Raw genomic sequence first — 46,016 nt, 5'->3', positions numbered from 1 at the left:
GCGGCGTCCTAACCGCTAGACGATGGGCGCCTGAGCTGTCGCGTTCGCGATGAAGGGCGGTTTAATGGCTTCCTCTTCGCTTGGCAAGCCCTCTTTTGAAAAGAAGCTCACTTTTTCCAAACTATCTTGCCATAAAGTTGGTTCGGCCCAAAATTTTGCCCGTCACAGGGTCAATATACACAAGCGCCTGTGCATCATTTTCATTAATCAATGCAACGATCTGCCCTTCATGCATAGAAACGCTTAGAACGCGAGCGTTTTCGCCAATTGCCACAGTCGCTGCAATATTATCAGCAGAGATATTGGAACTATTGGCGCTCAGCTTGTAAAAGATGGCAGCAAAGACGGCTACAAGGCCAATAACCATGATAAGGCTCGACCCCATGAGCAGGCCACGCATTTTCTGCTGAACCCGAAGCACGGCAGGATCAAGTGGCTGCTCCTCTTGAGGGGAGTTGCTGTCATGAACAGGATCACGCATGAACGAAAAGTCTCCAGTTGGCGTCTCGCCGGTAGATAATGATGACATTGCCCAAGAGCAAGCAACGATCATCGTTGATGGTGCCTATGCAGGAAATCGCATTGATGCATTTCTCGCAGGCCATTTAAATGAATTCAGCCGAAACCGCCTACAGGCACTCATTAAAGCCGGACATGTATTCATAGGTGGCCGCAAAATAGTGGAGCCGAAAACACGGGTCAACGAAGGTGAGACGATTACCCTCACTGTTCCAGAGGCAGAGCCGGCAGAACCACAGGCCGAGAACATTCCGCTAGACATTGTTTTTGAAGATGAAGACCTCATCGTCATTAACAAGCCAGCAGGTCTTGTTGTTCACCCGGGAGCAGGCAATAGCACAGGCACACTGGTTAATGCACTGATTCATCATTGCGGCGCATCTCTTTCCGGTATTGGCGGGGTTAAGCGTCCCGGCATCGTGCACCGTTTGGATAAAGACACCACCGGCCTGCTCGTCGTTGCTAAAAACGACATGGCGCACAATGGCTTGGCTGCGCAGTTCGCAGATCATGGCCGTACAGGACCGCTGGAAAGAGCGTATAAGGCTATCGTCTGGAGTGCTCCTTCATCTCTGCGCGGAACGGTGGATGCAAACCTTGCCCGCTCTACCGCCAACCGCCAGAAGATCGCAGTGGTTAAAACCGCTGGCCGTCATGCAATCACCCACTGGCAAATTTTGGAGCGCTTTGGTCCAGAAGATGCAGAACCCGTTGCCAGCTTGATTGAGTGCCGTTTGGAGACAGGTCGCACGCACCAGATTCGTGTGCACATGTCCCATATTGGCCATCCTCTTCTTGGGGATATGGACTACGGCGCAGGCTACAAATCGAAATTCAACAGATTTGAAGAGCCCTTGAAATCTCAAGTGGCCGACTTCAAACGACAGGCTCTACACGCCGGATTGCTTGCTTTTGAGCACCCAAGAACTGGCGAAGTTATGCGGTTTGAATCTGAATTGCCCGAGGACTTCGCAAGCATTTTGCAATCATTACGAAAAATTTAGGCAAAAAATCCACGCAATGCGGTAGCGTTTTCGCCACAATGAACCCATATGAAAGACTTGGCGTGCTCGAGGGGCGAGGCGCCAAGACTTGTGTTTGCCTGTTGCTCTGGCTTTGGGAGCGGGGAACACTTACAGCTAGAGGGGTGCATAAATGGCCCGGAACATACCTGCTGTTACCAGCAACGAGAACGGCTTGAGCCGTTACCTCGATGAAATTCGCAAGTTTCCTATGCTTCAACCGCAGGAAGAGTACATGCTCGCCAAGCGGTTTAAGGAGCACGAAGACGCTGGCGCTGCCGAACGCCTTGTGAATTCTCACCTTCGTCTCGTCGCAAAAATCGCAATGGGGTACCGTGGTTATGGCCTACCACTTGGAGAAGTTATCTCCGAGGGTAACGTAGGCTTGATGCAGGCTGTTAAGCGTTTTGAGCCCGATAAAGGGTTCCGCCTTGCCACCTACGCAATGTGGTGGATTAAAGCCTCTATTCAGGAATACATTCTGCGAACGTGGTCTCTGGTAAAAATGGGCACCACGGCCAACCAGAAGCGCCTGTTCTTCAACCTGCGCCGTCTCAAGGGCCGTATTCAGGCTCTGGATGATGGCGATATGAAGCCGGAACACGTCAAAGAAATCGCGACGACCCTCGGTGTGAATGAAGATGAAGTGATCACAATGAATCGCCGCCTCAGCGGTGATGCATCATTGAACGCACCTTTGCGCTCCGATGAAGGGGACTCTGGCGAGTGGCAAGACTGGCTTGTTGACCATTCTGACACGCAAGAAACCACCCTTGCAGAACAGGAGGAGTTCGACAGCCGCAGAGACATGCTGAAAGACGCTATGGAGGTTCTCAATGACCGTGAGCGCCGTATCTTCATGGCACGCAGACTCTCAGAAAATCCTGTGACATTAGAAGAACTTTCCGCAGAATTCGGCGTGAGCCGCGAACGTGTTCGACAGATTGAAGTTCGAGCTTTCGAGAAGGTTCAGCAAGCTGTCGTAGAGGCCGCAAATTCCCGCCAAGGTCAGCCACTAGCAATCGAAACTCGGTGATTATATCAATATTAATTCAAACCTGAGTTGTCGTAGGGCTTGTTCTCAGCTTTCCCCTCTCTCATACTGATTGACGGAGGGGGAGGCATAAAACCAACAAAAAACCCCTAAACACATATCAGGGGTGCGTTATGGCCAGCTCGGGGCGGTTGCTTCAGCATAGGAAAGCCTTTTCCTTTGTTGTTGCGTTGGTGGTTTTAGTCTTTCTTGTAGCCTTCAAGGCTGCTTATCCTCAGTATGCCGAGATTATCAGCCAGCCTGCTCTAAGCACCATGCAAAAGGTTTGGCCGCGAGCTGAACCTAAGCAGAAAGCTTTCACAATCCTGCTGGAAAACAGACAGGACGAAGCGCTGCCTTGGAACCGCGCCGAAATAGCGGCTCTTCTGAGCGAACTGGGCAAATATGATCCCGCGCTCGTGGTGCTAGACATTGACTTGTCGCAGTCGGACTCTTCTTCTCCAAGCCAGAATCCGCAGCTTTATAAGGCGTATCGCGGCAATACCGCTTCTGTAGGGCTAAACACCCCTCTTCCCGATCATGATGACATCCTTGCGGAAACACTGAGAACCATACCAACCGTTCTCACCCAGTATTCTAAACCGTCGCCGGGTGGCTCGACCACGTACAGCGCACCTCTAGAAAAGTTCTCCATTTATGCCCGTGCGGTAGCCCGTCAGCCTGCTTTTGCTATAGACAACGACGGCTTGTTCTACTCTGTTTCGACACAGGACCCGCTCTTTCCGTCCCACGGCATTGTCTCAACTGTCATCAGCACGCTGGGAAATGACGATGGCCGAAAATTAGTGCCGCCACTGAAGGAACAGCCAGAAGAGTTCTTTACGGAAACAGGAAAGATCATTCTCTATAGATCCGAACAGTTTGACCATCAGGTGCTATCTGTTCGCTCTGCTAGTGCTGCAACCCTTGTAGATAGTGATTTGGCTAACGCACTTAAGGGTGCAGTTGTGTTTGTTGGCCATCAAGGTCACCCAACTCACATTCACGCCCTTGCAGTGGAGCAGTTCCTACAATCTGCGTTCTTGGAAAAGCCCCTCTGGGCAGAGCGGGCAGAGCTTCTGATTACAGCTGCTTTGGGCCTACTCGTGCTTATGACAGCCTTCAGCTATGGAAGCTTTAAGGGGCTTGTGGTGTTCAGCGGAGCAACCCTGATCCTTACCGGCTGGGCAGCATGGGAGTTTGCCTCAGGGCCTCGGATATTCGATATATCGTACGCTGCAGCTACCGCATTTTTAGTTTTCTTCATCTTCACGACAATACGCATCGCAACGAACCGCAGGAACAAGGCCAAATTATCGGCTGCGATGGCTGGCTTCGTCGCCCCTCGCGCCCTTTCAAGTATTGCTAGTAAGCCGGAACAGCTGGCACTTGAAGGACAGGAGACGGAGATTACAGCACTACGAGCACAGATCGTCGGCTTTGACAGCCTGTTCGAGACCCATTCTGGAACACAGCTCGTTTCGCTTTGCCGTATACTTTCCAATGCTCTTAGTGACGAGATTCAGGTCAACAACGGCACGGTCGGCTTCCTCAACCCCAAAGGGCTAACTGCATTCTGGAATGCACCGCAGGAAGAAGCACGCCATGCTGCTGTTGCATGTAAAACCGCTCTCGAACTGCGCCGCCTGATAGAGCGTTATAACGCCCGCGACATGTTCCATTTCAAGGCACGAGGCTTTGAAGAACAGCAGCTAAAGATCGCGATCACCTTGGCGTCTGGAGAAGCAACCGTTGGTAATGTTGGACCACGCAGGCGCTTCCAATATGCTGCCGTTGGCCCAGCCCCGAAGCAGGCAACGAAAGCAACTGATCTATGTGAAGTTGTTCGGTATCCAGTTTTGGTGACCGTTAAAACGAAGGAAGAAGCCTCAGAGTTCGCCTATCTTGAGCTGTATTATGGGCCAGAGACGGAAAAGCATCAGCACTACGCCCTTATCGGTGATGCTTCCATGGCATTTTCTGAAAGCTTCTTGAAGCTAAAGAGAACCCACAAGCAGCTCCTTGCAGCCCTGTTTGAAACGGATGCAGAGGCGGCTGAAAAGCTTCTGGAAGAATGCAAAAGTGTAGCAGGCGCAGAACTTGAAGAGTTTTACGAAGCTCTCCAAGAACATGTCATGGCGCTGCAGGAGAATGCGGAAAATCAAGCGGTCGCCGCCGAATAAACAAAAGCCGCGATGGAGTTAGCGCTCTCACCGCGGCCTTTGGCAAATTCAAGAGTAGTCAGCCGACTAGCGCAGCTCTACTGCATACTGCTCTACTGGCGTTTCCTTTTTGATCAAGCCTTTGTTCAAAAGGAAGTCCGCAAAGCGCTCGTAGCGACCTGTGTCCATCGCAGCAGGACGTGCAGCAAAGCGCGGCAGAGTATCTTTCCAAGCGCGGCGGTTCAGCTCATCATCAAGATGCGGATACTGTTCGAGGAAAGCAGCCCAAGAGTCTTCTGGGTGGTTCAGCAGGTAAACAGTCGCAGCTTCAATAGCAGCAAGGAACTTCTTCAGGCGCGGGTCATCCAGCTTGTCTTTGTGGGCGATGTAAAGCAGTTCGTCATAAGCTGGTACGCCGTTTTCTTCCGGGAAGAATGCCTTGCCCTTACCACCTTCCAGCTCAAGCTGGGTCAGTTCAAAGTTGCGATAACCACCAATGATTGCATCAACTTGATCAGCCAACAGGCTCTGAGAGAGCGCAAAGTTCACGTTGATCAGTTCAACATCATCGAGTGACAGGCCGCTCTGCTTGAGCATCTGGCCCAGCATCGCGTCTTCAAAACCCGAAACAGAGAAGCCGATGCGTTTGTCCTTGAGGTCTGACAGTTCTTTGATCGGACCATCAGCTTTAACAATCAATGTGTTAAGCGGCGTCGCAACCAGTGTACCGATACGAGCCACCGGAAGACCTTCATCCACCTGCGCATGCAAAACCGGTTGGTAGGAAATTGCAACTTCGCCCTGCCCTGCAGCGACAAGGCGAGGCGGCATTGCAGGGTCCGCAGGCTCGATCAACTCCACATCAAGGCCCTGCTTTTCAAAAAAGCCGCGAGCTTGCGCCACAACCAGTGGCGCATGATCCGGATTTACGAACCAGTCCAGCAAAATGGTCATTTTCTCATTTGCGACTGCGTTAACAGTACCAGCAAGAAGAGCAAGGCCGGTTACGGCACCAAGAAGCTTACTCATGAATATCATCCCCTAGTTTGAAAAATCAGTTTTCTTCCTGCCAATAAACGAGCTTGCGGGTAGCAACTTCAACGATGGCTCGCAGGCTCAAGACCATGACGGCAAGCAGCAACAAGGCGGCAAACATGGTTGCCGTCTGCATGCGTGCATTGGCCTGCAACATTATGAAGGCAAGACCACCTTTGGCCCCGACCCACTCACCGACCACAGCACCGATGGGCGCAAACACCGCTGCAATGCGTAAGCCAGAGCAGAGCGCTGGCAATGCATATGGAATGCGCACGTATCGCAGTGTTTGCCATCGTGACATACCGTAGAGCTGTGCAAGGTCCAGAAAGGCCGGATCAGTTCGCCGCAAACCATCATGAAACGTTGACGTGACCGAGAAGAAGATCACTAGAACGGCCATAACGATTTTGGATGTCAGCCCAAACCCGAACCACAAAACCAGCAATGGCGCGATTGCGAAAACTGGGAGTGACTGGGTGGCAGTTATTGGAGGAAGAAGAAAGCGCCGCGCATTTTCAGAAATGCTCAGGACCAACGCCAAAAAAACACCTGCCAAAACACCGAAGAAGAAACCAAGCACGGTTTCACCTGCGGTAATGGAGGCATGATAGAGCAAAAACGACCACTGCCTTACAAGTGCATCATACACAGCAACCGGACCAGGAAGCAGGTATCCAGGCAGCTCGAATAGCCAAACAACGCCGCCCCAAAGCCCTACAAAAAGGCTCAGGCCAGCAGCTATTCTCAAGATACGGAAAAAGAGATCTACCATCACTGCCCTGCCCGTGTTGAAATGTGCACGACAACTGCGCCTTTCAGTAAACAACTGAAATGGCTATGGCAAAAAGCAATTCGTTTGCACGAAAGCATCAGATTTGGATCTCCCTGACTTAGTGACCGTCTTAGGAAGATCCGGGAAGTATGGCTCAGGTTCCTGTCCCTTCGCCGGAATTACCCGGATCAGGTTCAAAGGGTTCGGCTTTCACCATCTCAGCTTGCTAAGCACCCCTCGGACTGACGGGAGAATGGTTGGTTTTGCTTAGAAGTGCAAGCCCTTTGTCAAACAAACCTGCAAACAAAAAAAGCGCCCATGAAGGGCGCTTTAAATTTGAACCGCTTGGAACTTAGTTCCATGTCTCCATGGCAGAGGCGAGAACCTTGTTACCCTGAACGCCCTTTTCAAGCGTTAGGATGGCTCGCTTCCCATCGGAATACAGAAGCGGAATGTCGATCCACTCACGATCTTTCAGGCGCTCCATGTTGATTGTGCGGTCACCTTCAACATCAGATAGAGCAATCCATGCCTCTTCGTCTGTCACCTGAACCGACGCTCCGAGCAACGCATCACCACGCGCCTGCTCTGAGGTCTTCATGATCAGGCCGGCAACGTTTGCAATACCGCGTCCACTAAAGGTGGCTGGCAGTTCAAAGCGGATCTTCACCAGATGAGACGCAGGCATACCGTTGTCGGTATTAGGCTCAAGAGACAAATTAATCTTCATATTGCGGTCAGGCAGGGAAACTTCAGCTTGTACGATATCACCTGTGCTGTCGCCTTTATTCAGGCGCCAAACTACACGGCCCTGCGTGGCCGTTCCAGATGAACCCGGCGTCGCAGATTCTTCATAAAGAATACTCTGCTGAGCAACAGCTGCACCTTCCGGTTTTGCCGGAATGCTCTCTGCTGGACGAATAGAATTCGTCTGTACGCTTACAGTTTCTTCAACCGGAGGCGCTTCAGCGTTAATCGCGGAAGACGGCGTCACATTACGCACAACACCTTCAGCAGGCTCTACCGGTCTTGGTTCGGAAACTGTAGGTTTGCTTTCGCCAGAACCAATACGCGTCACCTGAACCGACTTAGCATCCGGCGCTACCTGCGCACCATCTTCATTGAGCAAGCGATCGCTGTTTTTCTTGGATGGCTCAGGCTCTTTTTCTGCTGGCTGCTGCGTTTCCGCAGGCTGTTGTTCTTCAGAAGCAATGAAGCTATCGAACAACGCAGCGAAATCATCTTTCTGAGAATAAAGAGCGTAGCCGCCCAGACCCAAGAAGATCAGAACCACAAGGCTCGTAATCATCATAGGCATACGCGAAGGCTTCAACCCTTCATCCATAGGACCAGAAACCGGAGCACTGGCAGGCGCTGGCGCAGCACCCATTGCAGGCGCATCGATTTTCGCGCCGCCATCACCGTCAGTTTTCAGCTTGGCGCGGCGGGTTTCACCTGGTACCCAATCATCTTTTGCTGGAGCTTTTGCAGTCTTCTCAGAAGCCAGAGGCGCTTTAGCAGAAACCGCCTGCATATCGGCAATTGGCTCTTTACGCTCGCTCTGGGTTTCTGGCAGTTGCTGCTGAGCTTTCTGGCGCGCGTCATGCGCAGCGCCGCCTAGAGTGCCCGCATCACGGATAGCATCTTTAAGAGTGTTATTCGCGGCAGGCTCACTGGCAGGTGCAGAAGGCGCAGGCTGTGCAGGAGCCTTCTGCGAACTTGTAACTTCTGGGGATTGTGATGCAGTAGCCGCTTTCGTAGCGGCTCCAGTACCTTCTTCGGGTGCTGAACCCAGACCAAGAGACTCTCTTGCTGATTCGGCTTCTACCTTACGTATTGCCTCTTCAAGCTTAAGCTGTTCATCGGTGATCTGGGTCGGCGTTAACGGCGGATCATAGTTCTTGAGCTGCTTGACAATTGCTGTCCGCGCCCGCTGGTACACTGCCCGGCGAGCTGAGCCTGTATTTTCTTGAAGCCCTGCAACAGCTTTCTTTAGAACGGAATAATAGTCCGCCATCGATGAATTAAACCCCCTAAAGGTATGGTGCTAACTCTCAGTCCTGGAAAGGATTTTGTACGAGAATCGTATCGTCTCTTTCCGGACTGGTCGAGAGCAACGCAACCGGTGCACCAATCAGTTCCTCAACATGACGCACATACTTTACAGCCTGTGCAGGCAATTCTGCCCAGCTGCGTGCGCCCTTTGTGGATTCTTTCCAACCCGGGAGTGTTTCATAGATAGGAACAACCCGAGCCTGTGCACCCTGAGAGGCTGGCAGATAGTCAATCCGCTTACCATCCAGTTCGTAGCCCACACAGATCTTAATCTCATCCAGACCATCTAAAACGTCAAGTTTGGTAAGCGCAATCCCGCTGATACCGCTGGTGCAAACGGTCTGGCGAACGATGACCGCATCAAACCAGCCACAACGGCGGCTACGACCGGTAACAGTACCGAATTCATGGCCACGAGTGCCTAGGAACTGGCCGATCTCGTTGGTCTGTTCTGTAGGGAATGGACCTTCACCAACGCGAGTGGTGTAAGCCTTGGTAATACCCAGAACATAATCAACGGAGTTAGGACCAAGACCACAGCCGGTTGCAGCCTGACCAGCAACGGTGTTGGAAGAAGTCACGAACGGATAGGTACCGTGGTCGTTATCCAGAAGAGCGCCCTGCGCACCTTCAAACAACAAACGCTTGCCTTCACGACGTGCCTGATCCAACAGGTACCAGCTCTTGTCCATGAATGGCAGGATCTGGTTAGCAACGCTTGCCAGTTCGTTATAGATATCGTCCGCAGAGATTTCCTTCTCACCAAGGCCACGCAGAAGCGCGTTGTGGTGGGTCAGCATGCGTTCGATCTTGCCTGGAAGAGTTTCAAGGTTTGCCAGATCCATAACGCGGATAGCGCGGCGGCCAACCTTATCTTCGTATGCAGGGCCGATACCGCGCTTGGTGGTACCGATGCGGTTTTCAGCAGAGCTTGCGTTTTCGCGCAGAGCATCCAGCTCACGGTGCAGAGAAAGGATCAGGGTCGCGTTGTCAGCAACACGCAGGATCTCAGGGGTAATCTCTACGCCCTGCTCTTTCAAAGTCGCGATTTCCTTAATCAGGTGGTGCGGGTCAACAACTACGCCGTTACCGATAACGGAGAGTTTGCCGCGTACGACGCCGGAAGGCAGCAGAGAAAGCTTGTAGCTTGTTCCATCGATAACAAGCGTATGGCCCGCATTATGGCCGCCCTGGAAACGGACGATGACATCGGCTTGCTCAGACAGCCAGTCTACAATTTTGCCTTTACCTTCATCGCCCCATTGGGAACCGACAACGACAACATTGGCCATGATTCTTCGCCCTCCTGTGGCGGAGTTCAACCAGTTTAAATTTTTCAGGTCGATCTTGCGGTTTGCGTGAGAAGCAATACCGCGAATAAACACGTGAAACCCCGGTCGTGAACCGGGGCAGTTACGATAGCCTTATAGTACCATAGTACGCAGTTGACGAGTCTTTCATCTGAGGTTTTTTGACCTACTTGCCTGCATTATTTCCTCGCAGAACAATTTAGAGGCGGCAATCGCTTTTCGGGTTGCAACTTTACGTATTTTCCCACAAAACCAAGGACCTTTCCAAGGCCCGAGTATGCCTTAGCTATCGAGTTTGTAAGCAATGCCCCAAAACAAGCCCACCCTCCAGTTCTGGCTATTGTTGAGCTTCCTCGCCTTCATCTGGGGTGGAGCGTTCTTTCTGGCCAAACTCTCGGTCTCCGAGGTGCCGCCTATCCTGCTGGTGTTCTTCAGGGTCTCTATTGCCGGGGTCTGCCTTTGGATGATTGTAGCCCTGCGCGGCAGTGCACTCGGGCTCACCCTCGCAATTCTTCCAAATTTTCTGGTGCTGGGAATGCTCAACAACGTCATTCCTTTCGGCTTATTGTTTTGGGGGCAACAGTCCATTGGGGCTGGCTTGGCGTCAGTGCTCAACGCCTTCACGCCAGTATTTACCATGGTTTTGGCACAGCTCTTCACATCTAACGAAAAGCTGACACCGCTAAAGTTAGGTGCGGCATTCCTTGGCGTATTGGGCGTGGCCGTGATGACCGGCGTAGACGCCTTCACAGGATCATCCGATACCGTGTTACCTCAGCTTGCCTGCTTGGGCGCTGCACTTTCATATGCAACGGCCTTCATCTTCATCCGGCGCATGGCGAACGTCCCTCCACTAACGCTTGCCATTGGTCAACTGACCAGCTCTACCCTCATCCTGCTTCCTATCGTTTTGCTCGGGGGCGACATCGCTGTTGCAACGAACATCTCTTGGGAGATCTGGGGCGCGATTGCAGCGCTAGCTGTCATCTCGACCGCACTTGCTTATCTTATCTTCTTCCGCCTTATCTCCATGGGTGGCTCAACCAATACGTCCCTCGTAACCTTCTTGGTTCCCGTGAGCGCTATTTTGCTAGGCACAGCCTTCTTGGACGAACGCCTCGCCCTCAACCAGTGGACCGGCATTGCGCTCATTATGCTCGCGCTACTCCTCATTGATGGACGTATCGTTGATTTCCTGCGCACTCGCGTCCTTCGCCAGAGCTAGAACAACAGAAATTGGACAACAAAAAAGGCGGCTCCTTTTCCAGAAGCCGCCTTTCCGATCACAAGTTTGGGAGGACTTGTTAGAATTTCATCTGCTTGACTTGGTTTACTTGGTCAATCTTCTCGATCTTTTCAAGAACCTCAGCAGGAATTTCTCCATCGACTTCGCACAAGCAGATCGCCTGCTCACCTTCTGCCTTACGGCCAAGGTTAAATGTCGCGATGTTCACGCCTGCAGAACCCAGGATAGAACCCAACTGACCGATGAAGCCCGGCTTATCATCGTTGGTGACATACAGCATGTTCTGGCCCAGTTCGGCCTCCATGTTGATGCCTTTGATCTGGATGATACGCGGCTTGCCATCGCTGAATACGGTACCTGCGACAGAGCGCTCCTGACGGTCAGTCACAACAGTCAGGCGGATGTAGTTTTCATATACACCCTGCTGCTCACGGCGAACGTCTTCAATCTGAATACCGCGCTCTTTAGCCATTGCAGGAGCAGACACCATATTCACGGTCTGAAGCAGAGGACGAAGAACACCGGTAAGAGCTGCTGCGGTAAGAGCCTTCACGTTCATCTCAGCAACATCACCTTCATATTCAAGGCGAATTGCTTTGATGCCGGATTCAGTTGCCTGACCTGCGAACGAACCAAGCTGTTCGGCAAGCTTCACAAACGGTGTAAGCTTCGGAGCTTCTTCCGCAGTGATGGAAGGCATGTTCAGAGCGTTGGAAACCGCACCATTCACGAGGTAATCAGCCATCTGCTCGGCAACCTGCAGAGCAACGTTTTCCTGCGCTTCAGTTGTAGACGCACCAAGGTGAGGCGTACAAATCAGGTTAGGAGCGCCAAAGAGTGGGTTTTCTTTTGCAGGCTCAACCGCAAATACGTCCATTGCAGCGCCGCCGACTTTGCCGCTATCGAGCGCAGTACGCAGAGCCGCTTCATTGACCAGACCACCGCGAGCACAGTTGATGATGTAAACACCATCTTTCATCTTCCCGATTGCATCTTCATCGATGATGTTGCGGGTTTTGTCGGTCAGAGGCGTGTGAAGGGTGATGAAATCAGCCTTGGCAAAAAGAGTATCCAGTTCAGCCTTTTCGATGCCGAGCTCTACAGCACGTTCCTGAGACAGGAACGGATCGAAAGCAACAACCTTCATCTTCAGGCCGCGAGCACGGTCAGCAACGATGGAACCAATATTGCCGCAGCCGATCAAGCCAAGGGTCTTACCGGTGATTTCGGTACCCATGAACTTCGATTTTTCCCATTTACCAGCTTGCGTGGAAACGTCGGCAGCCGGAATCTGGCGCGCAACAGCAAACATCATGGAAATGGCATGCTCAGCGGTAGTGATCGCGTTGCCGAACGGAGTGTTCATGACAACGATACCCTTGGCAGTCGCGGCAGGGATATCGACGTTATCGACACCAATACCAGCGCGGCCGACGACTTTCAGGCGATCAGTCGCTTCGATAATCTTCTCGGTTACTTTTGTTGCCGAGCGAATTGCAAGACCGTCGTACTGGCCAATGATCTCGCGTAGTTTTTCTTTGTCCTTGCCAACTTCTGGCAAGAAATCAACTTCACAGCCGTAATCTTTGAAGATCTGAACAGCTGCTGGGGAAAGGCTATCGGAAATAAGAACTTTAGGTGCCATCGGACTCTTCCTCGTCTCAATATGTGCAGATGGGAGGCCGGTCACAAAAGTGCGACCGGAGTCTTCGCGTAAACTCTAAATAGAGTGATAGATCAGGCGGTTGCCAGTTCGGCTTTCGCGGTTTCGAATGCCCAGTTCAGCCAAGGAACAAGCGCTTCGAGATCAGCGGTTTCAACCGTTGCGCCAGCCCAGATACGAAGGCCGGATGGAGCATCACGGTAAGCGCCGATGTCATAAGCAACACCCTGTGCATCCAGCGCAGCGACCATTGCTTTTGCGAAAGCTGCCTGTGCCTTATCGTCCAATGCGGCGATAGCCGGATCAACGATCTTCAGGCAAACAGATGTGTTCGAACGGGTTGCAGCATCTACAGCAAGGAAATCGACCCAACTCGTTTCCTCAACCCATTTGGTAAGAACAGCAACGTTTGCATCAGCACGGGCACAGAGCGCCGTCAAGCCGCCCAAAGACTTGGACCACTTAAGAGCGTCCAGATAGTCTTCCACGCAGAGCATGGATGGGGTGTTGATGGTTTCACCACGGAAGATGCCTTCAATCAGCTTGCCGCCTTTAGTCAGACGGAAGATTTTTGGCATTGGCCATGCTGGAACGTAGCTTTCGAGACGCTCAACAGCACGAGGAGAAAGAATGATCACGCCGTGAGCACCTTCGCCGCCCAGAACCTTCTGCCAAGAGAACGTCACAACGTCCAGCTTTGCAAAATCGAGGTCCTGCGCAAAAGCGGCAGAGGTTGCATCGCAGATGGTCAAGCCGGCACGGTCTGCCGCAATCCAGTCTGCATTAGGAACGCGGACGCCAGAGGTCGTGCCGTTCCAAGTAAAGACAACGTCGTGATCGAAATTCACATCAGCAAGGTTTGGCAATTCGCCGTAACCTGCTTCCATCACACGTGCATCAGCAAGCTTAAGCTGCTTTACAACGTCGGTCACCCAGCCAGAGCCGAAGCTTTCCCAAGCAAGCATGTCGACTGGACGTGCGCCAAGCAGAGACCACAGAGCCATCTCAACAGCGCCTGTGTCGGATGCTGGTACGATACCAATGCGATAATCCGCAGGCACCTGAAGCACTTCGCGTGTCAGATCAATAGCTTCTGCAAGCTTGGATTTACCGATTTTAGCACGGTGGGAACGGCCCAATGGTGCATCTGCCAACGCGGCAGGGGTCCAACCCGGACGCTTCGCACATGGGCCCGAAGAAAAGTTAGGGTTTGCCGGTTTAATGCTCGGCAACGCAATATTCATCATGTAACTACCCTCTCAGATAGGCGCCCCTCGTTGGGGAGGGGTGTCCCACAGACAGGGCTATTGCAAATAGCCTGCTCTCGTCAAATGAAAAATCGAAACTACGACTTACTGCTGATGGCAAAGTAAAAGCAAAATGTGCGCTTCTGCGAAGTAAAATCGTGGATTTCTTTTGTGTTTTCGACGATCCTATTTTCCTCCTACAAATTTGGGAAAAGTAATTTTATCGCCCGATCTTGCCCTCAGCTTCATCACCTAAATCGATTCAGCGTGCGCATAAAAAATGGGGTTGCAAACGCAACCCCAGTAAACAGGACGAATCGTACGAAGCGATGATCAGTACTTCGTAACCAAAGGCTCCTGATAACCGTAGGATTCATTTCCGAAGGTGTAGCGCAAACCGACGCGCACTTCATGCGCCTGCAAGTCCTCGTATTTAATCTCGCCGGAAGTCGCGCCGCCATTGTTAGTGGCAACAGATTTACCCATGCCGATATTGAGATAGCGGTAGTTCGTGTCGATGGTCCAATTCGGAGTAATCTCATAGCCCATTCCTGCCATGAGTGCCCACGAGAAGTTCCAGTGACCATCACCCTCGTACTGAACACGCGCGCCGTTTCCATTCACCGCTTCGATCTTGTCCATCCGGACATACGATGCACCAACGCCAGCGCCAACATAAGGAGTGAAGCCGTTATAGTTGCCTAGCTCTGCATAGACGTTCCATAGAACTGTCCAGACATCCATTTCGGCATACTCAAGACTGGTAGGGTATACACCAGGAGTACCACACTGCGTTTGACACGGAGCATCCCCAGAGAAGTCAGACTTCCATTCATAATCGAGGGTAACGTCGGTTCTGAGATGGTCGCTAAAACGGTAACCGACACCAACCCCAACGATACCCGTTGGCTCAAGCTCTTCGTTGTTGAAGTCGATGTGAAGCCAACTTGCAGACGGAGACTTGTAAACCTTGTAACCAATATCGCCACGCAGATACCAGCCACCGGTTTTCTGTTCAAATTCAACAGGCGCCGGATAATGCTCAATGACCGGCTCTGGAAGGTCTGCCGCCAAGACAGCAGAAGGCAAAAGTACAGCCGCAGAGGACTTCAACACAATACTAATAAGTCTATTCATGGCTACGCCCCATAATACCGGTCAAATCAGCATTTTTGACCAATCAAATGTATGAGGTACTTTTTGCACAATAAAGATTACATTAGTATTAACTCTATTTTTTAACGAATAAATTTAACCTTGAGGAATAGTTAACGCCGCATAGCAGAGTTAGCACATTATAAAGAAAAAAGGCGCCCATGATGGCGCCTTTACTTATCATTAACTACTATCGCTTGGTTAGGTAGCTTTTCTTACGGCATCTACAATGCTTTCCACGACCTCGTTGAGCAGATCGCGGTTATCAGCTTCACCCATCACACGGATAAGCGGCTCTGTTCCCGATTTGCGAATAACAAGGCGGCCAGAACCTTCAAGTGCCTTCTCGCCCTTTTCGATCACCGCTTTAACTGCATCGTTCTCCAATGGCGCACCACCGGCAAAGCGAACATTCTTGAGAATTTGCGGTACAGGCTCAAACCGGCGACAAACTTCAGAAACCGGCTTATTCATTTTCTTGACGCAAGCCAGCAACTGCAGAGCTGCAACAAGGCCGTCACCCGTGGTAGCAAAGTCGGAGAGCACGATATGACCGGATTGTTCACCGCCGAGGTTAAAGCCATGCTCGCGCATATGCTCTACCACATAGCGGTCGCCAACCTTCGTACGAGCCAACTCAAGGCCAATACCATTCAGGTAGCGTTCCAGACCAAGATTGGACATAACAGTCGCAACAATACCTGGAGCAGATAGAAGCCCCTCTTCCTGCCATGAGCGAGCAATAACAGCCATAAGCTGATCGCCATCAACCACAGCGCCGCGTTCATCAACGATGATCACCCGGTCAGCATCACCATCAAGAGCAATACCAACATCAGCGCGAACCTCGTGCACCTTACGGCTCAAAGCCTCAGGCGCGGTCGAACCACAGTCTTTGTTGATGTTAAAGCCGTTTGGCTCCACGCCAATCGGAAACACCTCTGCACCAAGCTCCCACAAGACCTCAGGAGCCACTTTGTAAGCTGCACCATTAGCGCAGTCGATGGCGACGCGAAGCCCCTCAAGAGACAGATCACGCGGCAGCGTACGCTTTGCAAATTCCATATAACGATCACGAACGCCGTCGATACGCTTGGCGCGGCCAAGTTCGGCTGGGTCAGAAAGCTTGGCGGTTAGATCGCTATCGATCAGCCCTTCGATCTCAAGTTCGGTTTCATCAGAAAGCTTGAAGCCATCTGGGCCGAAGAACTTGATACCATTGTCCTCAAAAGGATTGTGAGATGCGGAGATCATAACGCCAAGGTCGGCACGCAAGGAGCGCGTCAGCATCGCAACAGCAGGTGTTGGCATAGGGCCCAGAACGATTACATCCATACCGACTGCGGTAAAACCGGCAACCAGTGCGTTCTCAAGCATATAGCCGGAAAGTCGGGTATCCTTACCAATTACCACCCTGTGTCGGTATTTACCGCGGCGAAAAACAACGCCAGCTGCCATACCCACTTTCAAGGCGAGTTCCGGTGTCATCGGCCACTTGTTCGCCGTTCCCCGGATGCCATCGGTTCCAAAATATGTCCGCGCCATGGACGCACCCCGTTTCGTAAAATTCTTTTTCTTCAGACCGTGTGACCATAACCAAGCACATGTTCGGGCTCGTTTCGAACCCTCGGCTTTTAAGGCTATACGTCCTGTCTTCCCTAATCTTGTCCCAAAATTATTTATATCCCGCTACGATATTGGGGAAGCTCAACACTAATCACTTATTGTTTCGCCCTTTTACGACGGCCTAGGGCAAAAAAGCAAACGCCCGACCAACTTGGCCGGGCGTTTACAGTATTCATTCAGAGTAATTTTAGCCCTGCGGCTGAGGTTCCATACCGCCGCTTGCTTCACCGCCGCGTTTGACGCCAGCAGTCGGAATGCCAGAGCCCCGGCTTGGTGGGATGTCATCACCAGTGTCACGCACTGGCGCTTCACCTTCAAGCAGCTTGCGGATTTCCTCACCAGAGAGAGTTTCATACTCAAGAAGACCCTGCGCTACGGTATGCAGCTGATCTTCGTGGTCTTTGAGAACCTTCTGAGCAGTCTCATAACCCTGATTAACGAAGCTCTTCACTTCCGCATCAACCAGTTTCTGGGTTTCATCGGAAACGTTCTGGCTCTTGGCTACAGAATGACCAAGGAACACTTCCTCTTGGTTTTCACCGTAAAGAAGAGGGCCAAGCTTATCGGACATACCGAACTGGGTTGCCATTGCACGGGCCAGCTTGGTTGCCATCTGGATATCGCCAGATGCACCAGAGGTTACTTTCTCGTAGCCGAAGATCATCTCTTCCGCCACGCGGCCACCCATCGCAACGGCAAGGTCAGCCTTACACTTAGCACGGGTCAGGGATACCTGATCTTTTTCTGGCAGACGCATCACCATACCCAGCGCACGACCGCGCGGAATGATGGTTGCCTTATGAACAGGGTCAGACGCAGGCATATGGATAGCGACAAGAGCGTGACCAGCTTCATGATAAGCAGTCAGTTTCTTCTCTTCCTCGGTCATCACGAGTGTACGGCGTTCCGCACCCATCATGACCTTGTCTTTTGCGTCTTCAAACTCGTTCATGGTGACCAGACGCTTGGACCGGCGTGCAGCAAGAAGCGCAGCTTCGTTCACAAGGTTCATCAAGTCAGCACCAGAGAAGCCTGGAGTACCGCGAGCAAGGGTCTTCACATCGACGTCTGGAGCCAAAGGCACTTTGCGCATGTGAACTTTGAGGATCTTCTCACGACCGGTTACATCTGGATTCGGCACAACGATCTGACGGTCGAAGCGACCCGGACGCAGAAGCGCAGGATCAAGAACGTCAGGACGGTTGGTAGCCGCGATGATGATCACACCTTCGTTCGCTTCAAAGCCATCCATCTCAACGAGCAACTGGTTGAGGGTCTGCTCACGCTCATCGTTACCACCGCCAAGGCCTGCACCACGGTGGCGACCCACCGCGTCGATCTCGTCGATGAAGATGATGCAAGGAGAATTCTTCTTCGCCTGTTCGAACATGTCACGGACGCGAGACGCACCCACACCAACGAACATTTCAACGAAGTCAGAACCAGAGATCGTGAAGAACGGAACGTTTGCTTCACCTGCCACAGCGCGTGCGGTCAAGGTTTTACCGGTACCTGGAGGACCCACGAGAAGCACGCCGCGTGGAATACGACCACCAAGACGCTGGAACTTCTGCGGATCACGGAGGAACTCAACGATTTCCTGGAGGTCTTCTTTGGCTTCGTCGATGCCAGCAACGTCTTCAAACGTTACCTTGCCGTGCGTTTCGTTCAGCAGCTTGGCCTTGGACTTACCAAAGCCCATTGCCTTACCGCCAGAACCCTGCATCTGGCGCATAACGAAAATCCAGATACCCAGAATGAGGAGCATCGGGAACCACGAGATTAACGCACCGATCAACGAGAAGTTCTCGGATGGCGCCTTAGCGTTAATCAAGACGCCTTTAGAGCGTAGCAACTCGACATATTCGGCATTCTCAGGCGCGTAAGTCTGGAAAGACCCACCCGAAGAGTACTTGCCGGCAATTTCCTGTTGCTGGATTGTGACCTCGCGTACATCACCCTGCTCAGCCTGATTCAGGAACTGCGAGAACGGAATCTCATTGGTTGCCGATCTCGAGGTTGGATTCTGAAACAGCTGGAACAGCGCTATCAGCAGAAGGCCGATGATCACCCATAGGGCGAAGTTCCGGAAATTTGCGTTCATTTCGATCCCTTTACCGCATGAAAGCGGCGGTCTTCGCGTTTTGTGTCATTTGTTCCGGCTAACATAGGCACTATCGCCAGTTTTGCCAAGTTAGACACCAGCATGACACAGCTTCACTCAATTTTCCTTAAGGCTCGGCGTCGTCCCCAAAAAACCCTAAGGCGCCATATTATTTCGTCGCTTTGGGCCTGGCGACCCAATGTTCGACGTTTGACCGAGTTCTAGCTGATTGCGTGTCATAGACACGAATGGTGTGGCGCAGCGCGACCCCGGTTATATTGTTTTTCGCAGCCAGCTGAACGAAACGTCGTGGATGGTCCACTCGCGGCCGTTCTGCATAGCGGCATTTTGACCTGTTGTTCCGAGCATGTAAGGTACACCACTAGGAAAAACAATAAGCGGCGCGGTTACAAACGTCGATTTTGGCCATTTTTCTGGATTTTCCAGCCCCCAGCGGGCGAAACCTCCATTGCCAAGACACTGTACCGAGCAGCCGACTTCGGCATGAACTGCCGAGATTCTTAGCCGTCCATCCCAAATGGCTACGTCTCCCGCAGCAACTTGGATTGGACCGATACCGGCACGCCCCTCTTCCCTAACGAAATAAAGCTCGCCTTTGGAAATTTTGATCTGTACGCCAGAGATTGTTGCCCCCCTCCAGCCGTCCTTGGTCATGATCTCCAAAACAAGCGACTCTAGCGACGAAAGTCGCGGCGTGTAGTCCGCTCCGCTTACAAATCTCAGAATACGCGCTAGCAGGCGCAGTCGAATTTCATCGGGAACATCCTCTAGGCCATCGCGCTTGAACCGAACAACTCCACTCGGATGAACCTCGCCAAACTCACCAAAAAGCTTGGTCACCCAAGAATCGAGAGCATCCCCTGCTCTCCTCAGGTTTTCAGCAGTATCAGCTAGGCGCTGCGGAGTAAGGCCCAAAGCTGCAAGGTCTTCGGATGCCTTGCGGAACTGAACGCGGGTATAGCTATCATCCGCATTGCTGGGGTCTTCAAACCAACGAACACCCTCAGACACAAGCGTCGCCCGAAGACGTTCACTCGGCACATCGAGTAAAGGGCGAACAACCGCCAAAATCGTATCATCGCGAACAGGCCGAATACCACCGAGGCCGTAAACCCCGCTGCCACGGGCAAGACGGGTCAAAAAAGTCTCGGCCTGATCATCAAGGTGATGGGCAAGCACCAATGCCTCGCAGCCATGCGTTTGCGCGGTCTCAAGAAGCAGCTCAAAACGTGCCTCTCGTGCAATTGCTGAAAGATTGGCCTTGGGCTTGTCGCCTTCCCATTTCAGTGTTTCGTGCTGTATGCCCCAGTCTAGGCAATAAGCCGCTACGCCCTCGGCTTCTAAAGCAGCCTCTGGGCGCAAGCCATGATCAACCGTTAGCGCAAGAACATGGCGCCTCACAGGGTCCTGCTGCTGCCATGCCCGCAACATGAAAAGGAGGCACAGTGAATCTGCACCTCCCGAAACGCCCACAGCGAGCTTTTCATAGCGATCTAATGGCTCAAGCAGCTGCAGCCTCTCGCTTTCGCTCAAAGGCAGAGCTGCTTTTGGACCCTTAGTTACATTTGGAACGTTGCTGCTCAAGCTGAGCTTCCTGCAAAAGGTCTGGCGACGCAGTAGGGAACTTGTTTTTCAGCTCGGAGAAGGTCGCGCAGGCTGCATCCGTTTCGCCCAAGCCCTTCAAAGACATTGCAAGCTTAAAGAGGCTATCGGCAGCGAGTGAGTTCTGCGGATAATTGTTATAGGCCTTCAAGAATGCAGCAGCAGCCTCACGGTGCTTGTTCTGCTCAAACAGGCTTTCGCCGTACCAGAACTGTGCATCGCCAGAAAGCTCATGATCTGGATACATGCCCATGAAGGTATCAAAGCCTTCTTCCGCAGCACCGAAGTTTCCGCTCTCCAGAACCTCGTAGATCATGTTGTAGTCAGCGTTTGGATCGCCGGTCAAAGAAGCCTGAATGTTACCGTTGAAGCCGCTGACATCACCCGGAGCAACCAGAATACCGCCGCCCTGCTGGCCTTGCGCGGCAGGGGCTGCCACTACCGCCTGCTGGTTAGCAAGCGCGGAAAGGTCCAAAGGTCCACCGCTTGGCTGAGCTGGAGTGTTCTGCACGTTGCGCACCTGCTCCTGTCGCAGGGTAGAACCAGTTGGAACTGCCGCCTGATTTGTAGCTGGAGCTGCAAGGGTGGTCTGCGGCGCTACAGCAGGAGCTGCCTGTGCTGCTGGCCGTGGAGCACCGCCACCTGTACCCTCAAGCTGCTGAAGGCGGTATTCATTGTCTTCCTGCGCACGGCGCAGCGCTTCTTCCAGATTGCGAACCTGAAAGCTCATCTCTTCCACTTGTCCGGTCAGCATACGGATTTGATCTTCCAGCTGGCCAAGACGCGCGGAGTTGCGCGCAGTATCGTCTTTATTGCCGCCAAATAGCTGCGCATTGGCCGAGCCCACCATGAGCGCGCTCAAAGCCACAACACCCAGCAAACGGGCAGCAAACGAATGTCTGGTCATAAACTTCACTCCTGAACGGCTCATCGCCGCCAAAAATTAACTATTGGTCAGTGTACAGGCATTGGGAAGCGGGCGAAAGTTTGGCCATGCTAAGAATTGCCGCCATTTCCCCGAGGTTTCGCCAAAGAAAAAGGCTCTTCCGGTTGGAAGAGCCTCTTAATACCCAAATAGCTATGGATTAGCTGCCAGCACCGTTCACAACGGTGACCGCTCTGCGGTTCTGGCTCCAGCATGATTCGGCGTCACAAACCGCAATTGGACGCTCTTTACCGTAGGAAAGGGTCTTGATGCGGCTCGGGTTCACGCCCTTAGCAATAAGGTAATCATAGGCTGCAGCCGCACGGCGTGCGCCAAGCGCAATGTTGTACTGGCGGGTGCCGCGCTCATCAGCATGACCTTCAATGGTGATGGTGTAGCGCGGGTATGCCTGAAGCCACTGAGCCTGCTTGTCGAGTGTAGCGCGCGCAGCTGGGGTTAGAGAGCTCTGATCGTTAAGGAAGTAGATACGATCGCCCACATTGACCACGAAGTCCTGCGTTGTACCTGGCGATACAGAACCTGCGCCACCAGCAAGATCTGGCCGGGTTTGAGAACACGCTGCTGCGATAGCGCAAACAGCAATTACAGCGGCAATACGCGATGCACGCGCAACGAGCGATTTCGTCATAAAGGTACTCCTGATCCCCAAATTCCCTGCGGGACGTCGTGCATGAACACAATCTATAGTTAACATGCACCTAGTAATGATGATTAATGAATTCGTATGATCCCGGCAACCGCAAAAGCAGGGAGCCAGAATCTTACGCAGTAACTGTTAATTGAGCAGCGGTGACCAAGCAGGGTCTGAGGCAAAATTTGGTGTAGAGACCAACTGCTCGTTATAACCTGTAAGGTCCACGGTCCATACCTGCGGGCCACCCTGCGCGCCCGGCGTATCACGGAAGAACGTCAGAACACGGCCGTTCGGCGACCATGCAGGCCCTTCGTTGTGGTATCCTTCTGTCAGAATGCGCTCGCCCTTACCATCTGGACGCATAACGCCAATCATGAAGCGGCCCTGATGCAGCTTGGTGAAGGCAATCAAATCGCCGCGTGGAGACCATACAGGCGTTGAATAGCGGCCCGGACCAAAGCTGATACGCTGCGGGTTGCTGCCATCTGCATTCATCGTGTAAAGCTGCTGCGCGCCACCACGGTCACTCTCGAAAACGATCCGGCGACCATCTGGAGAGTAGGAAGGACTGGTATCAATCGCAGCGGTATTGGTCAGACGCGTTGTGCGGCGGCTGCGCAAATCCATTACGAAAATGTTGGCGTTACTACCCTGCTGCAGGCTCATGATGACCTGCTGGCCGTCTGGCGAGAAGCGCGGGGCGAACGTCATACCCGGAAAATCGCCAAGAATTTCGCGCTGGCCCGTTTCGATATTGAACAGGTAAACCTGCGGTGTCTCACCCATGTAGGACATGTAGGTGACTTCTTGGTTCACCGGAGAAAAGCGCGGCGTCAGAACCAGATCAGTACCACGGGTCAGATAGCGAATGTTCGCTCCATCCTGATCCATGATAGCAAGGCGCTTACGGCGTGCTTCCTTTGGACCGCTCTCGTCAATGAAAACGATACGTGTGTCGAAGTAGCCTTTTTCACCGGTCAGACGCTCGTATACACTATCGGAAATGATGTGAGCGAGACGGCGCCAGTTTTCAGGCGCTGTAAAGAATTGCTGACCAATAAGCTGCTGACCTGCATAAACGTCCCAAAGGCGGAACTCCGCCTTCAAGCGCCCATCAGGCTGCTTGGTAATAGAGCCGGTTACCAGTGCTTGCGCACCAATGGTTCGCCAGTCACCAAAGCGCGGCGTTGTATGTACATTCATGCCCTGCTGGATAAACGCTGCAGGATCAATAGCATTGAACAAGCCGGAGCGACGCAAGTCTGCGGTCACTACATCGCTAATGTCCTTGGCAAGTTGATCGTCGGTGCCATTGCCGCTGAAAGCAGGCAAGGCAATCGGCATTGGTTCCACCTGCCCCTCTGTAATGTCGATTTCGACAATCGCAGCAGCAGGACGAACGAGAGCCGCACCAATAAGCATTGCCGTGCAAAGCTTGATCATGCTCTGCACCAGTGCCCGTCCGTAGCGGTTATTTGGATAGCCAGTCGTCACGCCCAAAGACATCGACCTACGCTCCTTTTCCAAGTCTCTCAGTATCCCAGCATTTCGCGGGGATCGAAATTCAAAATAACAGTCTGCCAAGCTTCATACTTGTTCGCTGGCAGCGAATAAGGTCCACAGCGGAAGATCGCGCGTGTTGCACTTTGAACCGCTGCATTAAAGGCCGGATTATTGTTGGAATTGAGAACCACAGGGTTCCCCTCAACTTCGCCAGTACGGCTCATAGAGAACTGCAGACGTACAATCAGAGCTTCAGCACCAACTGCGCCAACCGGCGGGTTCCAACAACGAGCAATCTGCGAGCGCAAGGCATTCAGCTCAGACTGCGTCATACGCACATTGGTACGACCCTGAGCGGAACCTAGAGACGCCTGCTGTGTAGAAGCCTGAGAACCGCTTGCCGCTGGCTGCGTCTTGTTCAGCAGTGCTGCAATGTTGTTCGGATCAAACTTCGGCTGCTCTTTCTGCGGCTCAGGCTGGCGAACCGGAGGCTTCGGCTTGGTGCGAGGACGTGTTGCCACGTTGAGCAATGGGCTTTCGTCCTTCTTCACGTCTGGCCCAAGTTCGGCCTGCGCCTTTGGCGCCTCTTCCTTAGGAGCTACTTCCGGCTCTGGTTCAGGCTGAGGTGGTTCCGGTGCAGGCTGCGGCTCGCTCGCGGCAGGAGCAACGCTTGCAGTCTTCTCACCCGGTGTTGGTTTTGGTGCATCAATCTTGGTGTCGCCCGGCGCTTCTTCCGTCTTTGGCTTGGCTTGCGGAGGGGTCTTCGTAGGCTCTACAGCAGCCTCACGAATTTCCTTTTCCTTTTTGCTGCCAAGCTGAAGGGTCGTCAGTTCAGATACCGGAACGAGATCTACAGGCAGGGAATCCACCGGCGGTGCAGACAAATCCTGCACGCTCGACAAGCCGATAAGACCCGCCGTTAAAATGCCCACGTGGGCAACAGCCGATGCAATGAGTGCATTACGCATGCCCGAATGCCTACCCCTGTTCCTCGGTCGTTACCAAACCAATGCGCTTATAGCCCGCAGCATTGATGCGCCCCATAACCTTCATAATGATGCCGTAGTCAGCATCCTGATCACCGCGCACGTAGATGCGCTCGTCGTAGCCATTGCGTGCAATCGCTTCGAGTTTGGCAATCAGCTCTTCAATCGGAATTTCCGTATCCTGGATATAAACCGCACCATCTGACTTGATGGAGATCGCTATCGGCTCGGTTTCGCCTTCCATCGGCTTTGCACGGGTTTCAGGCAAATCGATAGGCACGCCAACGGTCAAAAGCGGCGCAGACACCATGAAAATGATCAAGAGAACCAACATCACGTCCACAAACGGCGTAACGTTGATCTCGCTCATCGGAGAATGCGAACGGCGCCCGCCTCTACGACGACGCCCTCCACCGTTTGGTGCAGATGCTGTGCTCATACCCATGCGCTTAGACCCGCTCGTCGATGCGTCTGGAAAGGATCGCGGAGAATTCGTCAGCAAAACCTTCCATGCGAGCAGTGAGCTTGCCGGAATCAGAGGTCAGCTTGTTGTAAGCGATAACTGCCGGAATAGCGGCAACAAGGCCAAGACCTGTTGCAAACAGCGCTTCCGCAATACCCGGAGCAACAACTGCAAGGCTGGTGTTTTTGGAAGCTGCAATGGATGCAAAGGAGTTCATGATACCCCAAACGGTACCGAACAGACCGATAAACGGCGCAGCAGAACCAACGGTCGCAAGGAACATCAAACGTTTTTCAAGACGTTCGGTTTCACGAGCGATAGTCAGGTCCATTACACGGTCGATGCGCTGCTGTAGGCTGGCAATTGCCGGACGATCCCCTTCGTGGGATCGCTTCCACTCTTTCATCGCAGCAATAAACAGTGCGGCCATGCCGTTGTTTGCGCGTGAGGAAAGGCTCTTGTACAGCTCTTCAAGGGACTGACCAGACCAGAACACGTTTTCAAAACGGTCCATCTGGCGTTTGGTGCGAGCAAACAACGTTACCTTGTCGATGATAATTGCCCAGCTCCATACAGAAGCGAGGATCAGACCGATCATTACCAGTTTGACGACGACATCCGCGTCCATGAACATGGAGAAATAGGATAGACTCTCAGGTCCAGCCAACGTGACTTGAGACACAGCTTCAGTTTGCGCCATAGGGTAGGTAACCTCTTGCCCCGAATTTCTATGCTTGACGCCGAGCGCAGACAATCAATTGCCCGATCCACGCTTCGGCCATTCCCGGAAAACTAAAGCGTCTTCCTGCCTTCCGATTTTGGCAAAACTTCGACTGACCGCATCGGAATACAAAAACGGAGAAGACCCTGTTAAGGTTACTGAACTATTAAGGGAAGGCTGAGGCGAACAGCCCCACTTAGAGATTGAGCATTTCTACGAGGGGCTTTTCAGTGTTTCACACTGGATATGCGAGGCGTTCCGCCAATGCCGCAGGCAAGCGCCGCGGCCGTCCATCAGGGGAAATCACCGCCACGGTGACTTTGGCGGTAAACAACACGTTTTCGTTACGCATTACGCTTTGCACCAAAACAAAGCGGGCACCCTTATAACTTTCCAGACGTGTAACCACTTCCAGAACATCATCGATTCGCGCCGGTTTGAGGAAATCGATGTCCATGTGCCGAACAGCAAATGCCAGTGGATCGCCGTGAACACCGTCACCCAACTCATGATGATGGATACCGCACAGGCGTAGGAAGTCAGAGCGGCCGCGCTCGATGAACTTCAGATATGCAGCGTGATAAACAACGCCGGTAAAATCGGTATCTTCGTAGTAGACCCGCACGCCTAGCTTATGCACACCCTCTTCCAGCCGGCCCGCAAGGTCTGGCCAGCTACCTGTGGCTTTATGTGGGTTCTCGTCCATCTGCTATTCGTCCCCTTCTGCAAAAAGGGTCATTTGTGGCGCATTTGGGTTGGTAGGCACAGAAAGGCCCAAATGTGAGAAGGCTTGCGGGGTCAGGATTCGGCCACGCGGGGTGCGTTGCAGATAGCCATTCTGGATAAGATACGGCTCAACGATATCCTCAATCGCGTCCCGTGGTTCGGAAAGCGCTGCCGCAATGGTTTCAATACCAACCGGTCCACCGCCGAAGTTGCGGGCGATCTGATTAAGGTAACGACGGTCAAGGCTGTCAAAGCCAGCGCTATCCACTTCCAACTGAACCAATGCGCGATCCGCCAGCGGCGCATCGATTTCCTGCATACCGGCTACAATCGCAAAGTCGCGAACACGACGCAGCAAACGACCCGCAATACGCGGCGTACCACGAGAGCGCTTGGCGATTTCCCGTGCGCCCTCATCGCTCATGCCGATACCCAAAAGGCGAGCGCCGCGCTTAACGATCAGCTCAAGCTCTTCCGGAGTATAGAATTCTAAGCGAACAGGAATGCCGAACCGGTCACGCAACGGCGTTGTCAGAAGTCCAAGACGGGTGGTCGCAGCAACAAGGGTGAACTTCGCAAGGTCGATCTTTACGGAACGAGCCGCAGGCCCCTCACCGATAATCAGATCGAGCTGATAATCTTCCATTGCCGGATACAACACTTCCTCAACTGCTGGGTTGAGGCGGTGGATCTCGTCAATAAACAGAACATCGCGATCTTCCAGATTGGTCAAAAGCGCAGCCAGATCACCGGCCTTTGCAATCACTGGACCGGAAGTGGCGCGGAAGTTTACACCAAGCTCACGCGCCATAATCTGCGCAAGTGTGGTCTTACCCAAACCCGGAGGACCGACAAAGAGCACGTGGTCCAGCGCTTCGTTACGCTTTTTGGCGGCCTCAATGAAGATCCGCAGGTTCTGACGCGCCAGCTTCTGGCCGGTGAAGTCATCAAGCGTCTGCGGGCGCATGCCGCTATCAATTTCATCGCCGCGGATTTCCGGCGTCACAATGCGCTGTTCACCGTCGATCATACTGCAAGTTCCTTAAGTCCGAGGCGGATCAGCTTCTCTGCGGTTGCATCTTCACCAGCCGCTTTCAAAGCAGCGGCAACAGCACCACTGGCCTGCGCCGGAGCATAACCGAGGTTGGTGAGCGCGGAAACTGCGTCAGCCACCGGACGGCTGGCAACATTTTCCTGAACGCTGGAGGCAACAGTGATGGTGCCTTCGTCGACGGAAGCAAAGGCAGGTGCCTTGTTTTTCAACTCGGCAACAATGCGCTCTGCCACACGCTTACCAACACCGGGAGCACGGGTGATCGCGGTTTTGTCACCAAGAGCAATGGCGTTAGCGACTTCGCTGGCTTTCATGATGCCAAGGATACCAAGCGCTACTTTCGCGCCCACGCCCTGCACAGTCATAAGCATACGGAACCACTCGCGCTCTGCATCATCATTGAAACCGTAAAGGCGGATCATGTCTTCACGCACGATGGTCTCAATAGCAAGTACACCAGCCTCACCAACACGCGGCAACTGTTGCAAGATGCGCGAAGGGCAATGGACTTGATAGCAAACGCCTTGCACGTCTAGCAGCACATAATCATCGCCGTAACTATCAACGACGCCTTTGAGCTTTCCAATCATTTATAACGCGCCTCCGCAGCAGCAAGCCTGTTTTGCGCCCCACCGCGATGCTGGGCGTGGCAAATGGCAATCGCCAGCGCATCGGCAGCATCGTCAGAGTTAAAGGTCGCCGTCGGCATTAGCACCTTGACCATCATTCGTATCTGTTCTTTGTCGGCATGACCGGTCCCGACTACCGTTTTTTTAACCAGATTGGGCGCGTACTCGGCTATCTCCAGATTATGGAGCGATGGCACCAGCAGCGCGATACCGCGCGCCTGCCCAAGCTTCAACGTCGCGCCTGCATCCTTGTTCACGAATGTATTTTCAACCGCAGCCTCTTGTGGCTCGTGACGCTCTACCACCTCGTGCAAACCGTCATGTAGCTGTTTAAGGCGATGGGCCAATGCTAGCTTGGCGTTTGACGTAATAGTGCCACTGGCTACAAAGCGCAGTCGGTTACCAGTAGCTTCGATAAGCCCCCAGCCCGTAAAGCGCAGCCCCGGGTCAATACCCAGTATTCGAATCGGATGCATCATAGAACAAACCGGTAACAAAAGTTCTCGATTGACGCCACTGGAACTCGTCCCCTCAGGTTGTATTTCCGCTAATTCGCGGAGATTTCACCCGCTTTTTGCATCACAAGCAGCCAAACGGCTGCTCAACCATGCTTGAGCCAGCAGCACCAGATAATTGCAAGAATACCAAGACATAACGCAAAAGTTCACTTGCAACTTTTTGAAGTTTTGCTCCGCGACACCCCCACCTTTCCCGTCCCCATGCAAATAACAGGAAAAGAGGCACTTTATGCCAATTTCACCCCAAAACACTTGGCAGTTTCTTGCATCAATTGCCACCATGCTGTAATCATGAGCAATAAAATTATACAGATAGTGGACTTATTGACCAGACATGCCAAAAGCCTCTCTAGACAAGATTGACTTGGAAATTCTGAAAAACCTTCAGGAAGATGGTCGCCTCACCAACGTGGAATTGGCAAATAAAGTTGCGCTATCGCCCTCTCCGTGCCTTCGCCGCGTTAAACACCTAGAAGACACCGGAGTGATCAGCGGGTATCAGGCAACTTTGGACCGTAAAACGGTTGGCCTTGGAATGACAGTGTTCGTTGAACTGCGCGTTGCAAAGGAAAGCCGCGCCCAGATCATGGCGATCCTTGACGAACTAACAGTGCGCGAAGAGATCGTGTCCGTTCACCTTGTATCCGGCCAGTCAGATATCCTTGCAGAGGTTGTCGTTCCATCACTGGAATCCTACGATACCTTCCTCTCCGATTTCCTGATGACACTCAAAGGCGTTGAGGATGTGCGCTCCAACTTTGCCATCCGCACACGCAAGGCGAACGGCACGCTGCCACTTAGCCACCTGATTGCAGCAGCAGAATAAAAAAAGGCGCGTCCCACTCAAGTGACGCGCCTTTTTTGTAAGTTCTGAAAAAGCGGGACTTAGCCCAGCTTCGCCATGATTTCTTCGGAGATGTCGAAGTTGGAGTAGACGTTCTGTACGTCGTCATCTTCGTCAAACACATCCATAAGCTTAACCAGAGTACCAGCCTTGTCTTCATCGACAGGAACAAGGTTCTGTGGCTTCCAGATGATTTTGACGGACTCAGCTTCGCCCAGTGCATCTTCCAGAGCTTTGGAAACTTCAGAAACGTCTTCGAATGCGCAGATTACAGTGTGACCTTCTTCATCGGACACAACGTCTTCTGCACCAGCTTCGATACCAGCTTCCAAAATAGCTTCAGCTTCACCAGCTTCAGGCTTGTAAACGATCTCGCCAACGCGGTCGAACATGAAGGAAACAGAACCGGTTTCGCCCAAGGAGCCGCCGTACTTGGTGAAGTAAGAGCGAACGTTTGCAGCAGAACGGTTTTTGTTGTCGGTCAGCACTTCAACGATAATCGCGGTGCCGCCCGGGCCGTAGCCTTCGTAACGGATTTCGTCATAGTTCGCAGCATCGCCTGCCTGAGACTTAGCAATCGCGCGAGCGATGTTGTCTTTCGGCATGGACTGACCCTTAGCGTTCTGGACAGCCAGACGTAGACGAGGGTTTTTATCCGGATCCGGATCGCCCATTTTAGCAGCTACGGTAATTTCTTTAGACAGCTTGGAGAACATCTTGGAACGCACAGCGTCCTGACGACCCTTGCGGTGCATGATGTTTTTAAATTTTGAATGTCCGGCCATAGGTCTTCCCGGCTTTAACTCGTTGACGCTTGCGGATTTAGATACAGCAGGTGCACCGACAAGGGTGGTGAAACACGTCTTGTTTCACGCCTCCGCGCAGCGTCCGCCTACCCGATCCGCCATTGGTATGATCGCCGCTTATAATTACTCGGCGACCTAAAATAAAGAGGCAGAAGCGAATTGCCCTCGCTCTGCCTCCAAAATGCTTTAGTTTTTGCCCGCTGGCCAGAATGGCGGCAGCACTTGAGAGAGCCGCCCGCCAATGCGAACTGGCGAAATATCAACGGCTAAGCCGGTGCGATCGTCGGTATCAACGGCCACGCCGCAAATCGTCGCCTCACCCAGAGCTGGCGTAAAACGGCCAGACGGAATCTTGCGCAAGAAGCGTTGTACCGGCTCTTCTTTTTCCATGCCAAGCACAGAATCATAGTCGCCGCACATACCAGCATCACTCATATAACCAGTGCCGCCGACGAGGATCTGGTGATCCGCTGTCGGTGCATGCGTATGTGTTCCAACAACAAGCGAAGCACGACCATCACAGAAGTGACCCATTGCCTGCTTCTCACTCGTCGCCTCAGCGTGCATATCAATGATGATCGCATCGGCCACATGACCAAGTGGGAACTCTTCAAGCAGCTTTTCAGCCGCATGGAATGGATCATCCATCGCATCCATGTAGATGCGGCCCATGAGGTTTGCGACAACCACGTTCGCGCCGTTGCGAGCGCGATAAAGGTTAGCACCACGGCCCGGAGAGCCCGGTGGGTAGTTTGCAGGTCTCAGCAACTGAGGCTGGCGCTCGATGTAAACAAGCGTGTCACGCTGGTCCCAAGCATGGTTACCAGTGGTCACAACATCTGCGCCCGCATCCAGCAAATCCTGCAGGATTTCTTCGGTAATTCCAAAACCAGCGGCAGCGTTTTCACCGTTCACAACGACGAAGTCGATCTGGTTCTCTTCCACCAGGGATGGCAATTGATCAATAACAGCGTTTCGCCCGGACCGACCAACCAAATCGCCCAGAAACAGCAACCGCATTCAGGTTTCCCTTCACTTCCTAATAATTCTCAAAGGCCCGTTTTCAGTCAGGACCCCATCCAGCAACCGATCATGCGGCTCTGCTGGCACCTCTTTTACCTGCTGGCATGAAAAAGCAAGTCCGAAAGCCTGAACAGCCTTACATTCGGCTAGTTTTGTCAGTGCCCTATCGTAAAACCCGCGCCCATAACCAATGCGGTGCCCGCGCTCATCAAAAGCAGCAAGGGGCACAAGAAGCACATCCGGCAGCACCACAGAAGCAGAAGCTCCCGGCGCATAGGTTCCAAAACCCGAAGGCTCCAGATTGCTTCCATCACCAAGGCTTCTGAACTCAAGCTCGTCGCCAATAACAACCGGCAGGCAAAGCGCAGCACCCAGCTCTTTCAAACGCGCCATAAGCGGGCGGGGATCTATCTCGTCCCGAATAGGCCAGAAGCCGGAAACGATCTTGCCACGCACATCACCCAAATCCTCGGCAAACTCCGCAAGGTTCAACGCATACTCAATCCGCTGAACTTCCGGTAAAGACGAACGCTTCCCCAGCGCTTCACGCCGGATCTGCTTTTTCTCTTCTTTTAAAAGCCTAGAAGTGGTGCTGTCGCTCACGTCCCGCCCCTCCACACCCTTAAGGGTCTGCCTATGACAGCGAAGGGCGTAACTCGCAATTTGGTCCCAATCGGGAAAAGTAAAAAAGGGCGCGCCACCTCGGCCGTCGGAGGAATGCAATCCCGGAGAACCTACAATGTAGGTGGGTGCCGTATGCCTAAGCCCACGAGCGAAAGCAGGAACAGCTCCCGAAGGAATGCGTAAGGCCCCGGGGATAAGTGTCTCCTAACGAACCGCGCAGCAACGCGATCACCCATATAGAGTGCGCAACACCAAATTTCCAGCACTTTCGCTTGGGAAATTAGTCGTCGTCGCGCAATCCACCGGCAAGTCCATCTGCCAGTGACTCAATTTTTTCTGCAGCTTCGCTCAGCTTCTCAGCAATTCGCTGTTCGTACTCGGCCTTCTCGGCATCAAATGAGTTCAAACGGCTCTGCAAAGATGACACAGCCTCTTGTTGCGCCACTGCTTCCTGATCACGCTCAGACTGCAAACGCTCAAGTCTGCGCTCCATCTCCAACTTCTGATCCATTGCCATAATGCCGGCCATCACGGTTAGCCGCAGGTCACCAATTTCACCGAAGTTGCCGCGTAAAATATTGATGCTATCGTCAAAGCGCTGCGCAAGACCGAGCAACCGCTCTTCTTCGCCGTCATCGCAGGCCATGCGAAAGCTGCGGCCGTTGATTGTTACTGTAATCTGCGCCATGTCGTTAGCTACCTTGTTTGTCCAAAACAGTGCGAATGGTTTCCATTGCGGCTACCAAACGCTTGGACACTTCCTTATTTACGGTCTCGAGCTTTTCTGCGCGTGCTTCCGCATCGTCAAGCGTCGCTGCCAACTGAGATCTGTCTTCACCAAGGCGCTGAAGGTCCTTTTCGAGAACCCCCATTGATTTGTCGGCATTCATGCGTTGGTGAGCAACGCCTTCCAGCTTGCCAATTGCCGCTGACAGCCGACCAAGAGCATCATCTAGCTTCTGCTCAGTTTCCAATTGCTGGCCCCCTGTAGAAGTCCCGTTTTCTTTATTGTTTCCTTCCAGACAAACAAATTGCCCATCAAAAAGTCTGTTCCGAAGGTTGGTTAATCAATCCTCTATGACAACCGTTAGAGCAAGTTCCATGGAGGAGACATACGCATCCTACTTTATGCACACCATATCTCAGCATATCTATGCAGCAAAATTGAGCCATTCTTTTTTCGAGTCGTTTAGCACGAAAGCAAATCACTCAAGTTTTACCTAGGGATACACACGTAAGAGTCACTGATCGTTTTTATGACAAGGTTTTGAGGTAAATCGACGATGTGCGAAACAAACTCACAAAAATGAACACATATTAGGCAAATGAACACTTTCTAGGGCTCCACATACGCGTGTTTGATTGACACATTTGTTCGACCTGCTATGTCTCCCCATCATATAACTTCAGCGGTGGAATCCTGACTTCCAAGTCTGGGGCAAAGACGACAGGTCCACAGCCGGTACTATGAGTATTGATAAGGTTCACGGTAGCCCAGCCGGAGCAAGCAACGGGAAGAAAATGACCGATCTGGGAAAACATAATCGGATGGCCAACGCAATCCGTTTCCTCTCGATAGACGCAGTAGAAAAGGCAAATTCGGGTCACCCTGGTCTGCCTATGGGTGCAGCTGATATTGCGACCGTTCTTTTCTCTAAATATCTGAAGTTCGACCCACAAGTTCCAAACTGGCCTGACCGTGACCGCTTCGTGCTGTCTGCGGGCCATGGTTCTATGCTTCTATACTCTGTACTTCACCTGTTGGGTTATGAAGATTTCCCGCTTGAAGAAATCAAGAATTTCCGCCAGCTTGGTCATCGCACTTGCGGCCACCCAGAATACGGGCATGGCGCAGGCATTGAAACGACCACCGGACCACTCGGTCAGGGCCTTGCAAACGCTGTAGGTATGGCAATGGCCGAACGCCTTCAGGCAGACCGTTTCGGCGCTGAGCTGGTTGGCCACTACACCTACGTACTGGCTGGCGACGGCTGCCTTATGGAAGGCATCTCCCAAGAAGCGATTTCCCTTGCAGGACACTTGAAGCTGAACAAGCTTATCGTTTTCTGGGATGACAACAACATCACCATCGACGGTGCCGTTTCTCTGGCAGACAGCACCAACCAGATCATGCGCTTTGAAGCATCCGGCTGGAACACCATCTCCATCGATGGTCACGATCCAGAAGCTATTGCAAACGCAATTGAAGCAGCGCAGGCAAGCGATAAGCCAACCCTGATCGCAGCAAAAACCACCATCGGCTTCGGCTCTCCGAAGAAAGCTGGTACCAACAAGGTACATGGCTCTCCACTCGGCGCAGAAGAAATTGCTGCAACGCGCGAAGCACTTGGCTGGGAATACGAGCCATTTGAAGTACCAAGCGACGCGCTCGATGCATGGCGCATTGCTGGCCTTCGCTCAACTAAAGCCCGTCAGGAATGGGAACAGCGCCTGAAAGACGCTGATGCAACCCTTCGCGCAGAGTTCGAGCGCCGTAACCGTGGCGACCTGCCTGCTGGCTTTGAAGAAGCAGTCCAGAACTACAAAAAAGAACTGGCGGAAACACAGCCTACCATGGCAACCCGTAAAGCTTCCGAAGCTGTACTGGGTGTGGTGAATGCTGTTATTCCGGAAACCATTGGCGGCTCTGCCGACCTTACCGGTTCCAACAACACCAAGACCGCTCAGACCGCGCCGATCACGCCGACCGACTTCTCCGGTCGTTATGTTCATTGGGGTATCCGTGAGCATGGCATGGCAGCGGCGATGAACGGCATGGCGCTACATGGCGGCCTGATCCCTTACTCCGGCGGCTTCCTAATTTTCTCCGACTACTGCCGCCCATCCCTTCGCCTTGCAGCTCTGATGAAGCAGCGCGTCATTCACGTAATGACCCACGACTCCATTGGCCTTGGCGAAGATGGCCCGACCCACCAGCCTGTCGAACACTTCGCGGCGCTGCGCGCAATTCCAGATCTCTTCTTCTTCCGTCCGGCAGATATCACAGAGACCCTCGAATGCTGGCAGATTGCACTTGAGTCCGGCTCAACACCGAGTATTCTTGCGCTGACCCGACAGAACCTGCCATCTTTGCGCAAGAGCTACGAAGAAGAAAACCGTTGTCGCAAGGGTGCCTATGTAATCTCGGATTGTCAGGGCGATGCAGCTGTGACTATCTTTGCGACAGGTTCTGAAGTCGAGATCGCCGTTGATGCGCAAACCCAGCTTCAGGCGAAAGGTATCGAGGCCCGTGTGGTTTCCGTCCCTAGCTTCGAGCTGTTTGAGCAGCAAAGTGACGCATACAAGCAGTCTATCATTGGTGATAGTCCTGTAAAAATTGCGATTGAAGCAGGCATCCGTCAGGGATGGGACCGCTTCATCGGCGCTCAGGGGTGCTTTATCGGCATGACCGGTTTTGGCGCCTCTGGACCTTACAAAGAGCTTTACGAGCATTTCGGTATCACTGCAGCAGCAGTGGTACAGGAAGCCGAAACCCGTCTAGGCGACCAAGAAGACGCCTAGGCAATCATTGGGTGCCCGGTTCCCAAGGTCGGGCACTCCACCACACCGCAGGACGGCTGGCAACGTTGCCAGCAAAGACCTAATAAAATCGCGTCGCAAAGGCGCTGAAATGAAAGAGGTTAAAATGGCAGTTAAAGTAGCCATTAACGGCTTTGGCCGCATCGGACGTAACGTACTCCGCGCAATCATCGAATCTGGCCGCACCGACATCGAAGTCGTAGCCATCAACGACCTCGGCCCAGTAGAAATGAACGCACACCTGCTGCGCTTCGACTCCGTACACGGCCGCTTCCCAGCTGAAGTTAAAGTAGACGGCGACACCATCGACGTAGGTCGTGGCCCAATCAAGGTAACCGCTATCCGTGATCCTAAGGAACTGCCTTGGGGTGAAATGGGTATCGACGTTGCAATGGAATGCACCGGCATCTTCACTGCACGCGAAAAAGCTGCGATGCACCTTGAAGCAGGCGCAAAGCGCGTTCTGGTTTCCGCTCCAGCTGCTGGCGCAGACAAAACCATCGTATACGGTGTAAACCACGACACCCTTACTGCTGAAGACCTCGTTGTTTCCAACGCATCTTGCACCACCAACTGTCTGTCTCCTGTAGCGGCAGTTCTGGAAAAGACTGTTGGCATCGAAAAAGGCTTCATGACCACCATTCACTCCTACACTGGTGATCAGCCTACCCTCGACACCATGCACAGCGACATGTACCGCGCACGCGCTGCAGCTCTGTCCATGATCCCAACTTCTACCGGTGCTGCTAAAGCTGTTGGTCTGGTTCTTCCTGAACTGGCAGGCAAGCTGGACGGCGTTGCAATCCGCGTTCCTACCCCGAACGTTTCCGTAGTAGACCTGACTTTCATCGCTAAGCGTGACACCTCCGTTGAAGAAATCAACGCAGCAATCAAAGCTGCTGCTGATGGCGAAATGAAGGGCGTTCTGGGCTACACCGAAGTTGCAAACGTTTCTTCCGACTTCAACCACGACAGCCACTCTTCCATCTTCCACATGGACCAGACCAAGGTCATGGAAGGCAAAATGGTTCGCATCCTTTCTTGGTACGACAACGAGTGGGGCTTCTCCAACCGCATGGCAGACACTGCTGTAGCGATGGCAAAGCTCATCTAATTTTAAAGGGGGCCACTTGTTTCAAGTGGCCCTTTTTACGCTTGTTTGGCGCCTTGCCAATGAACAAGATCTGGCCTGCATTTTTGGCGGTCAGGCAAAAAAGCGCAAAGGTGCCTGTTACATGGCGGGCAATCCGCCCTAGGCTTCTACCACCACATTATTTCGAGTCTGGAGACAACCTATGTCTTTCAAAACACTCAGCGATGCCGACCTGTCCGGTAAGCGCGTTCTCGTTCGTGTTGACCTCAACGTTCCTATGAAAGACGGCAAAGTGACCGATGCAACCCGCATCGAGCGCGTTCTGCCAACCATCAAGGAAATCTCCGAAGCTGGCGGTAAGGTTATCCTTCTGGCTCACTTCGGCCGTCCGAAGGGCGAAGTTGTAGCAGAGATGAGCCTTGCTCCTGTTGCTCCAGCTGTTGCTGAACTGCTCGGCAAACCAGTTGCTTTCGCAAACGACTGCATTGGCGATGTTGCAAAAGCTGCTGTTGATGCAATGGCTGACGGCGACGTTCTTCTTCTGGAAAACACCCGCTTCTACAAAGGCGAAGAAAAGAACGATCCTGAGTTCGCAGCTGCTCTTGCTGCAAACGGCGACATCTATGTAAACGATGCGTTCTCCGCAGCACACCGCGCACATGGTTCTACCGAAGGTATCGCAAAGCTTCTGCCTTCCTACGCTGGCCGCACTATGCAGGCTGAGCTGGAAGCTCTGGGTTCTGCACTGGGTACTCCAGTACGTCCGGTTCTGGCAGTTGTTGGCGGCGCTAAGGTTTCCTCCAAGATCGACCTGCTCGAAAACCTCGTGTCTAAAGTAGACATTCTGGTTATCGGCGGCGGCATGGCAAACACCTTCCTCGCAGCTAAAGGCGTGAACGTAGGTAAGTCGCTGTGCGAACACGACCTTAAGGAAACTGCACTGCGCATCATGGCAGCTGCTGAAAAAGCTGGCTGTGAAATCGTTCTGCCTGCAGACGCAGTTGTTGCATGGGAATTTGCAGCAAACGCTAAGAACGAAACCGTTGCTCTGGACGCAATTCCTGCGGACGCAATGATGCTCGACGTTGGCCCAGCATCCATCGAAGTTGTTAAGCAGAAGATCGACGCTGCTAAGACCCTCGTATGGAACGGCCCATTCGGCGCATTCGAAATCGCTCCATTCGACAAAGCAACCGTTGCGGCTGCTCAGTACGCTGCTGAAAAAACCAAAGCTGGCGAACTGAAGACCGTAGCAGGCGGTGGTGACACCGTTGCAGCTCTCAACCACGCTGGCGCAGCTGACGACTTCTCTTACGTTTCCACCGCTGGTGGCGCGTTCCTTGAGTGGCTCGAAGGCAAAGAACTGCCAGGCGTTGTTGCTCTGGAAGCTTAATCCAAGTTTATCAACATACGTTGATATTTTGAAAAGAGGGGCCGACGGCCCCTCTTTTTGCCTTTATTGGCTTGAACTAGTAAGCACACTAGGATTAGGACAAACGGGCCGTAGCCCAATTGGCCCGACGATCCTTGAAACAAACGACGGAATGTGGAGATAACCAGTGCACCCGCGTCTTTTTCTCATCACCCCTTCCAGCCTTGAGCTGGAAACTTTCGAGGCACAGCTCGAAGACGCTCTGTCTGGCGGCGATGTTGCATCCCTCCTGATTTCCGTTCCTGAAGTGACAGAGCCGGAACTACAAAAGATCGCAAAATCGCTCGTGCCGCTGGCACACAAGCATGATGTGGCGGTTCTGATCGAAAACAACACGCAGATTGCAGGCCGTTCTGGCGCGGATGGTGTTCATGTCACCGGCAGCGACGCGGTTCTGGAAGAAGTAATGGACAGCTTCCAAGGCGACAAGATCATCGGCCACTCCGGTGTTAAATCCCGCCACGAAGCAATGACTGTCGCTTCCATGGGCGTGGATTACATCATGTTCGGTCTGCTCGACCTTAAGCCTAAGGCAGAAGCAAGCCGCAAAACCATTGATTACAGCACTTGGTGGGCAGAGGTCTTCGAAACCCCATGTGTTGCTCTATCCGGCAGCTCCATGCAGTCCGTAGAAGATTGCGCAGCGACCAACGCTGAGTTCGTTGCAGTGCGCGATATCATCTGGCAGCATTCAGAAGGTCCTAAGGCGGCAATCGCTGAAGTCAACGCGATCCTGTCCCGCTACGACCTGCCAGAAGCAGAGGACTAATAGTTTGCGCAGCTCTTTCTCCAACCTCCTCTCCTCAACGGTTCTTGCCATTGCATTGGGCACTCTTCCTTTGCAAGCGGCAGGCACGTCCTCAACAGACACAGCCGATAAAAAGGAACTCACAGGAGAACTGAAGCAAAGAAAGGCTGCGGAAGACATGCTAAAGCGGTTGGGCAACACCACGTCCCAACTGCTCACTCCGTCCATTCTCGTTCCCCCACCAATGCAAGGGGTGGCGAGTGCAGAAAGCGGCGCACCGCGCAGCAAAGCGGAGCTGGCTTATGGCGCATTCCAGCGTGGCTGGTATCTAACTGCTCTGGATCTGGCAACTTCTGCCATCGAAAACGGCGAAATTCCTGCAGCAACGCTCATCGGTGTTCTGTATGAGACCGGTAGCGGCGTACCTCTCGACACCGAGAAAGCAGCCAAGTGGTATGAAACTGCCGCCTCCGCAGGCGATAGCAGAGCATCCCTTCGCCTTGGCCTGATGCTTCTTACCGGCAACGGTGTCAAAGAAGACCGTCACGCTGCAGCAGAACAGTTCAAGCTAGCGGCCAAAGACGGAATCGCGGAAGCATTGATCAATCTGGCTCTCCTTTATCAGGAGGGCGAAGTTCTGCCGCGCAATATGAAGAAGGCTGCCGATCTGCTGGAACAAGCAGCAGATCAGGGCGATGTCAGCGCAATGCATTCCCTTGGCCAGCTTCTTCTGGATGAAGCCGAAGAAACCCATGACGAGATGCGCGGCGCATTCTGGCTTGGACGCGCAGCAAGGCGCGGCAACGTTGCTGCGCAAGTAGAATATGCAATCCTTCTTTTCCAAGGTGAAGGCGTTGTCCCAAACCAGAAAGAAGCAGCGGACTGGTTTGAAAAAGCGGCATATTCAGGCAACCCTGTGGCTATGAATCGCCTTGCCCGCATCTATGCCTATGGCCGTGGAAGAGGTCAAAATATCGTTCTTGCAGCCGTCTGGCAGCATTTGGCAAACAAACAGGGCTTGTTTGATAGCGAAATTGACGATATGACCGCCTCCCTATCTCTGGAACAGCAAGAACAGGTGGCCGAAAAGGTCGCTCGTTTGAAATCAAAACTCTAAAATGATCGCATTTGGGAGTTCTGATTAAGCAGAGCTTCTCCAAAGAAACGCAATTTGACAGCGGGATGGCGCCGACCGCATCACTTTTTTCTTGAATCCGGCGCTGATTTGTGGTGCACAAGCCCCACGCCGGTGTTGCTGCTGATCCGCTCGGAAGCCAAGCGCGACCCGCAAGAATTCCATAATATTAAGACTGATCGGTATCAAATGAAACTCAACGGCAACGAGATCAAGCCAGGCAACGTTCTTAAGCATCAGGACACGCTTTGGGCAGTAGTGAAAGTTCAGCACGTTAAGCCTGGTAAGGGTGGTGCGTTTGCTCAGGTTGAAATGAAAAACCTCATGGATGGCCGTAAGCTCAACGAGCGCTTCCGCGCAACGGAATCCGTTGAGCGCGTTCGTCTTGAGCAGAAGGACTTCCAGTTCCTTTATGAAGAAGGCGAAATGCTGGTATTCATGGACACTGAAACCTACGAGCAGCTTGAACTGCTGAAAGACTTCGTTGGCGAGCGTGCAGCGTTCCTTCAGGACGGCATGATGGTCACCGTAGAACTGCACGAAGAAAAGCCAATCGGCATCTCCCTGCCACAGCACGTCACTCTCGAAATCCGTGAAGCTGACGCTGTTGTTAAAGGCCAGACCCAGTCTTCTTCCTACAAGCCAGCTATCCTTGAAAACGGCGTTCGCTGCCTTGTACCTCCGTTCATTTCTTCCGGCGAGCGTATCATCGTAGATACCGAAACGGTTGAATACGTTAAGCGCGCTGACTAAGGCACGCTCCTGAAAAGCGAGAGCGCTTTTCGGCTTAAGATTTAAGAACAATATTCAGGCGCGAAGCTGGACCCACCCGGCATCGCGCCTCTAACAAACCCCGGTGAAAGAATATGGCACGTTCGGCCCTACTCAACGTTATGGTTCAGGCCGCTACAAAGGCTGGTCGCTCCCTCGCTCGTGATTTCGGTGAGGTAGAATCGCTTCAGGTTGCGCGCAAAGGCCCGGGCGACTTCGTTTCCCAGGCAGATCACCGCGCAGAAAAAATCATCCGCGAAGAACTGCAGAAAGCACGCCCGTCCTACGGTCTTCTGATGGAAGAAGGCGGCGAGATCGAAAGCAAAGATGGTCAGCACCGCTGGATCGTTGATCCGCTGGATGGCACAACCAACTTCCTGCACGGTATTCCGATCTTCTGCGTTTCCATTGCTCTTGAACGCAATGGCCAGATCGTAGCCTCTGTAATCTACAATCCGATCATGGACGAGCTGTACACCGCAGAACGCGGCAACGGTTCCTTCTGCAATGACCGCCGCATCCGCGTTGCAGGCCGTAAAGACATGACCGACTGCCTCATCGGTACCGGCATTCCTTTCATCGGCGTTGGCAACCATGGCCGCTCCCTGAAAGAAATTCGCTACGTCATGGGCGAAGTGGCTGGTATCCGTCGTTGTGGTTCCGCTGCCCTTGATCTGGCTTGGGTTGCAGCTGGTCGTCTGGATGCATTCTGGGAAAACGGTCTCAAGCCATGGGACATGGCAGCAGGCGTTCTGTTGATTCGTGAAGCTGGTGGTTTCGTCTCTGACGAAAACGGTAAGGACCAAATGTTCGATACCCAGACCATTATTGCAGGTAACGAACACACGCACCTTCAGCTGCGCGAGTTCCTAGCAAAAGCCAAGAATTAGTAGAAATAACACTGGTTTTTCTTCGAGGTGAACCGGTGTTTTTCAACTCTTTAAGCGCTTCCAGTGATTTCCGGTTTCCCAAAAACCGGAAATCACGTTATCTAAAGGGAACCTTAACGAGTTAATACATTCGGGCTCATGGCACGCGATTACGATCCTTACAGTCTGTCCAGCCCACAGATCTATCTGTGGCGCATGATCATCTTTCTGGTACTGGCAGGCTTTATTGCCTTTGTCCTAATCAGCCAGATCTCCGCAGCCTTTATGGCAAACCCTGCTCTCAACGGTCTCATTTTCGGTGTTGGCCTGCTGGGTATCTTCCTTAGCTTCCGTCAAGTTTTGCGCATTATGCCCGAGGTTTCTTGGGTAAACGGCTTCCGCCTCGGCGATCCACGCCTTGAAGTGCGCCGCCCTCCAGTGCTGCTTGCGCCAATGGCCACGCTGCTCGGCAACAAGTCGGGCGACATGACCATCTCCGCAACGACCATGCGCTCGCTGCTGGAATCGATTGGCACGCGCCTTGACGAGTCTCGCGAAATTTCTCGCTATCTGACACGCCTTCTGGTGTTCCTCGGCCTTGTTGGTACCTTCTGGGGCCTGATGCAAACCGTGAGCGCAGTGGCCGAGACCGTGGCAACCTTGAACGTTGGCGGCGGCGATGCAACCGTGCTGTTTGAAGACCTCGTCGCAGGTATCACTGCACAGATGTCCGGCCTTGGCATTGCGTTTTCATCATCCCTTCTCGGTTTGACTGGTTCTCTCGTCCTTGGCTTCCTTGATCTTCAGGCAGGTCAGGCACAAAACCGCTTCTATCAGGAACTGGAAGACTGGCTCTCCACCGTAACCGACCTTGAGCCGGACGAGTTTGGCGCCACCGGCACCAACACCAGCTCCGCTGATCTGCGCTATGCTATCGAACGTCTTCGCAAGACAATCGAGGAAAATAAAGGCGCGGACACAGCTTCCAACTCCAGCGCGGCAATGACCAACCTTGCTGAGGGCATTCAAGGCCTAGTCCAGCACGTACGTTCCGAACAGAAGATGATGCGTGAATGGGCCGAAGCACAAAGCATGCAGCAGCGCCGCATCGAGCGTTTCCTGAAAGTCCTTGCTGAGGGCATGGAACGCGAGAAGGAAAAGGACTAATCCATGGCGGCAACGCGTGGTAGACGTGGAGAGCGCAGCTCAGAAGATTACTGGCCGGGGTTTGTGGACGCCATGTCCGCCCTCCTGCTCGTCTTCATCTTCCTGCTCTCCATCTTCATGATCGCCCAGTTCTTCCTGAGCCAGCAGCTTTCCGGTAGAGACACTGTTCTTAACCGCCTGAACCAGCAGATAGCGGAGCTCACCGAGCTTCTAGCTCTTGAGAAGGCATCCGTTGGCGACTTGGAAGCAACAATTTCCTCGCTGCAGTTCGGTCTTGATGCTGTGACGGATGAGCGCGACCAGCTTCAAGCTTTGCTCTCGGCCAGCTCCGGCCAGATCGACAAGGCAGGCGGTCAGCTTGCAACTCTTCAGGATGAGCTTGCACAGGAACAGCAGATCAGCTCCCGCGCTTTGGCGCAGGTCGAACTGCTCAACCAGCAGCTCTCGGCACTACGCCGTCAGATTGCATCGCTAGAAGCCGCTCTAGAGGCCTCTGAGGACCGCGACAGGGAAAGCCAGACCAAGATTGCCGATCTGGGAAAACGCCTCAACGTGGCCCTTGCACAGCGCGTACAAGAGCTATCTCGCTACCGCTCGGACTTCTTCGGCAGACTGCGTGAAATCCTTGCTCAACGCTCTGATATAGAAGTTGTCGGTGACCGCTTCGTTTTCCAGTCGGAAGTTCTGTTCTCGACCGGCGACGATCAGGTGAACCCGCAAGGCCGCGCGCAGCTCAACATTCTTGCTGATGCAATCAAAGAATTGCAGGGGCAGATTCCAGAGGAGATCGACTGGGTGCTGCGCGTGGATGGTCATACCGACGCTCGCCCGCTATCCGGCACTGGCCGCCTTCGCAATAACTGGGAGCTTTCCGCAGCGCGCGCGATTTCTGTTGTCAGCTACTTGATCGATCAGGGTGTGCCGCCAAAGCGCCTCGTTGCCGCAGGCTTTGGTGAATACCAACCACTGGCGCAAGGCGAGAACGATGAAGCTTACGCCAAAAACCGCCGTATCGAGCTAAAGCTCACACAGCGATAATAGGGCACCAAGAACGAAAAAACCCGGCCATTGAGCCGGGTTTTTTATTGTAACGATCAGAGATGACGCTCTTAGTATTCGTCGTCTTCGTCCTTGGTAACAGTGCGGCCTTTGAGGCTCGCAAACACTGCATCCGGATCGTACTGTTCTTCTTCCACCTTCGGTGCTGGCTTGCCAAATGCAGCAGCAAGAGCATCTTCGCTGGTGGTTTCGTCCATGGACAGAAGGGTTTCTGGCTGCTCTTTGAGCACCTTCTGAGGAGCGTTGCGAGCGCCCTTTTCAACTTCGATGTCCAGCTCAATCTGCGAACACAGGCCCAAAGTAACAGGATCCATTGGGGTCAGGTTTGCAGAGTTCCAGTGTGTACGCTCGCGGATCGCTTCAATTGTCGGCTTGGTAGTGCCAACAAGACGCATGATCTGCGCATCAGCCAGTTCTGGGTGATGACGAACAAGCCAAAGAATTGCGTTTGGACGGTCCTGACGACGGGAAACCGGCGTATAACGCGGACCCTTACGCTTGGACTCAGGAACCTTCACTTTAGATTCCTGTACCTTCATCTGGTAGGAAGGATTGTTCTGGGCTTTTTCAATCTCTTCACGGTTCAACTGACCAGTCAGAACCGGATCAAGACCTTTAATACCCTGAGCAGCCTCACCGTCAGCAATGGCTTTCACTTCAAGCGGATGCAGTTTGCAGAAGGCCGCAATCTGGTCAAAGCTCAGCGCTGTGTTGTCTACAAGCCAAACAGCAGTCGCTTTCGGCATAAGTGGCGCATTCGCCATGGTATAATCCTCCTGTTTGCTTCCACGCCCAATCAAGGGAGTAAAAGCCGAAATTCCAATGAGATTTCGGGGAACTTTCCGGCAATATACGCTTTCGATGCTCGGAAAGCAATTCCTATTGCTAAGATTCAAAGCACTCTGAAAACAGCTAGGACGCCCGTTACTTACCGCAGTTTCAGGATGATTTTTCCGACATGATTAGAGCTTTCCATAAGGGTATGAGCGGCGGCAGCTTCCTCCAGTGGGAACACCTGATCGACTAGCACTTTGATGCGCCCCTGCTCAAAGAGCGGCCATACTTTTTCCTGAAGCGACTTTGCAATCTCGCCCTTAAACTCGGCGGAGCGCGGGCGCAAAGTAGAGCCGGTATGGGTTAGGCGCTTCATCATCAGCCGCGCAAAGTTGACGTTCTGCGCAATACCGTTGAGCGTTGCTAGCTGGCCGATCCGCCCATCCATGGCAGCCGCCTTCCAGTTACGCTCCACATAGTCACCGCCCACCATGTCCAAGATGACGTCAACGCCCTTGCCGCCAGTCACCTCAAGGATGACATCTTCAAATACTGCCGTTCGGTAGTTGATTACATGGTCAGCGCCAAGGTCACGCACAGCAGTAGCCTTGTCATCTGAGCCCACCGTTGTGAAGACTTCTGCCCCAAAAGCTTTTGCGAGCTGGATCGCCGTTGTTCCAATACCGGAACTCCCCCCGTGAACTAGAAACTTCTCGCCTGCCTTCAGACCAAGCCGGTCGAACACATTGCTCCAAACGGTAAAGAAAGTCTCCGCAACGCCAGCCGCTTCTATCATTGAAAGGCCTTTGGGGATCGGTAGCGCATTGGATGCAGGGACAACGCAATACTCCGCGTATCCGCCGCCGGGCGCGAGTGCCAGCACTTCATCACCCACCTTGTGTTCGCTAACGCCAGCGCCAACAGCTGCAACAACACCAGCAACTTCCAGCCCCGGCAAGTCAGATGCATCCTTTGGCGCAGGGTATAAGCCTTTTCGCTGCATGACATCGGGGCGGTTTACACCGGCTGCATGCACTTCAATCACAATCTCACCTGCACCGGCAGTTGGTCGCACGCGCTCCTCGACCTTGAGAACCTCCGGCGCGCCCGCCTCGGAAATTGCCACCACGCGCATAAGCGCCCCATTCTCAGACATGCGATCCTCCCAACAGTGCACGAAACAACCCTAGTTGTACTTAATTGCGTTTGAGAGGATAATCCATTCTGGAACAAGCATAGAGAAATAATGCTTCGCTTTTAGTCGAGGAATGGAAGGAGAGCAGTGATGCCGCTTTTTGATGACGACGAACCAAAGCGCGCTCCTTTAGGAGAAATCTATGTGGGTCAATCGCTTGTAAGCATGTCCGTTGACGAAC

The 46,016-nt window shown here is 53.0% G+C and carries 43 protein-coding genes, 1 other RNA gene and 1 riboswitch (1 of these 45 only partly in view); of the genes, 15 read left to right on the top strand and 29 right to left on the bottom strand.

Annotated elements, in window-relative coordinates; translation table 11 throughout:
* Window positions 1-121 precede the first annotated feature (121 nt).
* A complete protein-coding gene (locus E1162_RS05110; RefSeq protein WP_155127788.1) occupies window positions 122-481 on the bottom strand; it encodes a PepSY-associated transmembrane domain-containing protein in 360 nt (119 codons plus the stop codon).
* On the opposite strand from E1162_RS05110, the gene E1162_RS05105 reads away from it, so the two are divergent.
* The 3 genes from E1162_RS05105 to E1162_RS05095 all read left to right on the top strand — a co-directional run bounded on the left by E1162_RS05105 (window position 480) and on the right by E1162_RS05095 (window position 4,757).
* Window positions 480-1,523, top strand: a complete 1,044-nt coding sequence (locus E1162_RS05105) for an RluA family pseudouridine synthase (protein ID WP_155127785.1) — start codon at window positions 480-482, stop codon at window positions 1,521-1,523. The genes E1162_RS05110 and E1162_RS05105 overlap by 2 nt on opposite strands.
* A 151-nt stretch (window positions 1,524-1,674) precedes the next feature.
* Window positions 1,675-2,577: an RNA polymerase sigma factor RpoH gene (rpoH, locus tag E1162_RS05100; protein ID WP_155127782.1), complete on the top strand. Its 903-nt coding sequence runs from the start codon at window positions 1,675-1,677 to the stop codon at window positions 2,575-2,577.
* Between the two features lie 131 nt (window positions 2,578-2,708).
* A complete protein-coding gene (locus tag E1162_RS05095; RefSeq protein ID WP_155127779.1) occupies window positions 2,709-4,757 on the top strand; it encodes a CHASE2 domain-containing protein in 2,049 nt (682 codons plus the stop codon).
* 66 nt (window positions 4,758-4,823) lie between these two features.
* Here E1162_RS05095 and E1162_RS05090 read toward each other — a convergent pair whose 3' ends face one another.
* The 4 genes from E1162_RS05090 to E1162_RS05075 form a co-directional block, all read right to left on the bottom strand.
* Complete coding sequence (locus E1162_RS05090; protein WP_155127776.1) at window positions 4,824-5,765, bottom strand: ABC transporter substrate-binding protein; 942 nt, start codon at window positions 5,763-5,765, stop codon at window positions 4,824-4,826.
* A 25-nt stretch (window positions 5,766-5,790) separates the two neighbouring features.
* A complete protein-coding gene (locus tag E1162_RS05085; RefSeq protein WP_155127773.1) occupies window positions 5,791-6,546 on the bottom strand; it encodes an ABC transporter permease in 756 nt (251 codons plus the stop codon).
* A gap of 147 nt (window positions 6,547-6,693) precedes the next feature.
* Window positions 6,694-6,794, bottom strand: a riboswitch (TPP riboswitch).
* A 104-nt stretch (window positions 6,795-6,898) separates the two neighbouring features.
* Window positions 6,899-8,563 (bottom strand): hypothetical protein, encoded by a 1,665-nt coding sequence (locus E1162_RS05080; protein WP_155127770.1) that lies wholly within the window; start codon window positions 8,561-8,563, stop codon window positions 6,899-6,901.
* Between the two features lie 37 nt (window positions 8,564-8,600).
* Window positions 8,601-9,893, bottom strand: coding sequence for an adenylosuccinate synthase (locus E1162_RS05075; protein ID WP_155127767.1), 1,293 nt, complete (start codon window positions 9,891-9,893; stop codon window positions 8,601-8,603).
* A 322-nt stretch (window positions 9,894-10,215) separates the two neighbouring features.
* Here E1162_RS05075 and E1162_RS05070 point away from each other — a divergent pair, with 322 nt between their 5' ends.
* A complete protein-coding gene (locus E1162_RS05070) occupies window positions 10,216-11,136 on the top strand; it encodes a DMT family transporter (RefSeq protein WP_155127764.1) in 921 nt (306 codons plus the stop codon).
* A 79-nt stretch (window positions 11,137-11,215) separates the two neighbouring features.
* On the opposite strand, the gene serA is transcribed toward E1162_RS05070, so the two are convergent.
* The 16 genes from serA to ruvC form a co-directional block, all read right to left on the bottom strand.
* Entirely contained in the window at window positions 11,216-12,802 is a 1,587-nt protein-coding gene (gene serA / locus E1162_RS05065; RefSeq protein WP_155127761.1) for a phosphoglycerate dehydrogenase, read from the bottom strand.
* 92 nt (window positions 12,803-12,894) lie between these two features.
* Window positions 12,895-14,067 (bottom strand): phosphoserine transaminase, encoded by a 1,173-nt coding sequence (locus E1162_RS05060; RefSeq protein ID WP_155127758.1) that lies wholly within the window; start codon window positions 14,065-14,067, stop codon window positions 12,895-12,897.
* A gap of 333 nt (window positions 14,068-14,400) precedes the next feature.
* Window positions 14,401-15,204: an outer membrane protein gene (locus E1162_RS05055; RefSeq protein WP_155127755.1), complete on the bottom strand. Its 804-nt coding sequence runs from the start codon at window positions 15,202-15,204 to the stop codon at window positions 14,401-14,403.
* A gap of 219 nt (window positions 15,205-15,423) precedes the next feature.
* On the bottom strand, window positions 15,424-16,767 hold the full coding sequence (gene glmM / locus E1162_RS05050) for a phosphoglucosamine mutase (protein WP_155127752.1): 1,344 nt from the start codon (window positions 16,765-16,767) through the stop codon (window positions 15,424-15,426).
* Between the two features lie 268 nt (window positions 16,768-17,035).
* On the bottom strand, window positions 17,036-18,952 hold the full coding sequence (gene ftsH, locus E1162_RS05045) for an ATP-dependent zinc metalloprotease FtsH (RefSeq protein ID WP_155127749.1): 1,917 nt from the start codon (window positions 18,950-18,952) through the stop codon (window positions 17,036-17,038).
* A gap of 273 nt (window positions 18,953-19,225) precedes the next feature.
* Window positions 19,226-20,557, bottom strand: coding sequence for a tRNA lysidine(34) synthetase TilS (tilS, locus tag E1162_RS05040; protein ID WP_257098681.1), 1,332 nt, complete (start codon window positions 20,555-20,557; stop codon window positions 19,226-19,228).
* Window positions 20,529-21,482 carry a tol-pal system protein YbgF gene (gene ybgF / locus E1162_RS05035; RefSeq protein WP_155127743.1) on the bottom strand — a complete coding sequence of 318 codons (954 nt, stop codon included), beginning with the start codon at window positions 21,480-21,482 and terminating at the stop codon, window positions 20,529-20,531. The genes tilS and ybgF overlap by 29 nt, the downstream gene beginning before the upstream one ends.
* Window positions 21,483-21,660: 178 nt before the next feature.
* Entirely contained in the window at window positions 21,661-22,149 is a 489-nt protein-coding gene (pal, locus tag E1162_RS05030; protein ID WP_155127741.1) for a peptidoglycan-associated lipoprotein Pal, read from the bottom strand.
* A gap of 147 nt (window positions 22,150-22,296) precedes the next feature.
* Complete coding sequence (gene tolB / locus E1162_RS05025; protein WP_155127881.1) at window positions 22,297-23,598, bottom strand: Tol-Pal system beta propeller repeat protein TolB; 1,302 nt, start codon at window positions 23,596-23,598, stop codon at window positions 22,297-22,299.
* A gap of 89 nt (window positions 23,599-23,687) precedes the next feature.
* Window positions 23,688-24,626: a cell envelope integrity protein TolA gene (gene tolA, locus E1162_RS05020; RefSeq protein ID WP_155127738.1), complete on the bottom strand. Its 939-nt coding sequence runs from the start codon at window positions 24,624-24,626 to the stop codon at window positions 23,688-23,690.
* 10 nt (window positions 24,627-24,636) lie between these two features.
* Window positions 24,637-25,089 carry a protein TolR gene (tolR, locus tag E1162_RS05015; protein ID WP_155127735.1) on the bottom strand — a complete coding sequence of 151 codons (453 nt, stop codon included), beginning with the start codon at window positions 25,087-25,089 and terminating at the stop codon, window positions 24,637-24,639.
* 4 nt (window positions 25,090-25,093) lie between these two features.
* Complete coding sequence (gene tolQ, locus E1162_RS05010) at window positions 25,094-25,807, bottom strand: protein TolQ (protein WP_155127732.1); 714 nt, start codon at window positions 25,805-25,807, stop codon at window positions 25,094-25,096.
* A gap of 256 nt (window positions 25,808-26,063) precedes the next feature.
* A complete protein-coding gene (gene ybgC, locus E1162_RS05005; protein ID WP_155127729.1) occupies window positions 26,064-26,534 on the bottom strand; it encodes a tol-pal system-associated acyl-CoA thioesterase in 471 nt (156 codons plus the stop codon).
* A 3-nt stretch (window positions 26,535-26,537) separates the two neighbouring features.
* Window positions 26,538-27,584 (bottom strand): Holliday junction branch migration DNA helicase RuvB, encoded by a 1,047-nt coding sequence (gene ruvB, locus E1162_RS05000; RefSeq protein ID WP_155127726.1) that lies wholly within the window; start codon window positions 27,582-27,584, stop codon window positions 26,538-26,540.
* Complete coding sequence (ruvA, locus tag E1162_RS04995) at window positions 27,581-28,198, bottom strand: Holliday junction branch migration protein RuvA (RefSeq protein ID WP_155127723.1); 618 nt, start codon at window positions 28,196-28,198, stop codon at window positions 27,581-27,583. Before ruvA ends, ruvB begins: the two co-directional genes overlap by 4 nt.
* Window positions 28,195-28,716 carry a crossover junction endodeoxyribonuclease RuvC gene (ruvC, locus tag E1162_RS04990; protein WP_155127720.1) on the bottom strand — a complete coding sequence of 174 codons (522 nt, stop codon included), beginning with the start codon at window positions 28,714-28,716 and terminating at the stop codon, window positions 28,195-28,197. The genes ruvA and ruvC overlap by 4 nt, the downstream gene beginning before the upstream one ends.
* Before the next feature lie 373 nt (window positions 28,717-29,089).
* Between ruvC and E1162_RS04985 the strand changes: the two genes are divergently transcribed.
* Window positions 29,090-29,581, top strand: a complete 492-nt coding sequence (locus E1162_RS04985; RefSeq protein ID WP_155127717.1) for an Lrp/AsnC family transcriptional regulator — start codon at window positions 29,090-29,092, stop codon at window positions 29,579-29,581.
* A gap of 59 nt (window positions 29,582-29,640) precedes the next feature.
* Here the strand turns inward: E1162_RS04985 and E1162_RS04980 are convergent, their stop codons facing one another.
* The 6 genes from E1162_RS04980 to E1162_RS04955 all read right to left on the bottom strand — a co-directional run bounded on the left by E1162_RS04980 (window position 29,641) and on the right by E1162_RS04955 (window position 33,026).
* Window positions 29,641-30,384 (bottom strand): YebC/PmpR family DNA-binding transcriptional regulator, encoded by a 744-nt coding sequence (locus tag E1162_RS04980; RefSeq protein ID WP_155127714.1) that lies wholly within the window; start codon window positions 30,382-30,384, stop codon window positions 29,641-29,643.
* Between the two features lie 207 nt (window positions 30,385-30,591).
* Window positions 30,592-31,425, bottom strand: a complete 834-nt coding sequence (locus E1162_RS04975) for a TIGR00282 family metallophosphoesterase (protein WP_155127711.1) — start codon at window positions 31,423-31,425, stop codon at window positions 30,592-30,594.
* A gap of 12 nt (window positions 31,426-31,437) precedes the next feature.
* Window positions 31,438-32,031, bottom strand: coding sequence for a 5-formyltetrahydrofolate cyclo-ligase (locus E1162_RS04970; protein ID WP_371311814.1), 594 nt, complete (start codon window positions 32,029-32,031; stop codon window positions 31,438-31,440).
* A gap of 88 nt (window positions 32,032-32,119) precedes the next feature.
* Window positions 32,120-32,278, bottom strand: a non-coding RNA gene (gene ssrS, locus E1162_RS04965) — 6S RNA.
* Window positions 32,279-32,332: 54 nt separating this feature from the next.
* Complete coding sequence (locus E1162_RS04960; RefSeq protein WP_155127708.1) at window positions 32,333-32,740, bottom strand: cell division protein ZapA; 408 nt, start codon at window positions 32,738-32,740, stop codon at window positions 32,333-32,335.
* A 4-nt stretch (window positions 32,741-32,744) separates the two neighbouring features.
* The gene (locus E1162_RS04955) at window positions 32,745-33,026 is read right to left on the bottom strand and encodes a DUF4164 domain-containing protein (RefSeq protein ID WP_155127705.1); all 282 of its coding nucleotides are present in this window, start codon (window positions 33,024-33,026) and stop codon (window positions 32,745-32,747) included.
* Window positions 33,027-33,573: 547 nt separating this feature from the next.
* Here E1162_RS04955 and tkt point away from each other — a divergent pair.
* From tkt to E1162_RS04910, 9 genes are all read left to right on the top strand, one after another.
* Window positions 33,574-35,574 (top strand): transketolase, encoded by a 2,001-nt coding sequence (gene tkt, locus E1162_RS04950; RefSeq protein WP_155127702.1) that lies wholly within the window; start codon window positions 33,574-33,576, stop codon window positions 35,572-35,574.
* 124 nt (window positions 35,575-35,698) lie between these two features.
* Window positions 35,699-36,706 (top strand): type I glyceraldehyde-3-phosphate dehydrogenase, encoded by a 1,008-nt coding sequence (gap, locus tag E1162_RS04945; RefSeq protein ID WP_155127699.1) that lies wholly within the window; start codon window positions 35,699-35,701, stop codon window positions 36,704-36,706.
* A gap of 181 nt (window positions 36,707-36,887) precedes the next feature.
* Window positions 36,888-38,078 carry a phosphoglycerate kinase gene (locus tag E1162_RS04940; protein ID WP_155127696.1) on the top strand — a complete coding sequence of 397 codons (1,191 nt, stop codon included), beginning with the start codon at window positions 36,888-36,890 and terminating at the stop codon, window positions 38,076-38,078.
* A gap of 166 nt (window positions 38,079-38,244) precedes the next feature.
* The gene (locus E1162_RS04935; RefSeq protein WP_371311813.1) at window positions 38,245-38,886 is read left to right on the top strand and encodes a thiamine phosphate synthase; all 642 of its coding nucleotides are present in this window, start codon (window positions 38,245-38,247) and stop codon (window positions 38,884-38,886) included.
* Between the two features lie 4 nt (window positions 38,887-38,890).
* Window positions 38,891-39,982: a tetratricopeptide repeat protein gene (locus E1162_RS04930; RefSeq protein ID WP_155127693.1), complete on the top strand. Its 1,092-nt coding sequence runs from the start codon at window positions 38,891-38,893 to the stop codon at window positions 39,980-39,982.
* Between the two features lie 207 nt (window positions 39,983-40,189).
* Window positions 40,190-40,753, top strand: coding sequence for an elongation factor P (efp, locus tag E1162_RS04925; protein ID WP_155127690.1), 564 nt, complete (start codon window positions 40,190-40,192; stop codon window positions 40,751-40,753).
* A 113-nt stretch (window positions 40,754-40,866) separates the two neighbouring features.
* On the top strand, window positions 40,867-41,661 hold the full coding sequence (locus tag E1162_RS04920; RefSeq protein WP_155127687.1) for an inositol monophosphatase family protein: 795 nt from the start codon (window positions 40,867-40,869) through the stop codon (window positions 41,659-41,661).
* A gap of 138 nt (window positions 41,662-41,799) precedes the next feature.
* Window positions 41,800-42,807: a flagellar motor protein MotA gene (locus E1162_RS04915; protein ID WP_155127684.1), complete on the top strand. Its 1,008-nt coding sequence runs from the start codon at window positions 41,800-41,802 to the stop codon at window positions 42,805-42,807.
* 3 nt (window positions 42,808-42,810) lie between these two features.
* Entirely contained in the window at window positions 42,811-43,845 is a 1,035-nt protein-coding gene (locus E1162_RS04910) for a peptidoglycan -binding protein (protein WP_155127680.1), read from the top strand.
* A gap of 71 nt (window positions 43,846-43,916) precedes the next feature.
* Here the strand turns inward: E1162_RS04910 and E1162_RS04905 are convergent, their stop codons facing one another.
* Both E1162_RS04905 and E1162_RS04900 read right to left on the bottom strand, forming a co-directional pair.
* Complete coding sequence (locus E1162_RS04905; protein ID WP_155127676.1) at window positions 43,917-44,630, bottom strand: DUF1013 domain-containing protein; 714 nt, start codon at window positions 44,628-44,630, stop codon at window positions 43,917-43,919.
* Window positions 44,631-44,794: 164 nt separating this feature from the next.
* Entirely contained in the window at window positions 44,795-45,796 is a 1,002-nt protein-coding gene (locus tag E1162_RS04900) for an NAD(P)H-quinone oxidoreductase (RefSeq protein WP_155127673.1), read from the bottom strand.
* A gap of 129 nt (window positions 45,797-45,925) precedes the next feature.
* Between E1162_RS04900 and E1162_RS04895 the strand changes: the two genes are divergently transcribed.
* Window positions 45,926-46,016: the 5' portion of a DUF1192 domain-containing protein gene (locus E1162_RS04895; RefSeq protein WP_155127670.1), read on the top strand. It continues 104 nt past the right edge of the window; 91 of the gene's 195 nt are visible here — the first part of the coding sequence; its start codon is at window positions 45,926-45,928; its stop codon lies beyond the right edge, outside the window.

Origin of the sequence: Pseudovibrio flavus (assembly GCF_009711345.1) — a bacterium.
GTDB classification, from domain to species: domain Bacteria; phylum Pseudomonadota; class Alphaproteobacteria; order Rhizobiales; family Stappiaceae; genus Pseudovibrio; species Pseudovibrio flavus.
This window is presented reverse-complemented; position numbering and strand designations above follow the sequence as displayed.

Bases quoted from the DNA above. Each gene is read 5' to 3' on its own strand.
- E1162_RS05105 (WP_155127785.1), top strand. From the start codon at position 480: ATGAACGAAAAGTCTCCAGTTGGCGTCTCGCCGGTAGATAATGATGAC.
- E1162_RS05110 (WP_155127788.1), bottom strand. From the start codon at position 481: ATGCGTGATCCTGTTCATGACAGCAACTCCCCTCAAGAGGAGCAGCCA.
- rpoH (WP_155127782.1), top strand. From the start codon at position 1,675: ATGGCCCGGAACATACCTGCTGTTACCAGCAACGAGAACGGCTTGAGC.
- E1162_RS05095 (WP_155127779.1), top strand. From the start codon at position 2,709: ATGGCCAGCTCGGGGCGGTTGCTTCAGCATAGGAAAGCCTTTTCCTTT.
- E1162_RS05090 (WP_155127776.1), bottom strand. From the start codon at position 5,765: ATGAGTAAGCTTCTTGGTGCCGTAACCGGCCTTGCTCTTCTTGCTGGT.
- E1162_RS05085 (WP_155127773.1), bottom strand. From the start codon at position 6,546: ATGGTAGATCTCTTTTTCCGTATCTTGAGAATAGCTGCTGGCCTGAGC.
- E1162_RS05080 (WP_155127770.1), bottom strand. From the start codon at position 8,563: ATGGCGGACTATTATTCCGTTCTAAAGAAAGCTGTTGCAGGGCTTCAA.
- E1162_RS05075 (WP_155127767.1), bottom strand. From the start codon at position 9,893: ATGGCCAATGTTGTCGTTGTCGGTTCCCAATGGGGCGATGAAGGTAAA.
- E1162_RS05070 (WP_155127764.1), top strand. From the start codon at position 10,216: ATGCCCCAAAACAAGCCCACCCTCCAGTTCTGGCTATTGTTGAGCTTC.
- serA (WP_155127761.1), bottom strand. From the start codon at position 12,802: ATGGCACCTAAAGTTCTTATTTCCGATAGCCTTTCCCCAGCAGCTGTT.
- E1162_RS05060 (WP_155127758.1), bottom strand. From the start codon at position 14,067: ATGATGAATATTGCGTTGCCGAGCATTAAACCGGCAAACCCTAACTTT.
- E1162_RS05055 (WP_155127755.1), bottom strand. From the start codon at position 15,204: ATGAATAGACTTATTAGTATTGTGTTGAAGTCCTCTGCGGCTGTACTT.
- glmM (WP_155127752.1), bottom strand. From the start codon at position 16,767: ATGGCGCGGACATATTTTGGAACCGATGGCATCCGGGGAACGGCGAAC.
- ftsH (WP_155127749.1), bottom strand. From the start codon at position 18,952: ATGAACGCAAATTTCCGGAACTTCGCCCTATGGGTGATCATCGGCCTT.
- ybgF (WP_155127743.1), bottom strand. From the start codon at position 21,482: ATGACCAGACATTCGTTTGCTGCCCGTTTGCTGGGTGTTGTGGCTTTG.
- pal (WP_155127741.1), bottom strand. From the start codon at position 22,149: ATGACGAAATCGCTCGTTGCGCGTGCATCGCGTATTGCCGCTGTAATT.
- tolB (WP_155127881.1), bottom strand. From the start codon at position 23,598: ATGATCAAGCTTTGCACGGCAATGCTTATTGGTGCGGCTCTCGTTCGT.
- tolA (WP_155127738.1), bottom strand. From the start codon at position 24,626: ATGCGTAATGCACTCATTGCATCGGCTGTTGCCCACGTGGGCATTTTA.
- tolR (WP_155127735.1), bottom strand. From the start codon at position 25,089: ATGGGTATGAGCACAGCATCTGCACCAAACGGTGGAGGGCGTCGTCGT.
- tolQ (WP_155127732.1), bottom strand. From the start codon at position 25,807: ATGGCGCAAACTGAAGCTGTGTCTCAAGTCACGTTGGCTGGACCTGAG.
- ybgC (WP_155127729.1), bottom strand. From the start codon at position 26,534: ATGGACGAGAACCCACATAAAGCCACAGGTAGCTGGCCAGACCTTGCG.
- ruvB (WP_155127726.1), bottom strand. From the start codon at position 27,584: ATGATCGACGGTGAACAGCGCATTGTGACGCCGGAAATCCGCGGCGAT.
- ruvA (WP_155127723.1), bottom strand. From the start codon at position 28,198: ATGATTGGAAAGCTCAAAGGCGTCGTTGATAGTTACGGCGATGATTAT.
- ruvC (WP_155127720.1), bottom strand. From the start codon at position 28,716: ATGATGCATCCGATTCGAATACTGGGTATTGACCCGGGGCTGCGCTTT.
- E1162_RS04985 (WP_155127717.1), top strand. From the start codon at position 29,090: ATGCCAAAAGCCTCTCTAGACAAGATTGACTTGGAAATTCTGAAAAAC.
- E1162_RS04980 (WP_155127714.1), bottom strand. From the start codon at position 30,384: ATGGCCGGACATTCAAAATTTAAAAACATCATGCACCGCAAGGGTCGT.
- E1162_RS04975 (WP_155127711.1), bottom strand. From the start codon at position 31,425: ATGCGGTTGCTGTTTCTGGGCGATTTGGTTGGTCGGTCCGGGCGAAAC.
- E1162_RS04960 (WP_155127708.1), bottom strand. From the start codon at position 32,740: ATGGCGCAGATTACAGTAACAATCAACGGCCGCAGCTTTCGCATGGCC.
- tkt (WP_155127702.1), top strand. From the start codon at position 33,574: ATGACCGATCTGGGAAAACATAATCGGATGGCCAACGCAATCCGTTTC.
- gap (WP_155127699.1), top strand. From the start codon at position 35,699: ATGGCAGTTAAAGTAGCCATTAACGGCTTTGGCCGCATCGGACGTAAC.
- E1162_RS04940 (WP_155127696.1), top strand. From the start codon at position 36,888: ATGTCTTTCAAAACACTCAGCGATGCCGACCTGTCCGGTAAGCGCGTT.
- efp (WP_155127690.1), top strand. From the start codon at position 40,190: ATGAAACTCAACGGCAACGAGATCAAGCCAGGCAACGTTCTTAAGCAT.
- E1162_RS04920 (WP_155127687.1), top strand. From the start codon at position 40,867: ATGGCACGTTCGGCCCTACTCAACGTTATGGTTCAGGCCGCTACAAAG.
- E1162_RS04915 (WP_155127684.1), top strand. From the start codon at position 41,800: ATGGCACGCGATTACGATCCTTACAGTCTGTCCAGCCCACAGATCTAT.
- E1162_RS04910 (WP_155127680.1), top strand. From the start codon at position 42,811: ATGGCGGCAACGCGTGGTAGACGTGGAGAGCGCAGCTCAGAAGATTAC.
- E1162_RS04905 (WP_155127676.1), bottom strand. From the start codon at position 44,630: ATGGCGAATGCGCCACTTATGCCGAAAGCGACTGCTGTTTGGCTTGTA.
- E1162_RS04900 (WP_155127673.1), bottom strand. From the start codon at position 45,796: ATGTCTGAGAATGGGGCGCTTATGCGCGTGGTGGCAATTTCCGAGGCG.